The 57,235-nt window shown below is 65.6% G+C and carries 54 protein-coding genes (2 of these 54 only partly in view); 20 read left to right on the top strand and 34 right to left on the bottom strand.

Features of this window, described 5'->3' with window-relative positions:
- Both AC57BR_RS09925 and AC57BR_RS09920 read right to left on the bottom strand, forming a co-directional pair.
- Window positions 1-999, bottom strand: the 5' portion of a protein-coding gene (locus AC57BR_RS09925) for a PHP domain-containing protein (protein ID WP_496360025.1). The gene continues 24 nt to the left of window position 1, outside the view; only the first 999 of its 1,023 coding nucleotides appear in the window; the start codon lies at window positions 997-999; the stop codon falls past the left edge of the window.
- A gap of 6 nt (window positions 1,000-1,005) precedes the next feature.
- Window positions 1,006-1,383, bottom strand: a complete 378-nt coding sequence (locus tag AC57BR_RS09920; protein WP_496360023.1) for a VOC family protein — start codon at window positions 1,381-1,383, stop codon at window positions 1,006-1,008.
- A gap of 134 nt (window positions 1,384-1,517) precedes the next feature.
- Between AC57BR_RS09920 and AC57BR_RS09915 the strand changes: the two genes are divergently transcribed.
- The 8 genes from AC57BR_RS09915 (at window position 1,518) to AC57BR_RS09880 (ending at window position 7,500) form a co-directional block, all read left to right on the top strand.
- Window positions 1,518-2,195, top strand: a complete 678-nt coding sequence (locus AC57BR_RS09915) for a hypothetical protein (protein ID WP_496360021.1) — start codon at window positions 1,518-1,520, stop codon at window positions 2,193-2,195.
- A 94-nt stretch (window positions 2,196-2,289) separates the two neighbouring features.
- Window positions 2,290-2,745 (top strand): hypothetical protein, encoded by a 456-nt coding sequence (locus tag AC57BR_RS09910; protein ID WP_496360019.1) that lies wholly within the window; start codon window positions 2,290-2,292, stop codon window positions 2,743-2,745.
- Between the two features lie 75 nt (window positions 2,746-2,820).
- A complete protein-coding gene (locus AC57BR_RS09905; protein WP_496360017.1) occupies window positions 2,821-3,288 on the top strand; it encodes an SRPBCC family protein in 468 nt (155 codons plus the stop codon).
- A 109-nt stretch (window positions 3,289-3,397) separates the two neighbouring features.
- Complete coding sequence (locus AC57BR_RS09900; RefSeq protein ID WP_496360015.1) at window positions 3,398-3,604, top strand: hypothetical protein; 207 nt, start codon at window positions 3,398-3,400, stop codon at window positions 3,602-3,604.
- 123 nt (window positions 3,605-3,727) lie between these two features.
- Complete coding sequence (locus AC57BR_RS09895) at window positions 3,728-4,342, top strand: TetR/AcrR family transcriptional regulator (RefSeq protein ID WP_496360013.1); 615 nt, start codon at window positions 3,728-3,730, stop codon at window positions 4,340-4,342.
- 122 nt (window positions 4,343-4,464) lie between these two features.
- Window positions 4,465-5,388: an AEC family transporter gene (locus AC57BR_RS09890; protein WP_496360011.1), complete on the top strand. Its 924-nt coding sequence runs from the start codon at window positions 4,465-4,467 to the stop codon at window positions 5,386-5,388.
- Window positions 5,389-5,516: 128 nt separating this feature from the next.
- Complete coding sequence (locus AC57BR_RS09885) at window positions 5,517-6,683, top strand: cytochrome P450 (RefSeq protein WP_496360008.1); 1,167 nt, start codon at window positions 5,517-5,519, stop codon at window positions 6,681-6,683.
- A 13-nt stretch (window positions 6,684-6,696) separates the two neighbouring features.
- Window positions 6,697-7,500, top strand: a complete 804-nt coding sequence (locus AC57BR_RS09880; protein WP_496360006.1) for a glycoside hydrolase family 25 domain-containing protein — start codon at window positions 6,697-6,699, stop codon at window positions 7,498-7,500.
- Here the strand turns inward: AC57BR_RS09880 and AC57BR_RS09875 are convergent.
- The 4 genes from AC57BR_RS09875 to AC57BR_RS09860 form a co-directional block, all read right to left on the bottom strand.
- Window positions 7,485-8,711, bottom strand: coding sequence for a fumarylacetoacetate hydrolase family protein (locus tag AC57BR_RS09875; RefSeq protein WP_496360004.1), 1,227 nt, complete (start codon window positions 8,709-8,711; stop codon window positions 7,485-7,487). The genes AC57BR_RS09880 and AC57BR_RS09875 overlap by 16 nt on opposite strands.
- Window positions 8,708-10,228: an aldehyde dehydrogenase (NADP(+)) gene (locus AC57BR_RS09870; protein WP_496360002.1), complete on the bottom strand. Its 1,521-nt coding sequence runs from the start codon at window positions 10,226-10,228 to the stop codon at window positions 8,708-8,710. Before AC57BR_RS09870 ends, AC57BR_RS09875 begins: the two co-directional genes overlap by 4 nt.
- Entirely contained in the window at window positions 10,225-11,571 is a 1,347-nt protein-coding gene (locus AC57BR_RS09865; RefSeq protein WP_496360000.1) for an L-fuconate dehydratase, read from the bottom strand. Before AC57BR_RS09865 ends, AC57BR_RS09870 begins: the two co-directional genes overlap by 4 nt.
- A gap of 179 nt (window positions 11,572-11,750) precedes the next feature.
- Window positions 11,751-12,473, bottom strand: coding sequence for a GntR family transcriptional regulator (locus tag AC57BR_RS09860; protein ID WP_496359998.1), 723 nt, complete (start codon window positions 12,471-12,473; stop codon window positions 11,751-11,753).
- 224 nt (window positions 12,474-12,697) lie between these two features.
- On the opposite strand from AC57BR_RS09860, the gene AC57BR_RS09855 reads away from it, so the two are divergent.
- On the top strand, window positions 12,698-14,035 hold the full coding sequence (locus tag AC57BR_RS09855) for an MFS transporter (RefSeq protein WP_496359996.1): 1,338 nt from the start codon (window positions 12,698-12,700) through the stop codon (window positions 14,033-14,035).
- Between the two features lie 79 nt (window positions 14,036-14,114).
- Here AC57BR_RS09855 and AC57BR_RS09850 read toward each other — a convergent pair whose 3' ends face one another.
- The 3 genes from AC57BR_RS09850 to AC57BR_RS09840 all read right to left on the bottom strand — a co-directional run bounded on the left by AC57BR_RS09850 (window position 14,115) and on the right by AC57BR_RS09840 (window position 17,694).
- A complete protein-coding gene (locus AC57BR_RS09850) occupies window positions 14,115-14,597 on the bottom strand; it encodes a pyridoxamine 5'-phosphate oxidase family protein (protein WP_496359994.1) in 483 nt (160 codons plus the stop codon).
- Window positions 14,598-14,686: 89 nt separating this feature from the next.
- Complete coding sequence (locus tag AC57BR_RS09845; protein WP_496359992.1) at window positions 14,687-16,201, bottom strand: APC family permease; 1,515 nt, start codon at window positions 16,199-16,201, stop codon at window positions 14,687-14,689.
- 68 nt (window positions 16,202-16,269) lie between these two features.
- On the bottom strand, window positions 16,270-17,694 hold the full coding sequence (locus AC57BR_RS09840) for a flavin monoamine oxidase family protein (protein WP_496359990.1): 1,425 nt from the start codon (window positions 17,692-17,694) through the stop codon (window positions 16,270-16,272).
- A gap of 145 nt (window positions 17,695-17,839) precedes the next feature.
- Here AC57BR_RS09840 and AC57BR_RS09835 point away from each other — a divergent pair, with 145 nt between their 5' ends.
- From AC57BR_RS09835 to AC57BR_RS09825, 3 genes are all read left to right on the top strand, one after another.
- Window positions 17,840-18,547, top strand: a complete 708-nt coding sequence (locus tag AC57BR_RS09835; RefSeq protein WP_496359988.1) for a TetR/AcrR family transcriptional regulator — start codon at window positions 17,840-17,842, stop codon at window positions 18,545-18,547.
- A 72-nt stretch (window positions 18,548-18,619) separates the two neighbouring features.
- On the top strand, window positions 18,620-19,207 hold the full coding sequence (locus AC57BR_RS09830; RefSeq protein ID WP_496359986.1) for a hypothetical protein: 588 nt from the start codon (window positions 18,620-18,622) through the stop codon (window positions 19,205-19,207).
- 131 nt (window positions 19,208-19,338) lie between these two features.
- Complete coding sequence (locus AC57BR_RS09825) at window positions 19,339-21,123, top strand: hypothetical protein (RefSeq protein WP_496359984.1); 1,785 nt, start codon at window positions 19,339-19,341, stop codon at window positions 21,121-21,123.
- A 5-nt stretch (window positions 21,124-21,128) separates the two neighbouring features.
- On the opposite strand, the gene AC57BR_RS09820 is transcribed toward AC57BR_RS09825, so the two are convergent.
- The 6 genes from AC57BR_RS09820 to AC57BR_RS09795 form a co-directional block, all read right to left on the bottom strand.
- Entirely contained in the window at window positions 21,129-23,402 is a 2,274-nt protein-coding gene (locus AC57BR_RS09820; RefSeq protein WP_496359982.1) for a putative bifunctional diguanylate cyclase/phosphodiesterase, read from the bottom strand.
- A gap of 672 nt (window positions 23,403-24,074) precedes the next feature.
- A complete protein-coding gene (locus AC57BR_RS09815; RefSeq protein WP_496359980.1) occupies window positions 24,075-25,193 on the bottom strand; it encodes an NAD(P)/FAD-dependent oxidoreductase in 1,119 nt (372 codons plus the stop codon).
- A gap of 122 nt (window positions 25,194-25,315) precedes the next feature.
- Entirely contained in the window at window positions 25,316-26,359 is a 1,044-nt protein-coding gene (locus AC57BR_RS09810) for a Gfo/Idh/MocA family protein (protein ID WP_496359978.1), read from the bottom strand.
- Complete coding sequence (locus AC57BR_RS09805; protein WP_496359976.1) at window positions 26,359-27,135, bottom strand: amino acid ABC transporter ATP-binding protein; 777 nt, start codon at window positions 27,133-27,135, stop codon at window positions 26,359-26,361. Before AC57BR_RS09805 ends, AC57BR_RS09810 begins: the two co-directional genes overlap by 1 nt.
- Entirely contained in the window at window positions 27,132-27,920 is a 789-nt protein-coding gene (locus AC57BR_RS09800) for an amino acid ABC transporter permease (RefSeq protein ID WP_496359974.1), read from the bottom strand. The genes AC57BR_RS09805 and AC57BR_RS09800 overlap by 4 nt, the downstream gene beginning before the upstream one ends.
- 102 nt (window positions 27,921-28,022) lie before the next feature.
- On the bottom strand, window positions 28,023-28,889 hold the full coding sequence (locus AC57BR_RS09795; protein WP_496359972.1) for an ABC transporter substrate-binding protein: 867 nt from the start codon (window positions 28,887-28,889) through the stop codon (window positions 28,023-28,025).
- Between the two features lie 177 nt (window positions 28,890-29,066).
- Here AC57BR_RS09795 and AC57BR_RS09790 point away from each other — a divergent pair, with 177 nt between their 5' ends.
- Complete coding sequence (locus tag AC57BR_RS09790; RefSeq protein WP_496359970.1) at window positions 29,067-30,149, top strand: LacI family DNA-binding transcriptional regulator; 1,083 nt, start codon at window positions 29,067-29,069, stop codon at window positions 30,147-30,149.
- A 13-nt stretch (window positions 30,150-30,162) separates the two neighbouring features.
- Here AC57BR_RS09790 and treS read toward each other — a convergent pair whose 3' ends face one another.
- The 14 genes from treS to AC57BR_RS09720 form a co-directional block, all read right to left on the bottom strand.
- Window positions 30,163-32,406 (bottom strand): maltose alpha-D-glucosyltransferase, encoded by a 2,244-nt coding sequence (treS, locus tag AC57BR_RS09785; RefSeq protein WP_496360064.1) that lies wholly within the window; start codon window positions 32,404-32,406, stop codon window positions 30,163-30,165.
- A gap of 365 nt (window positions 32,407-32,771) precedes the next feature.
- Complete coding sequence (locus tag AC57BR_RS09780) at window positions 32,772-33,095, bottom strand: hypothetical protein (protein ID WP_496359968.1); 324 nt, start codon at window positions 33,093-33,095, stop codon at window positions 32,772-32,774.
- 140 nt (window positions 33,096-33,235) lie between these two features.
- Window positions 33,236-34,513, bottom strand: a complete 1,278-nt coding sequence (locus AC57BR_RS09775) for an MFS transporter (protein WP_496359966.1) — start codon at window positions 34,511-34,513, stop codon at window positions 33,236-33,238.
- Window positions 34,510-34,989 (bottom strand): MarR family winged helix-turn-helix transcriptional regulator, encoded by a 480-nt coding sequence (locus AC57BR_RS09770; RefSeq protein WP_496359964.1) that lies wholly within the window; start codon window positions 34,987-34,989, stop codon window positions 34,510-34,512. The genes AC57BR_RS09775 and AC57BR_RS09770 overlap by 4 nt, the downstream gene beginning before the upstream one ends.
- Before the next feature lie 136 nt (window positions 34,990-35,125).
- A complete protein-coding gene (locus AC57BR_RS09765) occupies window positions 35,126-36,271 on the bottom strand; it encodes an ABC transporter ATP-binding protein (protein WP_496359962.1) in 1,146 nt (381 codons plus the stop codon).
- Complete coding sequence (locus AC57BR_RS09760; RefSeq protein WP_496359960.1) at window positions 36,268-38,040, bottom strand: ABC transporter permease; 1,773 nt, start codon at window positions 38,038-38,040, stop codon at window positions 36,268-36,270. The genes AC57BR_RS09765 and AC57BR_RS09760 overlap by 4 nt, the downstream gene beginning before the upstream one ends.
- A 9-nt stretch (window positions 38,041-38,049) precedes the next feature.
- Complete coding sequence (locus tag AC57BR_RS09755) at window positions 38,050-39,159, bottom strand: ABC transporter substrate-binding protein (protein WP_496359958.1); 1,110 nt, start codon at window positions 39,157-39,159, stop codon at window positions 38,050-38,052.
- A 51-nt stretch (window positions 39,160-39,210) separates the two neighbouring features.
- Window positions 39,211-40,077 (bottom strand): amidohydrolase family protein, encoded by an 867-nt coding sequence (locus tag AC57BR_RS09750; RefSeq protein ID WP_496359956.1) that lies wholly within the window; start codon window positions 40,075-40,077, stop codon window positions 39,211-39,213.
- Between the two features lie 58 nt (window positions 40,078-40,135).
- Window positions 40,136-41,035 carry an ABC transporter substrate-binding protein gene (locus AC57BR_RS09745; protein ID WP_496359954.1) on the bottom strand — a complete coding sequence of 300 codons (900 nt, stop codon included), beginning with the start codon at window positions 41,033-41,035 and terminating at the stop codon, window positions 40,136-40,138.
- 131 nt (window positions 41,036-41,166) lie between these two features.
- Window positions 41,167-42,069 carry a hypothetical protein gene (locus tag AC57BR_RS09740; RefSeq protein ID WP_496359952.1) on the bottom strand — a complete coding sequence of 301 codons (903 nt, stop codon included), beginning with the start codon at window positions 42,067-42,069 and terminating at the stop codon, window positions 41,167-41,169.
- Window positions 42,070-42,144: 75 nt separating this feature from the next.
- The gene (locus tag AC57BR_RS09735; protein WP_496359950.1) at window positions 42,145-43,794 is read right to left on the bottom strand and encodes a thiamine pyrophosphate-binding protein; all 1,650 of its coding nucleotides are present in this window, start codon (window positions 43,792-43,794) and stop codon (window positions 42,145-42,147) included.
- A gap of 12 nt (window positions 43,795-43,806) precedes the next feature.
- Window positions 43,807-44,886: an amidohydrolase family protein gene (locus tag AC57BR_RS09730; RefSeq protein WP_496359948.1), complete on the bottom strand. Its 1,080-nt coding sequence runs from the start codon at window positions 44,884-44,886 to the stop codon at window positions 43,807-43,809.
- Between the two features lie 20 nt (window positions 44,887-44,906).
- A complete protein-coding gene (locus AC57BR_RS09725) occupies window positions 44,907-45,776 on the bottom strand; it encodes an HpcH/HpaI aldolase family protein (RefSeq protein ID WP_496359946.1) in 870 nt (289 codons plus the stop codon).
- Window positions 45,776-46,339, bottom strand: a complete 564-nt coding sequence (locus AC57BR_RS09720; protein ID WP_496359944.1) for an SRPBCC family protein — start codon at window positions 46,337-46,339, stop codon at window positions 45,776-45,778. The genes AC57BR_RS09725 and AC57BR_RS09720 overlap by 1 nt, the downstream gene beginning before the upstream one ends.
- A gap of 284 nt (window positions 46,340-46,623) precedes the next feature.
- Here AC57BR_RS09720 and AC57BR_RS09715 point away from each other — a divergent pair, with 284 nt between their 5' ends.
- Genes AC57BR_RS09715 through AC57BR_RS09705 form a run of 3 tightly spaced genes read left to right on the top strand, consistent with a single transcriptional unit; the run spans window position 46,624 to window position 49,236 of the window.
- Window positions 46,624-47,592, top strand: coding sequence for a substrate-binding domain-containing protein (locus tag AC57BR_RS09715; protein ID WP_496359942.1), 969 nt, complete (start codon window positions 46,624-46,626; stop codon window positions 47,590-47,592).
- 26 nt (window positions 47,593-47,618) lie between these two features.
- Window positions 47,619-48,473 carry an amidohydrolase family protein gene (locus AC57BR_RS09710; protein WP_496359940.1) on the top strand — a complete coding sequence of 285 codons (855 nt, stop codon included), beginning with the start codon at window positions 47,619-47,621 and terminating at the stop codon, window positions 48,471-48,473.
- Between the two features lie 37 nt (window positions 48,474-48,510).
- Window positions 48,511-49,236, top strand: a complete 726-nt coding sequence (locus AC57BR_RS09705; protein ID WP_496359938.1) for a GntR family transcriptional regulator — start codon at window positions 48,511-48,513, stop codon at window positions 49,234-49,236.
- A gap of 78 nt (window positions 49,237-49,314) precedes the next feature.
- On the opposite strand, the gene AC57BR_RS09700 is transcribed toward AC57BR_RS09705, so the two are convergent.
- The 5 genes from AC57BR_RS09700 to AC57BR_RS09680 all read right to left on the bottom strand — a co-directional run bounded on the left by AC57BR_RS09700 (window position 49,315) and on the right by AC57BR_RS09680 (window position 53,327).
- The gene (locus AC57BR_RS09700; protein ID WP_496359936.1) at window positions 49,315-49,590 is read right to left on the bottom strand and encodes a hypothetical protein; all 276 of its coding nucleotides are present in this window, start codon (window positions 49,588-49,590) and stop codon (window positions 49,315-49,317) included.
- Window positions 49,591-49,789: 199 nt separating this feature from the next.
- Entirely contained in the window at window positions 49,790-50,194 is a 405-nt protein-coding gene (locus AC57BR_RS09695; protein ID WP_003800481.1) for a universal stress protein, read from the bottom strand.
- Window positions 50,191-51,723, bottom strand: a complete 1,533-nt coding sequence (locus AC57BR_RS09690; protein WP_496359934.1) for a tripartite tricarboxylate transporter permease — start codon at window positions 51,721-51,723, stop codon at window positions 50,191-50,193. Before AC57BR_RS09690 ends, AC57BR_RS09695 begins: the two co-directional genes overlap by 4 nt.
- A gap of 9 nt (window positions 51,724-51,732) precedes the next feature.
- A complete protein-coding gene (locus AC57BR_RS09685; protein WP_496359932.1) occupies window positions 51,733-52,320 on the bottom strand; it encodes a tripartite tricarboxylate transporter TctB family protein in 588 nt (195 codons plus the stop codon).
- Between the two features lie 5 nt (window positions 52,321-52,325).
- Window positions 52,326-53,327: a Bug family tripartite tricarboxylate transporter substrate binding protein gene (locus AC57BR_RS09680; RefSeq protein ID WP_496359930.1), complete on the bottom strand. Its 1,002-nt coding sequence runs from the start codon at window positions 53,325-53,327 to the stop codon at window positions 52,326-52,328.
- 145 nt (window positions 53,328-53,472) lie between these two features.
- On the opposite strand from AC57BR_RS09680, the gene AC57BR_RS09675 reads away from it, so the two are divergent.
- The 4 genes from AC57BR_RS09675 to AC57BR_RS09660 form a co-directional block, all read left to right on the top strand.
- Window positions 53,473-54,357: a LysR family transcriptional regulator gene (locus tag AC57BR_RS09675; RefSeq protein ID WP_496359928.1), complete on the top strand. Its 885-nt coding sequence runs from the start codon at window positions 53,473-53,475 to the stop codon at window positions 54,355-54,357.
- 147 nt (window positions 54,358-54,504) lie between these two features.
- Window positions 54,505-55,419: a 5-dehydro-4-deoxyglucarate dehydratase gene (gene kdgD, locus AC57BR_RS09670; protein ID WP_496359926.1), complete on the top strand. Its 915-nt coding sequence runs from the start codon at window positions 54,505-54,507 to the stop codon at window positions 55,417-55,419.
- Between the two features lie 46 nt (window positions 55,420-55,465).
- Window positions 55,466-57,094, top strand: coding sequence for an aldehyde dehydrogenase (NADP(+)) (locus tag AC57BR_RS09665; RefSeq protein ID WP_496359924.1), 1,629 nt, complete (start codon window positions 55,466-55,468; stop codon window positions 57,092-57,094).
- Window positions 57,091-57,235 carry the 5' end (the start) of an enolase C-terminal domain-like protein gene (locus tag AC57BR_RS09660; protein ID WP_496359922.1) on the top strand. Its footprint extends 1,184 nt past the window's final position, so only the first 145 of its 1,329 coding nucleotides appear in the window; it begins with the start codon at window positions 57,091-57,093; its stop codon lies off the right edge, out of view. The genes AC57BR_RS09665 and AC57BR_RS09660 overlap by 4 nt, the downstream gene beginning before the upstream one ends.

Below are 57,235 nucleotides of genomic sequence, written 5' to 3'. Positions count from 1 at the left end.
CAGGAGCCGGTCCAGCGGCCACGTGGTGATGATCCGCTCGGCCGGAACACCGTTGCGTTCGGCCCGCTCGGCGCCGTACTGCAGGAAGTCGAGCTGGCCCGGGGCGTGGGCGTCGCTGTCGATGCTGAACAGGCAGCCGGCGTCGAGTGCCAGCTGCATCAGGTTGTCCGGCGGGTCCTGCCGTTCGGGCCGTGAGTTGATTTCGACGGCGACATTGGCTTCCGCGCACGCCGCAAAGACGCGCTCGGCATCGAATTCGGACTCGGGACGGGTCCCACGGGACCCCTGCAGCAGCCGGCCGGTGCAGTGGCCCAGGACATTGGTGTGGGGATCGCGGATGCCGCCGAGCATCCGCTCCGTCATGGTGCGCCGGTCCGAGCGGAGCTTGGAGTGCACGCTGGCCACCACCACGTCAAGCCGGTCCAGCATCTCCGGCGTCTGGTCCAGCTCGCCGTTTTCCAGGATGTCCACCTCGATGCCGGACAGCAGCCGGAAGCTCCCGTCGGCGTCGCCGTTCAGCCCGGCCACCACGTCGAGCTGCTCGCTGAGCCGCTCGGCAGTCAGCCCGTTGGCAATCTTGAGGTTTGGCGAGTGGTCCGTCAGGGCCAGGTATTCCCGGCCCAGGTGCCGGGCGGCGTCGGCCATCAGCTCCGGAGGGGAACCGCCGTCGGACCAGTCACTGTGGCTGTGCAGGTCGCCGCGGAGCAGCGGGCGCAGCCCGTCTCCCCCCGCGGCGAGTGGCTTGGCGCCGCCCTGCCGCAGCTTCTCCAGATAGTCGGGCACGTCGCCGTCCACAGCCTGCCGGATGACGTTGAAGGTGGTGTCCCCGATCCCCTTCGTCCGCTTGAGCCTGCCGTCGCGGGCGCGGTCCGCAACCTCGTCCGGAGTCAGTGCGCTGATGACGCCGGCCGCCTTTCGGAATGCCTGGACCTTGAACGTCGGCGCGGCGGAGCGCTCGAGCCAGAAGGCAATCTCGTTGAGGGCGTCAGCGGCATCCATGCAGTACTAGTCCTGGTGCAGCTGGATGTAGTTGCCGCAGCCGTCGTCGAACACCGCGGAAATCCCGGACGGATCCTCGGCGGGCTCGCCCCGGAACTGGACGCCGGCGGCGGTCAGGCGCTCGTATTCAGCCTTGACGTCCGGCGCGCCAAAGACGATGGCGGGGATCCCGGCGTCGTACAGTCCCTTGCTGTAGGCGGAGGCGATGGGGTTGTCGCTGGGCTCCAGCAGCAGTCCCACGGTGCCGCCCGCTCCAGGGTCCTTGACGATGAAAAGGTTGTGCTCGGGCATGGCCATGAGCGTGTCGAAGCCGAGGGTCTCCGTGTAGAAGGAGTGCGCCGCGGCAGGGTCCTGGACGTGGATGCTGCACATTTTGAGTCGCATGGCGCCTACGCTACGCCGCACGGCCGCCCCTGCAAACCGCCGTGGCGGTACCCATTGACCGGGGCTTCCGCAGGGGCTGCAATTTAAGTGCGGCCCGAATTGCCGGGCAGCGCCCGTCCTTGGGAGGTGCAGTGGTGCCCGCAGTTTCCGAAGCCGCCCCCTGGGGGCTGCTGCAATTGGCCCTCTGGAGCGCAGTGCTGGCGGCCGCAGTCGCCTGCACGGTTTTCATCGTGCGCCATCACTTAAAGACGTCCGACGGCGACAGTTCCGACCTGCTGTTCTGGGACCTTTTCGGCGGCGCAGTAGTGATTGCCCCGGCCCTGCTCATCCCCGCGGTTGCCTCGCCGCCGGCGGGCCTGGCCATGGCCGCCGTCGCAGGGCTGAGCGGCATTGCCGCCTACCGCAGCAGCCCGGCAGTGCTTTCCTGGTATGAGACCCGGCGGCGCCGGCGGGTGGACGGCCCGCTGTGCCGCGCGGCCGCCGTCGTGCATGAAGAGATCGTTGGACGCTGGGCGCGCTACGAGCTCGATCCCGCGCTGGCCATCAGCTACCCGGACCTGGCGGACGTCCGGCGGCCTGAAACCGCTGATTTTGTGAAGGCCCTGCGGGAGGCGGAGACGCTGAAAACCGCCTGGGATCCCGGGTATCCGTATGCCGTGGATCGCCTCGGCAAGGCGCTGGACCGCGCGGAAACCGCAGCGGGAGTCCCGGCGAGCCTGCGGCCCGCGCCCTGCACAGGTCCCGCTAAGTACACAGGCCCCGCTAAGTACACAGGCCCCGCCAGGTTCACAGGCACAGCACAGCAGCGGTGAAGCCGCATCACACACCAGAATCGGACTATTTTCCCAGGCCGCACCAGCGGCCGGTCCGGACATCCGCCGGGCCCCGGAGAATAGGAGATTCACAATGGCCAAGATTAACAAGATGACGGCAGGGATAGTCCTTGCCGCCGCCGTCGGAGGCGGGGCGATCGGCGCCGCGGCCCTCCCCGCCATGGCTGACAGCAGCACGGCATCCTCGACGTCGACGTACGCGCAGGGTGGTTACGGCGCCGCCAGCGACAGCGGCGGACCTCGGGGCCAGCACCAGGCGAACGGCAAGACTGAGGAAATCCTGACCGGCGATACCGCGGCCAAGGTCGAGGCCGCCGTCAAGGCCGCCCAGCCCGGCGCCACCATCGACCGGATGGAAACCGACGCCGACGGTGCCACCTACGAAGCCCACATCACCAAGGCGGACGGCACCCGTGCCACCGTGCTGCTGGATGCGAACTTTGCAGTTACCGGCACCGAGGAGGGCTTCGGCGGTCCGGGCGGGCACGGCGGCCCGCAGGGTTCCGACGACGCCACGGCCAACAGCTAGCGGCGGCTGCAACAGCGGCCCGCTGTGTCCTTCGGGTAGCAGCGGGCCGTTTGCAGGCGGCCGTAGGATGGGGCCATGTCAACCTACTCAGTCACACGCAGCACAGTCATTCCTGCCCCCGCCAAGGATGTGTTTCCGCTGGTCAACAGCTTTCGCGAGTGGCCCAAGTGGTCGCCATGGGAGACCGTGGACCCGGACATGCAGCGGACCTACTCCGGCGCGGAATCCGGCGTTGGCGCCAAGTACGCCTGGAGCGGCAACCGCAAAGCCGGCGCCGGCAACATGGAGATCGTCGAGTCGCAGGAACCTGATGTCATTCGGATCCGGCTGGAGTTCACCAAGCCATTCGCCGCTGTGAACCCCACCTCCTTCACCTTCGTTCCGGAAGGCGGCGGCACGCGCGTCACCTGGACCATGGCCGGCGAGCACAAGGGCATCGGCAAGGTCTTTGCGCTGTTCATGAACATGGACAAGATGGTGGGCGGCGACTTCGAGAAGGGCCTTGCATCCCTGGCTTCCATCGTCGGGAGCAGGCCGGCTTAGTCCCCGATTCTTCGGTCGGGGGTTCCTTGCGGCGCTTGATCGGTGAGCCGTTTTCCGGAAAGGTGATAAGCACCCTGAGCAGTTCCGGAAATCGCAAAGGAGAAACACCATGCAGATCGACAAGGCACAGATCCTCGAATTCCTCAGGTCCCGGGGCGACAACGACAAAGCCGCACAGGCCGAAACGGAGCTGCCGGACCAGGTGGACACCGACCAGCACGCCGGGCTGCTCTCCCAGCTCGGCATCAACCCCGCAGACCTGCTGGGCAAGCTTCCCGGCGGGTTGGGGGACAAGCTTGGGGGCCTCGGGCTGTAGCCGGGCCGAGGTTACCGAACAGTCGGGTTCCCTCCGGGGAGCCCGACTTTCCTGTGTGCGCAGACGCTGGATTATCGTCTAAACAAATACTGATCGACGTCAACCGATGGAGGGGCAGGACGCATGAAGCCAGCAGCTGCGCCACGGCAGCGTCGCCTGCGGCAGGATTCGATCCGCAACCAGCAGGAACTCGTGGTGGCTGTCGGCGAACTTCTCCGCGAGGACCCGGACTCGGCGACCATGCCCGCCGTGGCTGAACGCGCAGGCCTCTCCCTCGCAACGGCCTACCGGTACTTTCCCACGCTCGATGAGCTCCACCGCAAGTTCATGCTCAGCGTCATCGACGAACTGCACGAGTCGACCAAGAGCCTGAAAAGCAGCGGAATGGCCCTCTTCAAGGACACGATGGCTCAATGGCTGAAGGTGGTGGCCGAATACGGCCCGGCCATGGTTCTTGTCCGCTCCCGCGAAGGATTCCTGACGAGGTTGCAAGCAAACGAACCCCACGCCCTCGCCCTGGAACGGGTCTGGGGCCCACCCGTCCGGCAGCTGCTCGATGAAGCCAACATTGGCCGGGACCAGCTTCCCTACGCGCTTTCCCTGTTCAATGCCATGTTCAATTCCCGGGAAATCATGGATTTCCGTGCGGTCGCAAGCATGCCGGACGAGCAACTTGTGCAGCGGTGCAGCCGCCTCTACTGGAACGCCATTCAGGGGCTGCGCAGCACCGAAGAATGACCCGCGGCCCCGGGCCTCGAAGCCTTTCCGAACGCAACCCCGCACTAAATAACACTGTAGTCTTAGATAAGCCCGACCGCCCGGCGTCGTAAGGGCGGCAACAGACGATTGAGGACAGCGGCTTGGATGGAGTCTTAAAGGGATTCTTTGTGGTGGGCACGGTCCTGCTCGTCGGCTACATTTTGGCCAGAACGAACGCGCTTGGGCCGCACGGGACGAAGGTGCTGTCCACCCTGACCTTCATGGTCGGGCTGCCAAGCCTGATGTTCTCCACCATCGCGTCCCGGCATATCTCCGAAGTCCTCAGCCAGACCGGTCTCATCTCCGTTGTCACGGCACTTTGCGTCATGGCGCTGTTCGCGCTGAGCGGGGCCATCGGCAGGTGGGGCGTCCGGCGCACCACAATCGGTGCCCTGGCCACGGGAATCGTCAATTCCACGAACCTCGGCGTTCCGCTGTCCCTATACATCCTCGGCAGCGCCACCTTCGTCACCCCCATCATGCTGTTCCAACTGGCGCTCGTGACCCCTGTGGCGCTGACCATCCTGGACCTGACCGACCCTGCGGGGAAAAGGGCCTCTGTGTGGAGCATTCTGTCCACTCCCCTGCGCAACCCCGTGACGGTGGCGGCAATTCTCGGGGTCGTCGTCAGCGCGGCCGGAATTGAACTTCCGGCGCTGGTGCTGGATCCCCTGAAGCTGGTCGCCCAGCTGACGGTTCCGCTGATGCTGATCATCTTCGGCATGTCGCTCCACGGCCTGTCACCGCGCCAAGGCACAGTGGACCGTGTCCCCACCCTGTTCGCCGTCATCCTCAAGTCGGCCGTCCAGCCGGCACTCGCCTGGCTGCTGGCCGTGTTCGTGTTCCGCCTCGACGCCTTCAGCACCTTCGTTGTCACGGCCTGCGCCATCCTTCCCACCGGCCAGAACGTGGTCCTCTACGCCGTCCGGTACGGCGTGGGCCAGAACCTTGCCCAGTCCACGGCGGTAATTACATCGGCCTTGGCAGTCCCGCTGCTGCTGGGCGCGGCCTGGATGTTTGGCTGAGTCCTGCCACGCTACTGACGGCAGGCGCCTTCCCGGAATACACTCGGCTCCTATGGGCCTTTTGGCCCAACCGCCCCGGCGCTCCAGTTAATGCCCGAAGAGCGCCGGGCCGAGCAGAGAGGCCGGCCATGGACTTCGTGCGCATCGATGGGGCTTCACTGGACCCGTTCCCGCATTACGAAAGGATGCGGGAATCCGCTCCGGTGTTCCACGACGAGCAATCCGGAAGCTGGCATGTGTTCCGGTACGACGACGTCCAGCGGGTTCTGTCCGAACACGGGACGTTCTCTTCGCGGATGGGAGGCGACGATCCATCCGAGACAGGCCAGCTGTTTGCGGCGAGCCTGATCACCGCCGATCCGCCCCGGCACCGGCAGTTGCGCTCCCTGGTGACGCAGGCCTTTACCCCAAAGGCAGTGGAGGCCCTTGCGCCGCGGATCTCGACGCTGACGGACGGGCTGCTGGACGGGATTGCTTCCAAAGGATCGGCCGACCTCATCGACGAGCTGGCCTACCCGCTGCCGGTGATCGTGATCGCGGAGCTCATGGGAGTCCCCGCCGGGGACCGCGACAAGTTCAAGCACTGGTCCGATGTGATCGTCAGCCAGACACAGGCAGGCCCCCGGACCGCCGACCACAGCACTACCAACCGGGAGATGACCGAGTACTTCCTGGCCCTCATCGAACACCGCAGGCGCCAGCCCGGAAACGATCTGATCAGCAACCTGCTGATGGCCGAGATCGAAGGCCAGAAACTGAGCGTGGCCGAGCTCTTGGGCTTCTGCAGCCTGCTCCTGGTGGCAGGAAATGAAACAACCACCAACCTGATCGGCAACGCCGTCCTCAGTTTCACCGAAGCGCCGGGAACGATGGAACGGCTCCGCACCGAGCCGTCCCTGCTCCCCCAGGCCATCGAAGAGGTGCTGCGCTACCGCTCCCCCGTCCAGTCGATGTACCGCGTGACAGCTGCTGACACCGCGGTGGGCGACGTCCAGATCCCGGCCGGCGCACCGCTGGTGGCCTGGATCGGTTCGGCCAACCGCGATGGGCGCCAATTCCGCGATCCTGGACAATTCGACATCGGCCGGACACCAAACCGCCACCTCGCCTTCGGTCACGGTATCCACTTCTGCCTCGGTGCCCCGCTGGCCAGGCTCGAAGCCAGGATCGCGCTGCAGGCCGTTCTGGACCGGCTCCCCGGACTGATCCTCACGCCGGGAGCCCACCTGGAGCGGATGGACAGCACCATAGTTTACGGAGTCAAGGAGCTGCCTGTCAGCTGGCAGGCAGCCTGAAAAGGGAAGGCCGATGATGTCCGCTACTCGATCCGTTCTGTCCAAATTCCGATGGCTTCCGGCGCTGGCCGTCACCGTCATGCTGATGCTTCAGGCCGTCCCGGCCGAGGCAGCCGCCGCGGGAGTCGGCAACGATGTCTCGTGGCCCCAGTGCGGCAAGGCGCTGCCGAAGGGACCGGCCTTCGGGATCGTGGGGGTCAACAACGGCCTCGCGAACACCACGAACCCGTGCCTGGCCACCCAGCTGACCTGGGCCGGGTCCTCGTCGGGCACCACGGGGCAGCCCAAGGTGCAGCTGTACGTCAACACCGCCAACCCCGGCCTGGCCGGCAGCTGGTGGCCCACCAGCAACACCTACGCCGGAACCAAGGTCTTCAACCCCTACGGCGACTGCAAAGCGAACGACGTGGGCCCTGCCTGCTCCTACATGTACGGCTGGGCCAAGGCCTACGACGATGCGTACATCCGCGGCATCAGCAACCCGTCCGGCTACACCTGGTGGCTGGATGTGGAAACCGGAAACTCCTGGTCCGGCGACAAGGTGGCCAACCGGGCAGACCTGGAAGGCATGGTCGCCTTCTTCGGCAGCATCAACGCGAAGACCGGCATCTACTCCACCGCCACCCAGTGGTCCCAGATCGCCGGCACCGTACCCGCAGCCAGCCCGCTGTTCACGCTTCCCAGCTGGCTGGCCGGGGCACGGACCCTGACCGCGGCCACCCGCAACTGCTCCAACGCCGCTCTGACCGCAGGCGGCAGTGTCTCACTCACCCAGTACGTCTCGGGCGGCTACGACTACGACTACTCCTGCATCTGATGTAGCTCCGTCTGCCGCTGCTCCTCGAGGTAGCCAAACAGCTGCCGCAGGCCGAAGGTCCACTCCGGGAGCTCCTCTGCCGCGCCCACGCGGTTGATGAGGGCACCGAGGTGGCGGCTTCGGATGGTCACAAGGTCCCCGTGCTTGTGCGTGAACCCCTGCCCCGGCTCGTCGCGGTCCTGGGTCGGCGCGAAAAGCGTGCCGGTGAACAGCGCGAAGCCGTCCGGATACTGGTGGTGCCTGCCGCGGGTGGCCGCCACGAGCTCCTCGAAGGGCCTGCTGATCCTCGCCAGCGTGTTCCGCCCCTCGAGCACATAACTGTCTGGGCCCTCGACGCGCAGCAGGATCTCCTCCTCGCGAAGCGTGTCCAGAGTGAAGCCGCCGTCGAAGAGCCTGATCAGCGGCCCCAGGGCACTGGAGGCGTTGTTGTCCTTGGCTTTGCCCAGCAGCAGGGCGCTGCGGCCCTCAACGTCGCGCAGGTTCACGTCGTTGCCCAGCGTGGCGCCCACCACGTCGCCTCGGGAGGTGGCGATCAGGACCAGCTCAGGTTCCGGGTTGTTCCAGGAGGAGAAGGACGGAATGCCGATGCCGGCGCCCAGGCCCACCGAGGACAGCACCGGCGCCTTCGTGAATACCTCCGGGTCCGGCCCGATGCCCACCTCGAGGTACTGCGACCAGAGCCCTTCGGCGGTCAGGATCCGTTTGGCCTCGGCCGCCTCCGGGGATCCGGGCCGGACCATCGCGATGCTGCCGCCGAGGGCCGTCCCGACAAGCTCGCGCATCTCGGCCGCCCTGCCGGCGTCACCGGCGCACCTTTCCTCGATCACACGCTCGATCATGCTGTCCACGAACGTCACGCCGCAGGCCTTGATGACCTGCAGGTCAACCGGGGCGAGCAGGTGCGGCCGGGCTGTGTCGCCCGCCAGCGAGGCGGCGACGACGTCGGCCGTCGCCCACCTGGGTTCCGCGGGCGCCGGGTCAAGGAGCGCTGCACGGACTGCCTCGGCTGGATCAGGCAGTTCGAGCAGTTCCGAGACGGTGCCCGCGAGGCGCGTCAGATCGACGACGGAGTCCGCACTGAGGGCCACCACACGGGGACCGCCGGTGGCAGGGTCCCAGATCCGGCCAATCAGCAGCGCCCGGTCAGCGTCATCAGGAAGGACAGAACTCACCGGAGGAACGAAGGTCCCGGGAATTGGCGAAGCGGTCACGGACGTCCCCCGATCGTCGCCTCAAAGCCGGCACCAGAGAGCCTGCGCCAGACTCCGTCCACGCGCTGCGGCACGTTCCACGGGTTGCTGTCCCGCAGCGGCTCCGGCAGGCGGGCGGCGGGGAACGACTGGTACGCCACCGGCCGCAGGAAGCGCCGGATCGCGGCCGTCCCCACGGAGGTGGTGGCCGACGTCGTGGCCGGATACGGGCCTCCGTGGTTCTGCGCGTAACTGACGGTGACCCCGGTGGGCCAGCCGTTCCACAGCACCCGGCCACTGATGTCGGTGAGCCGCGCGGCGAGCCCGGCGACGTCGTCGTCCTCTTCGGCCTGCAGCGTGGTGGTGAGCTGCCCCTCGAGCAGTTCGGCGAGGCCCGGCAGCTCAGCCCCGTCCGTGTATTCGACCACCAGGCTGGCCGGGCCGAACATCTCCTGCCGCAGGATGCCGGGATCCGCGCGCACAGCATCGGCCGTGGTGCGCAGGACGGTGGGCGCCGGTGCTGCGGCAAAGTCGCCCTCGAGCAGCACGTCCACCCCGTGACTGCCGCTGAGCCGGCGGACCGCGTCAGCATAGCCGCTGTGCAACCGTTCGCTCAGCAGCTGCGCCGGAGCGAAATCCGCAAGTGCGCCGGCCAGGACACGGCCGATCTCCTCGGTGTCCCCGGCAGGAACGAACAGCAGCCCCGGCTTGGTGCAGAACTGGCCCATGCCCAGAGTGAAGGAGCCCGCATAGCCGGTGAGGATCTCCTCGCGGCGGGCGGCCCACGCGTTCGGCGTGACAAAGACAGCATTGATGCCGCCCAGTTCGCCAAAGAACGGGATGGGTTCGGGCCGCGCGGCAGCGCGGTCCAGCAGCGCCCGGCCGCCCGCCGTCGAACCCGTAAAGCCGACGGCTTTCACCAGCGGATGATCCACGAGCGCCTCCGCTGCCTGCCGTCCGGAAACCAGGGAGAACAGGCCCGACGGCGCCCCGGCAGCTTCCAGCGCGGAGGTCACCGTTTCGGCGGTGCGGACCGCGAGTTCGCGGTGACCGTCGTGTGCCTTGTGCACCACGCTGCACCCGGCGGCGAGCGCCGAGGCGCTGTCGCCGCCCATCACGCTGAATGCGAAGGGGAAGTTGGAGGCACCGAAGACGCCCACGACGCCGAGCGGAACGTTGTAGCGCCGCAGGTCCGGACGGGGACCCATGCCCCAGTTGGGGTCGGCGTGGTCGATCGTGGCGTCGAAGTGCTCGCCCTGCAGGATCTCGGCCGCGAAGAGCCTGAGCTGGAAGACCGTGCGCTTGAGCTCCCCCTCGAGCCGGGGAACGCCCAGGTGGGTTTCGCGGGCGGCAATCCCCACCAGCGTTGCGGCATCCTGCTCCAAACCGGCGGCCACGGCCTCCAGCCAGCCGGCACGGGTGGCCGGATCCGCGGTCCTGCCCTTTTCGAAGGCGGACTGCGCCGCCTCGACGGCTGCGTTCAACTCCTCGGCAGTGGTGGCTCCTGCAGCGATGACCGCGGTGCTGGCGGCGGTCATCGGGCGGCCCCTGCGGGAGCGAGGTTTGCGCCCGTAACGGCAGCGCGGCTGCCCACTTCCTGCCAGCCGGAGCCTGCGGGGAACTCCCAGCGGGAGCGGGAGGCACTCAACATCTCGGCGCCCGTCCCGGGGAGAACCGGTGCGGCGTAGCGCCCGTTGACAATCCGGACCGGCTCGGCGAAATGCTCGTGCAGGTGGTCGACGTACTCGATCATGCGCCCCTCCTGACTGCCGCTGACCACTGCGTAGTCGAAGAACGAGAAATGCTGGACCAGCTCGCACAGGCCCACGCCGCCGGCGTGCGGGCAGACCGGGACGCCGAACTTGGCCGCGAGCAGGAGGTTGGCGATGTTCTCATTGACGCCGCCCACGCGGGTGGAATCGAGCTGCAGGACATCGATTGCCCCCGCCTGCAGCAGCTGCTTGAACACAATGCGGCTGGCCACGGCCTCGCCGGTGGCCACCCGGACAGGCGCGACGCCCTTCCTGATCTCGGCGTGGCCCAGGATGTCATCGGTGCTGGTGGGCTCTTCGATCCAGTAGGGGTTGAATTCGGCGAGCTCATTGACCCAGTTGATTGCCTCGGAGACTTCCCAGCGCTGGTTGGCATCAATCGCGATAGGCAGGTCGCCGACGGCCTCGCGGGCCAGGGCCATGCGGCGGCGGTCGTCGTTGATGTCGCCGCCCACTTTGAGCTTGATCATGGAGAAGCCTTCGGCGGCGGCCTCCGTGCTCAGCCGCACCAGCTTCTCGTCGCTGTAGCCGAGCCAGCCCGGCGAGGTGGTGTAGGCCGGGAACCCGTCCGCCTTGAGTGCGGCAATCCGGGCGGACTTGCCATCCTGGCCGGCACGCAGGATCTCCAGCGCTTCCTCGGGGCTGAGGGCGTCGCGGATATGGGTGAAGTCGATGACGCTCACCAGCTCTTCCGGGCTCATTTCACTGAGCAGGAGCCACAGCGGCTTGTTCTCGCGCCGGGCCCGGATGTCCCAGAGGGCACTCACCAGGGCACCGCAGGCCATCTGAGTTACGCCCTTCTCAGGGCCAAGCCAGCGCAGCTGGGAGTCGTGGATCAGGCGCTTGGACGCGCCGCCGAGGTCATAAATCAGTTCGTCGATGTCCCGGCCGACGAGGAGGCGGGCGTAGGCGTCGATGGCGGCGGTGAGGATTTCGTTGCCGCGGCCGCAGGTGAAGACGAAACCGTGGCCTTCGTCGCCCGCGTCGGTGCGGATGGCGACGTAGGCAGCGGAGTAATCGGGGTCAACGTTGACCGCGTCGGAGCCGTCAAGCTCCAGGGACGTGGGGAACCGGACGTCCTGCGTGCTGATGGAGGTGATGGAAGGCATGGGTGCTTCTTTCAGGGCTGGGAAGATGGGCGATTCCTATATGAATTTTGATAATCATATAGGAACTGTGATCCAGATCAAGCCCCTCCCGCAGCGGGACCCGGCGGCCGCCCTTGTCAGGGCACGAAAAACCCCGGCCGCAATGGCCAGGGCTGCCCGTCGAACCGATCCCGGTCCGCCTATTTGATGATCCGCTTCCCGGGCGGGCCGACCTCCTCCAGCGGGGCCAGCTCACCCTCGAACGCCTGGGCGAATCTGTCGAAGGAGTTGCGGATGTGCCGGGTCATCGCCGCCTCCGCCCCCTCCGGGTCACACGCCTCGATGGCATCCGTGACGGCGGAATGCTCCGCCACGGTGATGGCGCCATCCACGTCGGCCGGATACAGCCGGAAGGTGTGGAGGTGGCAGTGGGTCTGCGCGAACGCGTGCCGGACTACAGGATTCCCCGAGGCGGCCAGGATGGTGTCGTGGAAGCGGGTGTCATGCGCCACGAGGTCCTGGCGCAGGTCCTTAGTGACCTTCATAGTGTCCCTGAAGCCGGCGAGCTCCTTCCCGAGGGCGGCCGCCGGGTTGGCCAGCCGGTCGACGGCGGCGGCCCGGGCAGCCCAGGGCTCCACGAGCAGCCGGAACTCGAACAGCGAGCGAAGCTCGGCCAGGCCCAGCAGCGGCGTGGTGCTATATCCGCGACCGGGGCTGTAGACCACCAGATTGTCGCCCTCCAAGCGCTGGAGGACCTCGCGCACCGGCGTCTGGGACACGCCGAGGCTGCGTGAGACCGCGTCGATGTTGATGCGCGCGCCCGGGGCCATCTCACCCTCAAGAATGGCCGCACGCATGGACGCGTAGACGTCGCTGACGGCAGCCTTTCCGCGGGAAGTATCGGACGTTTGACGTGGTGGCACGCGGTTACCTCTTGATTCTGGTCTGACTGGAGTCGCTGGGGGAATCATAAGCCACGCGCTCCGACGCCTCCGGCGAACTTTTTCCGGCTGCCCCTTGATCCGCGGCAGATGATCTATATGATTAACCAGATTCCTATATGATTTTGGCGCCGATCTCTTCGACGTCTTTCCCTCCCGCCGGTGCCCACAGCACCCGAAGCCATGTATAAGTCGAAGGAGACCGCATGACTACGCTCGGAAGCAAAACCGCCATCAACTCCCAAACGCCACCGCGCCTGATGACCCGGAAACGCTGGGTCATTATCTGGCTCGCCTTCATCGGGCTCAGCATTAACTACCTCGACCGCTCGAGCCTCAGCGTCGCCCTGCCGTTCATGGGCAAGGACTTCGAACTCACCGCCACCCAGCAGGGGCTCATTTTCGCGGCCTTCTTCTGGGCCTACGACTTCTGCCAGCTCGCAGCCGGCTGGTACGTGGACAAGGTGGGGCCGCGGCGGTCATTCTCGCTGGCCGCAGTATGGTGGTCCGTCTTCACCATGGTGACCGCTGCAGCGACGAACTTCTGGTCGCTCTTCGCCGCCCGGTTCCTCCTCGGCGTCGGCGAGAGCCCGGCACCCAGCACCGCCGCCAAGGTGGTAGCCACCTGGTTCCCCATCCGGGAGCGGGCATTCGCCACCAGCATCTGGGACTCCGGGTCGCGGGTGGGCGCCGTCATCGCACTGCCCATCGTCACGCTGATCGTGGCGCTCACGTCGTGGCACGCGGTGTTCATCATCATCGGCGTCGCTGGCCTCATCTGGGCCGCGGTCTGGTGGAAGGTGTACCGCAGCCCGCAGGAGCACCCGGGAGCCAACGCCGCCGAGGTGGCCTACATCGAAGAAGGCGGCGCCCGCGGCGAAGCCAGCGATGATGCCGGCGCCGCCAAGCTCCCGTGGCGCTCCCTCTTCAAGTACCGCACGGTGCTCAGCATGATGTTCGGCTTCTTCTGCCTGAACAGCGCCATCTACTTCTTCATCACGTTCTTCCCCAGCTACCTCGTAAAGGAACGCGGCTTCGACCTCTTGAAGCTGGGCTTCTTTGGCGCCATCCCCGGCATCTGTGCCGTGCTGTGCGGCTGGCTCGGCGGCTATCTGGCCGACCGCGCGGTCCGGGCCGGCGCATCAGTGACCAAGGTCCGCAAGACTGCCATCGCCGGCGGCCTCGCAGGCGGTTCCGTCATCATGTTCGCCGCCCTGGTGCCCGAAGCATGGATGGCCCTCGCCCTGCTGTCCGTGGCTTACTCCAGCCTGACCGTGGCCGCCACCGGCATCTGGTCGCTGCCGGCGGACGTCGCCCCCAGCTCCCGCCACGTGGGTTCCATCGGCGGCCTGCAGAACTTCGCCTCCAACCTGGCCGGCATCTTCACCCCGATCCTGATCGGCGTGCTGGTGGACCAGACGGGATCGTTCGTCGCGCCGCTCGCGGTAATCGGCGCAGTGTCCCTGGTCGGCGCCGCCAACTACCTGTTCATCATGGGCAAGATCGAACCCCTGAAGGTGACGGAGCCGGCACCGGCCGCCTGACAACAGCAACGCGGGGTCACTTTCCGCCCAATCCGGACCTCCGAATGGGCGCCAAGTGACCCCGCGTTGCAGTTTGGAGTTACAGCTCGACGGTTCCGCTCTCGCCCACGCTCATGCGGCTGTGCGTGACCTTCGACTTCACCCATTGCAGGACGGTCGCCGCGGTGCCGCCGGGGCTGGTCCAGTATTCGGCGGAGTCGGAGTCCACGCGCAGCAGGACCACCTCCGGGGTGTCTGGCCCGTCCGGGAACCAGGCCTCAACCGACTGGTTCCACAGTTCGCGGATCTTGGCCCGGTCACGCACCACTTCCGCGGTCCCGGCCACCGAGACCCACTCAGTGCCCTTGCCGAAAGAGACGTTGACCCTGGCGTCGGCGGAGACGTGGGCCACCTGGGAGGTTCCCTCCCCGGTGAAGAACCACATGTCGCCGTCGTCCTTAACGTCCTGGACGGCCAGCGGCCGGCTGACCAGGGCGCCTTCCTCGTTGATGGTGGTGAACATTCCAATGTGGGAATGGTTGATGATGTCCGTGACTGTGCTGATGCTTTCCGTGCCCGTCATGCTGTCACCTCGTTCTGCTCGAGTACGTTCTCCTGGACCGGGTCAGTGCCCTAGCAGCCACCCTATTGGTAAGTGTGCTTAGTTTCCAGTCAGAGTCCCCGTGCCAGCACCTTGCCTTTGAAAAACTCGGGACGGATCCGGGCCATCACCAGCATGGTGACCACGCCGAGGAGGATGACGCCCATGCCCAGGATGAACACCATGCCCACGCCGCCCACCGAAGATCCGGAGCCGTACTCCGGATCCAAGGAGTCGTAGGCCGTCTTCACGAACATCACCAGCAGGATCACTCCGCCCAGCAGCGGAGCCAGGAACTTGAAGAGGAACGCGCGGACGCTGCCGAAGGCGACCGCACGGAAGAACCAGACGCAGGCGAGCGCCGTGATCCCGTAGTAGAAGCAGATCATCATGCCCAGCGCCGTGATGGTGTCCCACAGCGCGTTCTCCGAGGTGGTCCGGGTGATCACGTAGAACGCCGCCGCGGCAACGGCCGCTGCAATCGTTGCGTAGCTCGGTGACCTGAACGTGGGGCTGACCTTGCCGAACTTCGGTGGAAGGGCCTTGTAGTGGCCCATGGCCAGCAGCGTCCGCGCCGGGGAGACGAACGTGGACTGCAGCGAGGCCGCGGAACTGCTGAGGATGGCCAGCGACATCAGAATGGCGAACGGCCCCATGACCGGCCCGGACAGGACCGCGAAGATGCTGGACTGGTTGTCCGGGTTGCCGGTGCCCAGTCCCGCCTCTCCGACGCCGGCGAAGGACAGCGTGGCCAGCGCGGCCATCATGTAGATGGCCACGATGACGACGACGGTCACTGTCGCCGCCCGCCCAGGCGTCTTCTCCGGATTCCGCGTCTCCTCGTTCATGGTCAGGGTCACGTCCCAGCCCCAGTAGATGAAGATCGACAATGACACCCCGGCCGCGAAGGCGGAGAAGGAGTCGACGGCGAAGGGGTTGAACCAGTCCGGCGAGATGGCCGTGGCGTCGAACGCGGTCCCGTTGGCCACGTGGACGAACGCGGAGACCGCGAACCACCCCAGCACCAGCAGCTGGAAGCCCACCAGGACGTACTGGACGCCCTTGGTGGTTTCCATGCCGCGGTAGGAGATCCAGCACGCCGCCGCGATGAACACCAGGGTGGTGGCGATGTTCAGCGGCAGATTCTTCGACAGCTCAGCGATCCCGGGATTGCCGAGCAGCTGGGCGAGCATCAGGTAGAAGAAGTCGACGGCCACCGCCGCCAGGTTGGACAGCACGATGATGGTGGCGGCGATCAGCCCCCAGCCTCCCATCCAGCCGATCCACGGGCCAAAGGCCCGCGTTGCCCACGTGAAGGAGGTTCCGGCGTCGGGCATTGCGTTGTTGAGTTCCCGGTAGCCGAGTGCCACGAGCAGCATCGGGATGAATCCCACGAGGAACACCGCCGGCAGGTGCACGCCCACCTCGGAAACAGTGGGTCCGAGGGCCGCGGTGAGCGTGTACGCCGGCGCGATGCAGGACACCCCGATCACCACTGCACCGATCAGCCCGACGGACCCGGCTTTGAGGCCCTTTTCACTCAGGCTCTTGGGCGTGTCCTGGGTGACGGGGGCTTTTGTACTCATGGGATTGCCTCTCCGGAGTGTCATTCTTCATCGAATGGGGTGCGGCCACTGGGATGTGACCGCAGCGATTAGCCGACGGCGGCCGTTGCGTTCGCCAGTTCAGGCTCGCCTTGCGTTTCGGTCAACTGGGCGGCCGCGGCGATGCGGGTTGCGGTGGCCTGGCCCATGCGGACTGCGCCGTCGACGTGCTGGTAGCCTTCGGCGGCGAGGTCGGAGGAGCACCAGTAGATGGGACCGACGGCTGTGTGCTGGTCCTTGCCGTAGCGGTGCAGTCCGCCGAGGTCGTAGCTGGCGGCGTAGGCGCCGCGCGTCCATTCCTCGGAACCCCAGTCGGATTCGTAGTACACCTCGGGCTCGAGGGCCTTCTCGCCCAGGAAGCCGGCGATCGATTCCAGGATGGCGCGGCGGCGGTCCTCGGCGCTGAGTTCGAAGACGGCGTCGGCCTTTTCATCGGAGATGAAGCCCACGAGTGTGCCGCGGGGGTCGCCGTGGTTGGTGTTGTCGTAGACCTCCTGGACCAGGGAGCCGGCGCCGAACCCGGTGCCGGAGAGCCCGTCCTCGCGCCAGAACGGCGTGCCGTAGACGGCGTGCACCTTGATGACCAGGCCCAGGGACTGATGCTGGTGCATCTGGTGCTGGCGGCGCGGCAGCGGCGGGTCGAACGAGACGCGGGAGTACAGGTTGGGCGGCACGGCCATGATCACGAAGCGCGCGTTCACCGTGGCCCGGTCCGAGACGGCGGTGACCCGGTGGCCGTTTCCGCCGTCGGCCTCCCAGTGGATGGTGCGCACCGGGCTGTCAAGGACGACGTCGGCACCCAGTTCCGCTGCCTGCAGCAGGGAAACCTGCTGCATCCCGCCGATGACCCGCTTGTCCAGGATGAAGTCCTCATCCGTCAGGTGGGTGAAGGACCCCGCGGAAGCGGCCATCAGGACCGCCTGCAGGGCCGAGAACGCGTGCGCCGGCTTGGTGAGCATGCCGCCGGCAATGAACAGCCCGATGTTATTGCAGGCCTCCTCGTCCGGGGAGTTCTGGCGCAGCCAGTGGTGGAAGGAGATGGTGTCCAGTTCCCTCGCCTTGGGGTGTGCCCAGGGTTCGGCGGGCCCGACCTCGGCCGCCAGCTCGTCCAGCAGCGCGATGAGCTTGTCCATTTCAGCAGCCGTGGTGGCGCTGACAGGGAACATGTCCCCGGTGTAGCGGACCGGGACGCCGTCGGCTCCGATGTAGACGGACTCCCCTTCGCGGTAGCGGGAGTACGTTTCCAGGCCGAGTTCGTCCAGCAGGGCCAGCAGTGCGGTCTGGTCCGGCGATACCCACTGGCCGCCGATCTCGAGCATGGCACCGTCCACGGTGTCCGTCCACGTCCGGCCGCCCACGCGGTCCCGGGCTTCCAGCACGGCGACGGTCAGGCCCGCCTTTTTCAGTTGGCGGGCAGCGGTGAGGCCGGAGGGGCCGGCGCCTACGATCACTACGTCGCGGTCAAGATTCAGCATGATGTCCTTTCTCTGTGGCCGCTCAAGTGATGCGAACCACTAAATGAATGCCATTCATTTATAAGAACTATAGGGCCTTTGGCGAAGGAGCGGAAGAGGCTGGTGGAATAATGCGAAAGGACGTTCACCCGCAGAAAGGTCAGCCATGCCGGCATCACCAGCCGTAGCAACAGCCGGTTCAGCAACAACTGGCTCAGCAACAGATGGCCAGGGCAGCCGGCGCCGCGCCGGGCGCCCCGTGGGAGGCGTGCTGGACAAGGGCGGCATCACGGAAGCCGCGCTGCAGCTCATCGAGAAGAAGGGCTACGACGGCCTCACCATGGCCGCACTGGCCCGTTCACTGAACGTGGCGCCGTCGGCCCTCTATAACCACGTGAAATCCAAGCGGGACGTGCTCCTGCTGGTGGAGGACCACCTGGCATCCCTGGTGGATGTTTCGGCCTTCGGTGCCGGCCCGTGGGAGGAGGCCGTGCGGAATTGGGCCTGGAGCTACCGCGACGTGTTCTCCCGGCACACCCCGCTGATACCGGTCATTGCCGTGCTGCCCGTGACCGATGCGCCGCAGACCCTGGCCATGTATGAGACGGTCAGCGCCGGCTTCCGCGACGCCGGGTTTCCGGAGGAGCGGATTGTCTCTTCCATCGTCGCGCTGGAGTCCTTCATCTTCGGCTCGGCCTACGACGTCACAGCGCCGGCGGACATCTTCGATCCCGGAACCATGGCGGAGGCGACGCCGAGTTTCACGGGCGCCGTCCGGAGCCTGGCCGAGCAGGGCCACGAGCGGCCAGCCGATGTCGCCTTCAGCCTTGGCCTGGAGGCACTGATCAGCGGGCTGGGCGGACTCCGGGGCTGATCCCATTCCTCCCGCCGCCCAAGGCGACTAAAATTCCTTAACACGCAACGCTGCGAACTCAAGGACGGCGCCATGACCGTAATCGACCCGGAATCGCTGTTCTTTGAGTACAAGCTCCGGTACCGGGGCACGCCCGGGCTGGAGCATGATCCCGCCGACTACCCGATGCGCTGGGAAGTTGCGGTGAGTTGCAGCCTGCCGGCCCCCGGCGGCGACGATGAGGAAAAGCGGCTCGGCAGCGCCGTCGTCCAGGTTGTTCCCAAAGCCGGCATGATCAATCTCTTCCTCACCACCGGCAAGGCAGACCAGGAGATGGCCAAGGCTGTCGAAATGCTGACCATGGACCGCCCGGACCTGATCAGGGAGTACCTGCAGGACGGCGGCGACCTGATGATAATCTCCTCCCTCGAAATCCTTCCGGAGTACCGCGGCGACAGAACGGGCTACACGGTGCTCAACGCCATCGTGGAAACCGTGGGCCGGTCGGTGAACCTGGTGGTGGTCCACGCCGCGCCGGCGGACGGCGAGGGGTCCCCGCCGGAGGACTCGGCAGAGTACTTGGAGGCCAAATCGGCGTTACGGGAGTACTGGAAGGATTTCGGGTTTGAGGACGCCACGGGCGACTACCTCGTGTTCTTCCACAAGAGAATCCTGGCCTGACAACACACAGGCCGCGGCGCACTCAATTGGGCCGCGGCCTTGACCGCGGCACAGCCCGGCGCACTATATGCTCGTGTCCGGATGGCGTCCGCGGGGGGATGCGGCTGCCGCCGTAGGCAAAGGTCTCCGCCGTGTCTGTTCTGAAAGTCCTGGTTGCTGCCCTTCTCGCGCTGGCCGTTCCGGCCGGAGCGGTGGCTACGGCCCCACCGGCCGCTGCGTCCCCGCAGGTTTACAACCCCTGCGCGCGGCTCAGCGCCGGGCAGACCAGGTTTTCCGGTTTCGGGGCGAACAGGGTCACGTTCGCCACGGCCACCACCCGCAACACCAGCCTGCTCACCGTCACCGGCTGCGTCCGTTCGGGAAACCGCTACATCCAGGAGTGGCAGGACTGGGGCTACGGCGGGCAGTACGGGTTTGCGGCGCAGAACCGGGAATGGGAGGACACCTACCGGTCCCCCACCGGCTCATTCAGTTTCACGGAGGCCCTGGGGCGCAGCAATCCCGGCACCGCCCTGAAGTACTACAGGATCAACACCCGGTCCCGCTGGGGCGGTGAATGGAACCGGAACTACAACCAGTACTTTGAAGGCGCCGGCGGCGAGGCCGACGAGAACCTCTGGACCTTCATGAACCAGGGCTATTACGAGCAGGCCGCCGTCATCAACTACAACCGGCCGCCGGACTCAAAGACCGTTCTCGGCGCGTCGTACGCCATTTTCTTCCATGCCGGCCGCGCCCCCAGCGCCGGCTGCGTCTCCACGAGCCTGGCCACCGTCACGCGCCTGCTCCGGACCAACCGGCCGGGAGACCGCATCATCATGGGTGCGGTAGATGACGTGTTCACACCATTCTCGAGCAACCCGTTCGGTGCCATCACCGCCAAGTACGCCCGGACCGGCGGACCCGCCAGCTGGCTGGGCAACCCCGCCTCCCGTGAGGTGACAGGACTGCGCAGCGGCGGGGCGTACCAGGTGTTCCGGGGCGGGTGGATCTACTGGTCGACGGCGGGCGGCGCGCGTACGATCGGCGGCGCGATCCGGAGCAAGTGGGCTGCCGCAGGCGCGCAGAACGGCAGGCTCGGCTACCCGACGTCGGATGAGGGACACGGCCTCAGGAACGGCGGCGCCTACCAAGGCTTCCAGGGCGGCCGGATCCACTGGTCCCGGGCGACGGGGGCGCACATCACCCGAGGCGGAATCCTGTCCGTCTGGGCTGTATCAGGCTACGAACGCGGGGTGCTCGGCTACCCCACCTCCGATGAGATCGGCGGCCTGAAGGACGGCGGCAGCTACCAGACATTCCAGGGCGGGATCATCCACTGGTCCCCCACCACCGGCGCCCGCGTCACCCGCGGCGCCATCCGCACAGCCTGGGCCGGGGCCGGTTCGGAACACGGCGCCCTCGGCTACCCCACAAGCAATGAGTACGCCTTCAGCGGCGGCGCGGCGCAGAACTTCCAGGGCGGCACCATCACGTGGACTGCCCCGGCGGGGGCGCGGATTGTTGCCGGGGCCATCGGCGCCAAATTCAAGGCCGCCCACACGCTTGGGAATGCCACCACAAATGAACTGTCCACCGGGATCGGCGGGCGTTACCAGGGCTTCCGGAACGGCTACATCATCTGGCACCGCACAACAGGCGCGCACATCTCTACGGCAGCATTGCGTTCCGCGTGGGCCGCCGCCGGCGGCGAAACCGGTCCACTGGGTTTCCCGACCGGCGACACACGTCTGGCCGGTTCGGGCACCCTCCAGGACTACCAGCACGGGCGGATTGCCATCGCCGCGGACGGAACCGTGACCGTCACACTGGACTTACCGCCGTCGTCCGCTCCAACCGGCGCGGCTCCAGCCCCGACCACTGAGCCACCCCCGACCACTGAGCCGGCAGGCACCGCAACCGCAAGCGGCGGCTGAGCACTTCACGCCGAGGGCAGCCCACTGTCCAGGCGGGATGCCTCCAGCCATTCGTCCAGCTCAGCCGCCGGCACCGGCCGGAGAATATGGAAGCCCTGAGCCTGGTCGCATCCGTACCCGCCCAGCTGCTCCAGGGCCGGCCCGTCCTCCACGCCTTCGGCCACTACCGTCAGGCCGAGGCTGTGCGCGAGGTTGATGGTGGAGGCCACCAGGGCCGCGGCCCGCGGACAGTGGGTCATCGGGGCTATGAAGGAGCGGTCCAGTTTCAGCTCGTTGATGGGCAGGTCGCGCAGGTAGGCCAGGGAGCTGTATCCCGTGCCGAAGTCGTCGATGGCAATCTGTATTCCGCTGTCCTGCAGCCGGGACAGGATGTCCCTGGCGCGGCTGCGGTCCGGCATCATGAATTCCTCGGTGATTTCGACCATCAGGGCAGACTCGCTCAGGCCCCGCTCCTTGACCATCACGGCGATCCGTTCGGGCAACTCCGCGTCTATCAGTGTGCTGGCCGAGAGGTTAACCGCCACTGTCAGCGGCTGGCCCTGCGCACGCCAGACGGCGGCCTGGTCCAGGGCCAGGCTGAGCACCCTGCTGTTCAGGTCGTTCATAAGCCCCGCTTCCTCCGTGAGCAGAAGGAACGAGTCGGGTGCGAGCAGTCCGCGCCGGGGGTGGTTCCAGCGGACAAGGGCTTCGACGCCCTTCACGTCGCCTGTCATGGCGTCCACCTTCGGCTGGTAATGCAGCACCAGCTGGTCCTCGGCCAGGGCTGCGCGCAGCTCCTGCAGCATCCGCAGCCTCTCCTCCCCCGGGTTCTGGTCCTCGCTGGCGTACACGTGGTGCCCGCTGCGCGATGTCTTCGCCCGGTACATGGCCGTGTCCGCCTTGCGCAGCAGCGTCTTCAGGTCCTCCCCCTGTTCCGGGAACATGGCGATGCCGACGCTGATGCCGACCTGCACGGCAATACCCTTCAGAGTCAGCGGCTCATTCAGCGCGGCCCGCAGCAAGTCAGCGATCCTGACAGCCTCATCCCGGCCCGTATCCAGGAGGAGAATGGCAAACTCGTCTCCGCCCAGCCGGGCTATCAGGTCCCCCGGACGCAGGCAGCGGCGGAGCCGTTCACTGACCTGGATCAGCAGCCTGTCGCCCACGTCATGGCCCAGGCTGTCATTAATTTCCTTGAACCGGTCGGCGTCCAGCAGCAGAAAGGCGCAGTCCACTCCCGGCCTTGCGTCGAGCAACCCGGGTGCGTCGGCGTACAGAGCACGCCGGTTCGGCAGCCCTGTCAGCTCATCCGTCCGGGATTGGCGCCGCACCTCAGCGAGCGTGACCAGCTTGCGGAAGGCCAGCTGGGTGCGGATACCCGCGGACAGGAGAGTTGCGGCGGCAAGGGCGACGGCGAGTCCGGGCACAGGAATGCCGGTACCCATGATCAGCACCCCGGCCCCTGCAGCCGTGGCGACCATCGGCACGGCAGGCGTCCACGAGCCTTCGCTGGCGCCCTCGGCCTTTTCCTCCTGCCGGGCGAAGCCGTCCGCCCAGGCGGCGATGAGGCAAAGACCTGCCGTCCAGCCTGCATCGAGCGGCGTGCCCAGCTGATAAGTGTCGTTCGCCAACCTGAAGGCGTAGAAGGCATCGGCCACAGCGAACACTACGAGGCCCAGCATCAGGGTTGCCCCGCTGCGCGCCGTGGCAAGGCCTGGCACCGCAGCCATTCCGGCGGTCACCGCCAGGACGATGAGGTCCAGGAGGGGGTAGGCGATGGCCACTGCCGTAGCCAGTGTGGGAAGGCCGCCGGCCGCCGACAACAATGGGGCGAGCAGGACAACCAGGCCCGAGGCGGCGCCGAGGGAGCCGACGACGGCGTCCAGCAGCACCGAGCGCGCCAGCCGCTGGCGCAACGCAAGAAGATAGACGAATAACCCGCTGAGAACCAGCGGATAAAACAGCAGGTAGCCAATATCCGCGGGCGACGGGAAGGGCAGCGAGCTGGCCCCTGCCAGCGAGGACACATAAACGGTGCTCCCCGCCGCAAAAGCACTCAAGGCCATCGCCACGAGGGCGGGTGCCCGGCGGTTCTTGGCGCGGTAGGCCGCCAGCCAGGCCACCGCAGCGGGTGCCCATGACGCTGGCATGCCCAGCCAAAGGTCCACGAGCGGATTGAACCCCTCACCGTGCACCATCAGAGCCGTCAGGTACAGGCCCAGCAGCACCCACATGAGCCACAGCAGCCAGGGCCGCCGTGGTCCCGTCCGCCCGCCTGAACGTTCAGCCTTTCGGCTCACGCCTGTACTCATCCGCCCCCCAGCATCAGATGCGTCCAGCAGCTTCCTTGCCCCTCACTGAACACGGGGTCATTGGAGGCGGTGCCGAACTTTCCCAGTGGCGCCCTGGCCGTTTCGGACACAGAACAACCGCATATGACACGAATCGTACGGCAATTTGAGATTCCATCCGATAGCGGACTCACGAACCGGCCTCAGCCCGGTCTGCGCGGCGGGCCACCACTCACTCGTCGAGCCTGTCTCCCGCCGCGCAGCCCGCCTATACTCGATGCACCGGCGAATCGCTGCAGAAGCAGGGACGGACGGTAGTTTGGGAAAGGTCGCGGTCACCGTGGTCAGGAATCCATTCAGGCATGCCTCGCGCGGACACGGAGAGGAGCCGAAGCCTGGCGTCCACCATTCCTCATGGCTCCAGCGCGAAGACGCCGGCATCAGCCACGGAAAGAGCAGCCTTTTCTTCCTCGCCCACGAAACCCCGCCGCCGCCAACAGTGACCTGCATCCAGGGACACGACGTCCTGCCTGGAGAAACGACCTGCAGCCAGGGCCATCCGGTCGGCTAACTCAGGGAAGCGCTCCGGACCCCAGACCGGGACTCCCCAAAGAAGCCCCGCACCGCTCACGTTCAACGGCGGTGCGGGGCTTCCGTCTTGCCCGGGGCTTGGACGAGTGCCTAGGAGAACCGGGCCGGACGGAACGTGGCCAGCATGGGGTGCCTGTCGCCCGTCAGGATCTCGCCGGCGAGGAGTTCGCCGACCACCAGCCCGAGCGTGGCACCGGAGTGCGTGAACGCCACAAAGCAGCCGGGCACCTGGCCGAGCTCGCCCAGCACCGGCTCCCCGTCGCCCGGAATCGGCTTGTAGCCGATTTTCCAGCTCGCGGGCTTGAGTTCGGGGTTGCCGGCAATGAGCTTGCTGGCCTCGTCGGCGAGTTCCTGCACTACATCCTCGGGGATGCTGAACGAACCGTCTGCATGCTCCGTAATGTGTTCCTCGTACCAGTCGTGGTCCAGGGCAAAGGTGCTGCCCGGGTTGGGGCGCACGGCGGCACGCGGCGTGTTCATCACGGCCTTGACGCTGTGCTCCACCGGCTTGGTCAGTACCAGCATGGACACCGGGGAACCGTTGGGGATGTCCACGCCCAAAGGAGCGACGACGGCGGGCGTCGCCGCACCGCACGCCACCAGTACCGCGTCGGCGTCGTACGTCTCCCCCGCCGCCGTCTCGACGCCCACCGCCCGCCCGCCGTCCACCACCACGGACGACTTGCCGGCGTTCAGCACCAGCCGGCCGCCGCGCTCGTGGAACTCCTCCAGCAGGAACTCCACCAGGTCCGGCAGGCTGACCCAGCCCTCACCGGGGTTGAAGATGGCGTTTTCCGGAACGGCCCCAGCATCGATGCCGGGCGTGAATGCGGCAATGCCCTCCGGGGCCAGCAGCTTGGAGTCGTAGCCGATCGACTTTTCGTAGGCGTGGCGGGCCTCGGTGGCCTCCCGCCGCCCTTCGGCGTTCCACATCAGCCCGCCGCCGAACTGCAGCCACTCCCGGCTGGGGTCGGCTGCGAAGAGCGTGCGGTACCTGTCCACGCCGGCGAGGCGGAGCAGGTGGTACGGCGTGGACCGTTCACCCGCGGAGTTGAGCCAGGAGAGCGAACGGCCGGTGGCTTCGCTGGCCAGGCCGCGTTCGGTCAGCAGCGTCACGGATGCGCCTTCGCGGAGCAGGTGGACAGCGGTGGAGACGCCCAGGATGCCGCCGCCGATGATGGCGACGTGCTTGGTGGCGGTGGAGGACATGAGTTCTCCCTTTCTGAGGATTTTGGACACGGTTGATGGGGACGCGGCTTCGGATTCGGACAGAAGCTGCGTCCGGGAAATTCAGACGGCGAGACACCGCCGGAGTGGCTGGAGGCTCAGACTCAGGCCAGCGCGTGAATCCCTTCAATGACCCTGAGGACTTCGAGCGGCCCTGCCGGGTCAACAGGCAGCGGGCCCTCCCCGCGCAGGGCGGCGGCGAGCTGCACATAGAACTCGGGGTAGGCGCCCCGCTCTGCGGGAACGGGAACGGCGCCTCCATCCACCCCCAGAAGCCCCCAAGACTCCTGGGGATCGACGCCGTAGGAGGGATCCGACGGCGTCATGCCGGCCGCGAGCGCGGGCTCCTGGCCGTCCAGGCCCCACTTCGTGTAGCCGGATTCGGAGCCCAGGACGTGGAAGCGCGGACCCACCTGGGCTGCCATGCCGTTCATCCACAGCCTGCTGCGGACTCCGGACCTGTGAAGCAGGGAGACGAACGCCTCCGTGTCTGCGGCCTCCGGATCCGGTCCCCGGCTGGCCGTCTCGCCGTAGCTCTTTTCGACCGGCCCGAACAGCTGGATGGCCTGGTCGATCAGGTGCGCACCGAGGTCGTGGAGGATCCCGCCGCCCTGGGCAAGGGAGACGCTGTCACGCCAGTTCCCGAAGCCTTCCGGCCGCCACCATTCGAACCGTGATTCGAAGGTGCGCACTTCGCCCAGGGCGGGCTCCCGCAGCAGCTTCTGCAGCGTCAGGAAGTCGGCGTCCCACCGGCGGTTCTGGAACACCGTGAGCTGCACCCCGCCGTCGGACGCCAGGGCGGTCAGTTCCTCCCCCTGGGCTGACGTCGGCACGAAGGGCTTGTCCACCACTACGTGGAGGCCGTGCGCAATGGCTGCGGCCGCCAGGTCGAAGTGGGTGTGCGGCGGGGTGCCCAGGATGGCGAGGTCCAGGTCCCCGGCCAGCGCGAACATCGCCTCCGGCGTGGGAACGATGCGCGCCTGCGGGTAGAGCCTGGCCGCCTCGGCGGCCCGCGCCGGGTCCGCCGTCACGATCACGTCCAGTGAGTAGCGCGGATCCGCCGCGATCAGCGGCGTGTGGAAGACCTTGCCGGAGATTCCAAAGCCGACGACGGCGGTCCGGATGGGGGCCGCTGTTACGTTGCCCATCACAGCACCTCCGAGAGGAAGCGCTGCAGTCGTTCGCTGCGCGGGTTATCAAACAGTTCGGCCGGACTCCCGGCCTCCACCACTTCGCCCTCGTCCATGAAGACCACCTGGTCCGCGACCTTCCGGGCGAAGCCCATCTCGTGCGTGACCACCAGCATGGTCATGCCGCGCCGGCCGAGCCCGGCCATCAGGTTCAGGACGCCCTTGACCAGTTCCGGGTCCAGGGCGCTGGTGGCTTCATCGAACAGCATCACCTCCGGTTCCATGGCCAGCGCCCGAGCGATGGCCACCCGCTGCTGCTGGCCGCCGGACAGGTCGCGTGGCCGGTGGTCGGCCCTCTCGGCCAGGCCCACCTCGGCGAGGCCGCGGCGGGCGCGTTCCCTTGCCTCGGCCTTGGACATGCCCTTGACGCTCCAGAGCGCCAGCGCCACGTTTTCCAGTGCGGTGTGGTCCGGGAAGAGGTTGAAGTGCTGAAAGACCATGCCGATCCGGGCCCGCAGGATGTCGGGCTTGACCTGCAGGGCGCTTTCACCGGCCAGCAGCACGTCGCCGCTCTTGGGCTCATGCAGGCGGTTGACGCCGCGCAGCAGCGTGGACTTGCCCGAGCCCGAGGGCCCGATGATGCAGGTGGTGGTGCCCGGGGCAACGGTGAGGCTGACGTTGCGAAGCACCTCGATGTCCCCGTAGGCCATGGTCAGGTTCTTCAGTTCCAGGCTGGAGCCGTGGAACGTATGGTTTTCCGCGGCGGTATTGGCGGTGTTGCTTGCGAGGCTCATGTGTTGCTCCCGGTGATCAGCGGCGAGGCCGCGTCGAGTTCGGTGACTTCCTTCAGCCCGGACGTGGGCGGCGTGGGCCGACGGCGGCCGGTGCGGAACCTGTTGTCGAAGTAGTTGACCAGGTGTGTCAGGGGCACCGTGATCACCAGGTAGAAGATGCCGGCCATGACCAGCGGTGAAAGGTTGCCGGAGAGCACGGCGGCGTCCTGGCCCACGCGGAAGAGTTCGCGTTCGCTGACCAGCAGGCCCAGGAAGTAGACCAGGGAGGAGTCCTTGACGATGGCGATGAACTGGTTCACCAGGGCCGGCAGGACGCGGCGGACGCCCTGCGGGACCACCACCAGGGCCATGGATTTGGCGTAGCTCATGCCCAGGGCGCGGCACGCTTCGCCCTGGCCCTTGTCCACGCTGAGGATGCCGGCCCGGAAGATCTCGCCGATGTAGGCGCTGGCGATGAGGCTCAGCGCGATGATTCCCAGCGGGTACGGCGAGGGCCCGAAGACTGACTGGCTGAACCGGGCGAAGCCCTGGCCGATCAGCAGGATGGTAAGAATGGCGGGCAGTCCGCGGAAGAGGTCGGTGTAGATCCGGGCCGGAATTCGCAGCCACCTCGAACGGGAGATGCCCATGACCGCCACCACCATGCCCAGCACCACACCAAGAATCGTGGCGGCGACGGAGATGATCAGGGTGTTGAGAAGGCCAACCCCGAGGAGTTGCGGCAGCACCTCGGCCATCGCTTGAAAGTCGAAGAAGGTGCGGCTGATGATGTTGAGCCAGTCCATTGAGTGCTCTCAGACGTTAGTTGTTTCGAAAAGTGCCGGGCGGGCCGCGGCGGGCGGCCCGCCCGGGTCTGGGATCCGGTACTGAACCGGTCCCGCTGTCGCTTACTTGCTTGCGGTCGGAGCCGGGGTTGCGGTCTGCTCTGCCTTGGGCAGGTACTGCTCAGGCATCGGGGAGCCCGGGAACCACTTCTGGTACAGCTTCTTCCAGGTGCCGTCTTCCATGGCTGCCGCGAGGCCCTTGTTGAGGGCCTCCTTGAAGGCCGTCTTGCTCTTGGCCAGAGCAAAACCGGCCGGCGCGTCGAAGGACGGGATGTCCGCCGCGCTGACCAGGCCGTACTGTTTCATGTAGGACTTGGCAGCCTCGTAGTCCAGGAAGTGGGCGTCCACGGATCCGCTGTTCACGGCGGAGATGGCCGAATTGTTGTCCGGGAAGCGGACCAGGTTGGCCGAGGCGAAGTTCTTGACCGCGTAGGCCTCCTGAAGCGTTCCCTGGACTACGCCCAGGCGCTTGCCTGCCACACCGTCGGCGTCCTTGATGCCCGAGGTCTTGGTGGTGATGAGCGTCAGGTAGCCGGCAAGGTAACCGTCGGAGAAGTCGACCGTTTCCTTGCGCTTGTCGGTGATGCCGATGGCGGCCACACCGACGTCGAACTGGCCGTTGGCCACTGCCGGCAGGATCGCGGAGAAGTCCTGACCGGTGAAGACCACTTTGTCCACTCCGGCGCGGTGGGCCACGTCCTTGAAGAGTTCTACGTCGAAGCCGGTGAAGTTACCCTGCGCGTCGGTGAAGGTGTACGGCTTGGCGTCGCCCAGGCTCGCCACCCGGATGGTGCCCGGCTCAATCAGGCCGTACGGGTTCTCGGCGGGAGCCGAGCTGGCGGGCGAAGCGCCGCCGCAGCCGGAGAGGGCGAGGATTGCCGCCAGGGCTGCCGCAGCGACCGCTGCCGGGCGGAAGTTCAGTTTGATCACAGCGTTGTCCAATCGTGGGAGGGAAAGCGGTGCTGTCAGGGCCGCTAAAGGATTTTGGCCGATGAGGGTCTTGCTGAGTCCGGTCTCAGTCCCTACGATTGAGACCGGACTCACATCGATTGCTAGAAAATGTAGCGGAACTCACAGTCCGCGTCAACAGCCCCCTGAAAGGTGAACATGAGCAGTGACGGAGCAAGGCGCCGGGATGTAACAGTTGCCGACGTCGCAAAAGCTGCCCAGGTGTCCAAGGCCCAGGCCGCGCGTGCCCTGGGGAACTACGGGGCGGTCAGCGACGACGTCCGCGAGCGGGTTCTGGCCGCGGCGGAAGAGCTGGAGTACCGCCCCAACGAGCTGGCGCGCAGCATGAACACCGGGAAATCGCACACCATCGGCGTGGTGGTGGGCGACATCGAAAACCCGCACTTCGGCCTGGCCACCAGGGGGATCACGGACACCGCCAAGAAGAGCGGGTTCAACGTCATCCTGATCAACACGGACGAGAACACGGCGGCCGAAGTGGACGCTGTCCGCGTGCTGCTCGACAAGCGGGTGGACGGCCTGATCGTTGCTCCGGCGTCGTCGGTGGAGACGGAGCACCTGCGGCGGGTTAACGAATCAGGCCGGCCGCTGGTGCTGCTGGACCGCTCGGCGGACGGGCTCGCGGTGGAGACTGTCGCCGTCGACATGGCCGCCATCTCGTACGAATCGACCCGGTACCTCCTGGACGCCGGGCACCGCAGGGTGGCCTTCATCTCGACACTGCGCACCGACGCCGGGTATTCGGCGGAGATGCGGCTGGATTCGTCGCAGATTTCGGACCGCCTCGAGGGGATGCGGCGGGCCTTTGCGGACGCCACATGTGAGTTCCCGGAAGACCTTGTGCGGCTCAACGCCGGCGATGCCGGCTCTATCCGGAGCCTCACACGCGAGGTGCTGCGAGGCGCTGACCCGGCCACCGCCGTCGTGGCTTCCGACGGCCTGATTGCCCTCAGCGTGGTGGAAGCCATCCAGGAGATGGGACTCCGAATCCCCGACGACGTGTCGTTCCTGATGTACGACGACTTTGCCTGGACCCGCCTGACCACGCCACCCCTGACGGTGGTGGCGCAGCCCGTCTACGAGATGGGCGCGGCGGCGGCGAGCGCCCTGATCAGGCAGATCGAGGGCCGTCCGCCACTGGCACCGGCACCCGAGTTCCAGGCCGCGCTGGTGCGGCGCGGCTCGGTGGGCGCGGTGCCCGTGGCGGTGCCGGCACGCTAGGTGCCGGGCCCGCTCACTCGGCGTCGCCGTCGTCGTCCTTCTCGCCCTCCTTCAGGAGCAGCGCCGTGCCCTGGTAGGCACCCAACTCCAGGAAGAAGCTGTGCAGGTCATCGACCTGTCCAACGGCCTCGCCGCTGAAGAGGTCATGGACGCTGCTGCCGGGAACCAGGTGGGTCGACTGGATGCTGCCCGCGATGTCCTGCCCGGAGAAGTTGAGCACGGTTGCCTGAAGGTTCCCGTCCCCCAGCCGGTTGACCAGAACCAGCAGGCCGCGATGGGAAACCTCCGGCACGTCCAGCAGGGTGCTGGTGGCGATCCCGTTCTGTTCCCGCACGGCAAGGATCTTCTGCAGGCGCCGGGCGTAGGAAGAGGGGTCCTTGAGCTGGTCGGGCAACGGCCCGTAGAGGCTGCGGGCACGGGGCATGCCGGCGGAGGAGGCCTCCGCCTCGGGGCTGGTGCCCATGATGTCGTGCGCGCCGCGGTTGATCCAGCGGGTGTCTCCCTGCGCGGTGAGTTCCCGCACTTTCTGGCGGTCGAGGGCGGCGACGCCGGTGAGGTCCCAGCCGGACAGGGCAAAGACACCCGGCTGCAGGGCGTTGTACATGGACAGCAGGACGTGGACGTCCAGAATCTGGGCCTGCTGTTCGTCGGTGAGGTTCTCCGGGTCCTGGATCCCCAGGGCGGCCATGATGAAGCTCGCCGTCGTGCAGGCGATGCCGTTGGTGGTGAACAGGGCGTTGTACGGGGTGTCCGGGCCCGTCAGCCGTTCCCGCAGGGTCTGCTGGACGTGCTCGGCGACTTCGGCCCCGGTGAGCTCCTGGCCGTTGAGTTCGAACACGTCGTCCTTGTGGCCGGCGGCGAAATGCACCAGTTCATAGGTCAGTTCGTCGTGGTTCTGCAGGGCGTGGACCAGCGATGCCTGGTCGACGCCGATTTCCATGGCGAGGCGCAGGGTCAGGCGCAGGAATTCAGTATCGGCAGTCACCAGCGCGTAGTGATAGGCCGGCCTGGTCACGAAGTCGTAGGAGAGGTCCGGACCCGCCTCCGACGTGGCCTTGATGTCGTCGATGGTCAGGTTGAGTTCCTGGAAGGAGAACCCGCCGACCTTGCGGATCATGGAGCCGATGAGCTGGTTGGCGGCCTCGGACAGCGGGTGCCCCTCGGACCAGCCCGGCTGCTCCTCGGCGCTCTTCTCCACGCCCAGGAACCCGTTCGCGTCCAGCCGCAGCGCACCGGTGCCCAGGTCGAGCAGGGAGTGCAGGGCGTCCCCCACCACCAGCCGCATTCCCGCAAAGGTGGGGTCCAGCCAGTTGATGGAGGGCTGGCCGGCCTTGAAATAGTGCAGATAGACCCAGCGCCGGGTTTTGCCGGCCGTGTCCACGATGGGCCGCGTGGCGCTCCAGTTGGTCTCCTTGACCCCGGGTTCATAGAAGATCACCCGCTGCAGCCGGCCGATAATGTACCCGGCCTTCTGCAGTGCCTGCTCGGCATCGGGACTGATGTTCACCGAATCTTCGCCTTCGGGAACATCCGGCAGCAGGTGCCAGTCCTCTTCCGGGATGTCGATCATGTGATAGATGCCGGGGTAGTCCCGGAAGTTCATTTCGGCCAGACGGAAGTCGGCACCCTTGCCTGTGTGGCCGGGAACGATGTCATCAATCACGGTGCCGTCATGGTCGGCGGCGACCTCGCACATCTTGCGGAATTCGTCCTCGGTGCCGAACACCGGGTCGATCGCCATGCTGATGCGGTCGAAGTGCCCGTCCACGCTTGGCGTCTGGGACCAGCCCCGGATGCCCCCGGCGAGCTTGACGGGACCGGTGTGCAGGCCCCGGATCCCGATCTCCCGGAAGGCGTCCCACAGTTCAGGATCTCCGAGGGCGGACAGGAAGGACTGGCCCGGGCGCGTGATGAAGGACAGCGGGTAAGCGGTAAACCAGACGGGTGCGCGTTCCACGGCAGCCCGCGGGTTCGGATGGGCATAGGAGTTCTGCCACATGCTGGCCTGTCCGGAGAGCTGCCGCGCCATCACGTTGGCGTCCCCCAGCATCGCCTGGTTCCGCAGCCACTCGACATAGGCGGCGTTGCGCCCGTCAAACTCGAGCGAGGGCCGGTCGGCAAAGAACTGGCGACGGCGGGCGATCGGTCTCAGTGCCTTGGGGCGGGCCGGATAGAACTGCTCGTCATAGGTGATGTCAGCGGCTTCCGCTGCTTCGGGCGCTTCAGGCGCTTCGGGCGCTGAGTCAGCCGGAGACACTTCGGCTGCGGAGGCTGGGCCGGTCGCTTCCGCTGCCGCCCGATCAGCCGCGGCCGCATCGAGCCCGTCAGGCTCGCCGGCCAGATCGTCGGCTACTGAAACGCTCTTGTTGAAGCTTGCTTCCCGCACAGATTGCTCCTTTATCGGTGGTTCCTGCGTGGCACCTCCCGGGGTGTTCTTCAGTCTTCCCGTACCCCGGCGCCTTGAGAGTATTCACATTTGTCGACTTAGCCCACCGTATGCCGACGGCCGCCTGAATATCGACTATTTGCCATCAGCGGTTCTCATAGCCGGCGAAGCAGCCCTAAACGGTGGGGGTGTCTTACAGACACTGCCGCCAGAAAATCAGCCTGCTCCCGCCCGGCCTACGTGCTGAGGTTCCAGTGGGCTTGGATTGCCTCCGCGATTGGGCCGGCGGTGACGTCCACCCGGAAAGCCACGGGCGCGGTCCCCGTCTCTTCGACTACCGAGTCACGGTACACGCGGCCGCATGAGGGACACAGGGTATAGAGATCCTCATCCGCAGGCCATTCCGCCAACTCCGCGGGAACGGGAGCGCCTCCGCCAGCGTAAACGGGGACGCCTAGTGAGTTGGCCTGTATCAGTCCGGCCTGGCTGACGGTGTTGCCGCACACGCAGGTGATGGTGGTGACGTCATGACCGATCACATCGGCGGTTTCAGTGTCCACGATGAACTCTCCGGTGCTGGAAGCGACCTTCTGGTATTAGCTTATGCCTGCCGAAACGTATGGTCGCCTGCTTGCAGACCGCGGACGGATTTCCCCACTGCCGCGCTCGCCTGTCGAACCTCAGTGTGCCCCTTCCCGCATCAGCCCAACGGGGACCTCGTCGGTGGGGGCGCGGCCAGCATCTCCTGACCCTCAAGTGCACTTTCTCCTGCATTGCGGTCGCGGCGCAAGTAGGCCCATACAAGCAGCGACACCAGGGCAGTTCCCAAACCGCCTGTCGCCAAAGTGGCCCGGACTCCGACGACCTCACAAAGCCAACCCAGGAGGGGCGCGCTGATTGGAGAGGTACCGCCTACGGCGATGACGAAGAGCGACATCGTGCGCCCACGCATAACCGGAGCGGCCTCAAGTTGCGCCAGCGAGGTCGTAATCACCCGATAGGCGACGCCCGCAGCGCCCAGCATGAAAAGCAGGGCAAGGGTGGCATGGATAACGGGAGCAAAAGCGACAGCCATGAGCAGGGCTGCAAACGTGAGGCTCGCCGCGATCAATCGGCCAGTCGTTGCTTTCAGAATGCCGGCAATCGCGAGCACGCCAAGTATTGCCCCCGAACCCATGGCAATGAACATCGCGCTCACGTCCTGGGCGTCACCGTGGAAAACGTCGCGGGCCAGAAGGGGCAGAGTCACCGTCCATTCCCACGCCAGCAGGCCAGTCGCCGTCAGAAGTACCAGGGGACCAAAAAGCCGCGGCTGGGCGTGCACGTAGCGTAAGCCTTGGCGAAGCTGCCCTTTGGAGCGGACAACGGGCACGGTCCGTTCCAATTGATCAGCTCGAATGAAGAGGAGCGCCAACAGCACAGCGCAAAATGAGGCCGCATTCACCAAGAAGCTGGCCGCCATGCCTGCACCTGTGATGAGGACACCAGCGATGGCGGGGCCTATGAGCTTGCCAGAATTGATGGTGATGTTGTTGAGCGTCAGCGCGTTGGTGAGATGTTCCCGGGCGACTACTTCGGCAATGAACGTCTGCCTCGCCGGTTTATCAAGCGCCTCTATAGTGCCAATGACGGCAGCCATCAGAAACACCATCCACAAGGTCACGCTCCCCGTCGCCGTGAGTACGCCGAGAAGGGCTGCGGGACCCATCGAAGCAGCCTGCGTCCAGAGCAAGATCCGACGCTTGTCCAAACGGTCGGCCAACAGGCCACCCCACGCACTGAACAGCAACGTGGGGACAGCCTGCAGCGCCAATGTCATCCCCAACAGCGCGCCCGAATCGGTGAGCTCCAACACAAGCCACGCCTGGGTGATCTTCTGCGTCCAGGTGCCGATTTGGGACATGCTCTGGCCGAAGAAATACAGTCGGAAGTTCCGGCCGCCAAGCGAAACAAACGTTGAGCGGAAATAGCGTTTCATGCTTTGAGCTCCAGGAGTTGAACCAAGGCAGGCAGCGCCTCCAAAAGTCTTCGCTGATCATCCGGGTGCAGCGCGGACATTTGGCGGGCCAAGTACTCGTCAGCCCGCATGCTCGCGAGCGACAGGAGACGTTCGCCTTGCGGCGTTAACGCCACCTGCCAGCTTCGGGCATCGGCATCATCCTGGGTCCGATCAACCAAGCCCATATCCTCGAGCTTGCCGGTCAATCTGGTCGCGGTGGGCTTGCTGATGCCTTCGATCTGGGCGAGCCTGCCGACTCGGATGCGCCCCTGTCGGCCCAGGACGTTCAACGCCGACATTTGTGTCGGCGTAAGCTCTGCGCCTGAATGCTTCCTTAGTTGCCGCGCCAGACGTACCACTGTCAGCCGCAGGGAGTCGACATGAGGACCGGCGGTTGCCTGCCCCGGTAGCCCGGCCAGTGGTGATGAAGAATGCGACGACGACGACACTGACATTGGTTCTCCACCCTTGCTCAACGAACGGTGCAGGCCGAATTTGGTTTGGCGCGCCAAGAGGCCGTGGCGGAAGCTGCTGCTCCGCAGCTTCCCCCACGGCCTACTTTCCGGTCGCGAATGGCCCTCTTGCGCGCTCTCAGTACGCGAGGTAGCGGGCGTGCAACGGCTTCACCCGCACGATGACGTTGTCACCAGGGCGCGCTGCCAGGCCCGCGGAGGCAGATGCGGTTAGCTTCGTGCCATTGACGTCGATGATCAGCTCCAGACGGTCACCGAGGAATTCAGCACCGATGACCCGGCCGGTCATCACGTTCTGGCTGCCCACGTCACTCGTGGCTGAGGCCCCGGTGTTTACATCCACATTCTCAGGCCGAATGCAGACGTTTCCGCCCTCGGCTGAGGGTGTCATTTCCTGGCCGTCGCTGGCGCACAGGAACGTGCCCACATCGGTTTTGACAAGCAACCCTTCGGAGACCCTGGTGACCTCGCGGGCCGGGATCAGGTTCGCGCTGCCGATAAAGTCGGCCACGAACGCCGACTTGGGCTGCTGGTAGAGGCGCTCGGGCGGATCTATCTGTTCGATCCGGCCGTGGCTCATGACCACGACGATGTCAGACAGTGCCAGAGCCTCTGCCTGGTCGTGAGTCACGTAAACCGAGGTTACGCCGAATTTTTCCTGGAACTCACGAAGCTCCACCCGCAGCTTTGCCCGGAGTTTTGCATCCAGGTTCGACAACGGCTCATCCAGCAGCAGGACCTCCGGTTCGGAAAGGAGCGCCCGCGCAAGGGCAAGGCGCTGCTGCTGCCCGCCGCTGAGCTGGGTAGCCCACCGGTCTGCGTAGGCCGACAGGCCCACCTGCTCCAGCATTTCGAGGGTTCGCTGTTTGACGTTTTGCTGCCCTTTTCGGTTGCGGCCGTGGCGGAGCGGGAAGGCGGCGTTGTCGAGCACGGTCATGTGCGGCCAGATGCCGTATGACTGCGGGACCATCGCGATCGGCCGATCTTCAGGTCGGATCTGGATGCCGTTGGCTCCGTCGAATACCGTCTGTCCGGCCATGATGATCTGGCCGTCGTCAGGCTGTTCCAAGCCGGCAATACACCGCAGGGTAGTGGTTTTACCGCAACCACTGGGGCCGAGGAGTGTCACAAACTGGCCTTTGGGCACCTCGAACGAGACGCCGTCCACGGCGTAGGGTTGCTCACCGTTGCGGGCCTTGGCGTAACTCTTGCGCAGCCCGTGGATCGTGATCGAGCTTTCCGTATTGCGTGTCATGTTGCTCATGCTTCCTTCTCAGAGGCCCCGCGCCGGTTTACCAACAGGACCGCAATCATTGAAATCACCAGGATGATTACCGCCAGCGCACTTGCTTGCGGGTAGTTGACGCTCGAAGTGAACGTGTCCCAGACCTCGACGACCAGGGTCCGGTTGTCTGCGCTTGTCAGCAGCAGGGCGATGGGCAGTTCTCCGAGGGCGTGGGCGAAGACCCAGAGCCAGCACTTCCACAGCGCCTGGCGCAGCAAGGGAAGCAGGATTTTGACCGTCACCGTGAAGGGTGATGCCCCGGTGACGCGGGCGGCTTCGATCAGGCCCTCGTCCAGTTGGAGAAGCGCTGTTTGCACGAGCCGTGATCCGCGGGGCAGGAAGCGTGTCACCAGTGCCACGATGATGATCCATACCGTGCCATAGATCGGGATGGGAATGAACAGGTACAGGAACAGAACGGCGGCACCGAGCACGACGCTGGGGATTCCGAACACAAGGTACGTCGATTCGAACAGCACCGCGCTGCCGCGGAAAGATTTGCGGTGGGCGGCGACCGCGATCCACACGGACATCGCTGTCGTTGCGGTCGCAGTTACCAGTACCACGATCGCGGTGTTCAGCATGACCTCGCCCATGCCAGGGTCCGTCAGGATCTTGGCGAACTGGACGAATGTCAGGTCGGACAGGCCGTCCCAGCTAATCGGGCGTGAAAACGGCGACAGGCTCGTCCACAAGAGCGCAAGAATCGGCAAGACAATCCCGATCAGCATGTACAAGGCGACAACGGTGAAGACCGGGATCCGCCACTTTCCCAGCGGTGTGCGGGATTGGCGGTACGCCTTTCCGACCACGACCTTGAAGCGGTGGCTGTCCCGGATGCGACGCCGGTAGATCAGCAACATGGCGAAGGACAATACGAGGATGAGCACGCCGTAGGTAGTTGCCTGGCCGTAGTTGGGTGATCCTGTCGGCGGTTCCAGAGAGTGCTGGATCAGGCTGCTGAAGACGAAGATCTGGTCGGGCAGGCCGAGCAGGGCCGGGATGGAGAACCCTTCGAAAACCACCACGACAAACAACATGGTCGCGGCCGAAACGGCCGGCCCGATCAACGGGAACACGATGAGCCGCAGCCGGCGCATCAGAGGGGCGCCGACAGCCGCGGCCGCCTCCTCGAGCTCCGGGTTCAGCCGGGCGAAGGCCGGTGCGATCATCAGGTACATGCTCGGTACACCGAAGATGCCCATCACGACGATCATTCCGGGCAGTGAGTAGATGTCGATCGACAGTCCCAGCGTCTGCCGGATGACGATCGCCAGTGGCCCGTTGGCGGGGTTTGCGACGAGCGCCCATGCAATCGCCATGACCACTACGGGTACAGCCATGGGAGCCAGCGCCATCGGCGCCAGGATCCGCCGGCCGGGGATGTCGGTGCGCTCGAAAAGATACGCGAGGGAGACGCTCAGCACCAAGGCAACCAGCACGGAACCTACGACGTAGATTGCCGTATTCAGGGTTACCTCGCCCAGTCGGCTCGACTGGAAGACGTGCAAATAGTTGTCAAAGGAGAATCCCTTGACGTCGAAGGGCAGTTTGGTCGTTGACGCCTTGAAACTGCTGTAGAAGAGGACTACCAGCGGAACAACAATCAGGTAGCCGACGAGCAGAATCATCGCTATGTTTAGCGCTTTGCTGCCCAGCCCGTGGCGGGACCGGCTGACGGGTGCCGGTCGCTCCGGCGGCGGTGGCGCATCGCCGGTGATGGGCGCCTCTGTTGCGTTGATGGTCATGTGGATCGCCTACCCAAGGTCCGTTCCCAAGGCCTTTTGGGCCTTGGGGAAGAATTCGGCGAGGGCGTTGTAGTGTTCGATCGTTCCACTGGAGTGCCACGTGATCTTAGCGGTGCAAAGTGCTTTGACTACGGGGCTCTGGCCCGGGTTCGAGCAGTCGGTTTCCTGCGGGATGCGTGAGTTGTAGGTCGTTGCCAGTGCTGCCTGCGCCTCATCTGAGGACAGGAACGAGGTCAGCAACACTGCAGCAGCCGGGTGGGGTGCACCCTTTGGCATGTAAATGAAGGTCTCGTTTGTGTTGGTCGGCGAGAGCGGCGCCAATTCAACCGGAGCCCCGGATTTCTGGGCTTGCAGCACCAGGTTGATGAGGCTGGTGCCGAGGTCAACCTGCCCGCTTTCGATCAGCCCCTCGGACTGGGTTGTGTTCGGAGTGAAGTGCGGCTTCTGTGCAGCGAACTGCTTCGCCCAGGTGAGGGCTTTGTCCTCGCCCAGGGCAGGATCGAGATTCCAGACGGTCATGAAGGATGCGCGCGACTCTGCGCCGATCTGTGCGTCATTCCAGCGCGGCTTGAGCAGATCGTCCCATGTAGTGGGGACATCCGAGGGGGTCACCATCGTCTTGTTGTAGGCCCAGACCTTCGGGGCAGCCCAGATGTAGACGGCTTTGTTCTCGAAGAAGATGTGCTCCTTGTTGATGCCGTAGGTGGCCCAATCCACGGTGTCGGCGAGCTCCAGGGAGGGCGGTACCGTCAGTTCGCCGGCAGCGGCGACGTCGACGGAGACTTTTCGGGCAGCCTGTTCCATTTTGAGTTGGCTGACCTGGTCAGGGGCCTTGGTGTTGGTATATTTCACCTTGATCCCGGGGTACTTTTTCTCGAAGAGGTCAATGGCTGGCTGCATCTGCTCCAGTGGCTTGGGCGCCGACCAGGCGACCTCGCCTTCGCTTTCGGCCTGTTTGACCAGATCGGGCATCGAGGCGGGGAGCTTGGAAGCTGCATCGCCGCTGCCGCCGCACGCTGAGGCGGTGACGGTCACGACCGCGAGCACGGCCAGCAGCCTGAGACTCAGCCGGCTACGGACGCGTGTGGCCCGTTCACTGCTGTTTGTCTTGTTGTTCATGAGAGTCCTCCTGGTATTAGTCTGCGCCGGCGGCTTTGACGGCGTCGACGGCTAACGGGCAACCACTGCCGCGCTGTAGATTCGGGATGCGTTGCCGCCGAGGATCGCAGCTCGTTGTGTTTCGTCGAGTTCGGGCAGGTGCGCCTCGATGGATGTGCGCAGTTCCGCGAGGGTTCCCGCCGAGGCGGGGAAGTTCGAACCCCACATCAGCCGGTCCGCACCGAAGGTCTCCACGAGCTGGCCGAGCACCTCGGTGACATTCGCGTCCGGCTCGTCCTGGAGCCGCTTTAGCGCGGGAGGGGTGACCTTGAGGTGCACTCCGGCGAAGCGGGCCAACTGGCCAAGTTCCGCAAGGTACGGGTACGGCGGCCCGCCGGCGGCGTTAGGGCGGCCGGCATGGTCCAGGAGCACAGTCATTGTCGGACGGGACTCAAGGACCTGGGCGAGTTTCGGGGCGTCTTTTGAGTGCATCTGGATGCACACCGGAACAGCGTTGGCTGCGATATAGTCCCAGACCGCATCCATCCGCGCGTCGGAGACGCCCGAGCCTGGGGTCGGCACCTTGGTGGTTCCGTCGGAGACCCTGATCCGGACGCCGCTGAATCCCTGCTCCTCGATCAGCTGCTGCAAGTCATTGACGGCAGAGTCGGCGAGGAAGTTCACCGCCCCGACACCGACGAGCCGGTCGGGGTAGCGGGCCAGAGCTGCGGCCGCGTAGCGGTTGTCGAAGCCGTAGACGGTGGATGCGTGCACAAGTGCTGCCCGCTCCACTCCTGCGTCGTCCAGGCTACGGATCAGTCCGTCGACGTCGACTGGCCTAATCTGGGACCATTCGGAACGGGTTCCACCGAGCGGTTTGACGGGGTAGTTCCCGGTGTCAGCCGAAATGGCGTGGGTGTGGGTGTCGAAGTATTGCATCAGTCCTCCTCGGGACGCTGGTGCCGGAAGTGGGGGCATGGGACCGGGCGCTGGCCGGTCATGCCTCCCCCACGTATTTCTCGAAGTCGGCGAAGATTTTGTCGGCGGATAGCTCGCCCCGGATGATCTCTTGTTCCCGGGCGTAGCGGATGGCTGTTTCAAGGGTTGCGAGCAGGCTGTCGGTGACGCCGTACTGGATGACCATTTCCCGGGTCGTGCCACCGGGAACCTCAGGACGGGCAGCATCGATGCTTTCCTGCATGGCCCGGTAGACCGCCCGGACTCCATCGGGGTGTGCTTCGACCAGTTCGCGCCGGACAACGGCCAAATGGTTGATCGGCACCCAGCCGTTTTCCTCGTGGTACTGCTCCTGGCGTGCTTTCCAGTCGGGAAGCAGCGGCTCCAGGCCGGGGACGTGGTCGGCTGATCGGGAGCCCATCACGACGGCGGAGACTTCCCCTGCCGTGAGCAGGTCCACCAGCTTCGCGTCCGTGCGTTCTACGTTGGCGGGTTCATGTGCGGTGGCCACGTGCGGGCCTTCAGTGGTGACCCAGGTGACGTCCTGGGAGCGCAGCCCGTACGTGTCGGAGAGCATTCCGCGGACCCACAGGCCGGTGGTCTGGCTGTGGGCGCGGACGCCGATCCTGCGTCCGGCGAGGTCTTCGGGGCTGACCCTGCCATCGCCGTCCCAGACGGAGATCGAACGGTGGTGGAAGTTGCCGTGCAGGACTACCGGCAAAGCCACGACGGGCACGTCTGCTTCGATGGCCTGGAACAGGGTGGCTATTGCCAACTCGCAGAAGTCGTAGCGTCCCTCACGCACCATCGGAGCGAAGGTCCGGTGGATGGGCTCGATCTCGATGAATTCCAGATCGACGCCTTCCGGGACCACGGTGCCGTCTTTGAGGGGACGCGTGTGGTCGTAGTCCCGCAGTGCCACGGTCCAGGGGGCGGTCATCGAAGCTCCTTTGCTGAACGATGCTTTGTTGTACAATCCAGACTCAAGCTAACAGTGATTTCCGCCACTTTCAAGAGTTTCCGGATCGCTTTCACGGATTTCTGGTTCACTTCGTATAACAATCGGTTCACCTAGCCGCCCAGTCGGGAAGCCGGGACGCCCAAGGCGGCGCAGGTGTGTGCCACCAGCTCGTCGTAGTCCACGGGCCGGGGCAGCAGTTCCTGTTCCCATGCGTACTGCGCCGCGGCTGCGACGGCGGGGCGGAGCGCGGCGAAGCCGTAGGGTTCCAGCGGCACGCCGGCCGTCCCCTCTTTTCGGGCTTCCAGGCGTTCGGCGACCGCGTCGTACATGCCGCAGACGGCGGCGCCGAGTTCACGGGCCGCGCTCTCCCGCACGGCGAAGACGTGGTTTACCGGAACGTAGCCGACCTTCTCGGCCCATTCCTCGGACGCGGCCGCCGGGTCGGTGATGACGCTGTGCACGCGGGCATCATCGGGTCGGTCGTTGCCCATGATTGCGAAATCAACGCGCCCTTCCAGCAGGTCCCTGGCCAGGCTCGCACCATCCTCAGCCTGTTCCACCCAGGAGGGCTCGGCCTGCTCCGGGATGTGTCCGCCTTCGTAGGTGCGCCAGCGCACTGAGCGCAGGTCCACGTTGTACTGGTGGGACAGGAAGCCACGTACCCACATGCCTGTGGTCTGGCTCCAGGCCCGGACGCCGACGGTTCGGCCGGGCAGGTCGGCGACGGAGAACTGCTGGGTGCTGATCAGCGTCTGGTGCTGGTGCCTGCCAAGGGCGGTCAGCGGGAGGAACAGCGCTGGCCGGTCGTGTGCCACGGCTTGGAGCATGGTGACGATTGCGATCTCGCTGACTTCGTAGCTCTGTCCGGCGACGAAGGGCTTGAATCCGTTATGCACCGGCCGCAGGGGGGACGCAGTTACACCTCCAACCGAGGAATGCGACTCCAGGGCGGCAAGGGCGGCTCCTGCAAGTTCCTTGTCGTTGATCAAAAACTCAATTTCGGCGGTCGTCATTGACGTGCCTTCCTTTCTAATGTGCGAACACGGATCTGCCGTGGTCTTTTGATGCTGTCCGGGCGGCGGGGACGCTCATACGTCCTCCGCCTGCCAGAGCCTCCGGTAGGGGACGCTGAGTACCTTGCGGGTGATGCGGACATCGACGACCGTCGGCGAGGGGTTGGCCACGAACTCCTGTACGGCGGTCTCGAGTTCGGCGATGCTGCGGACCATGGCGCCCTTTCCGCCGAGTGCGATCGCGGCGGCCCCCAGGTCGGGGGACGGGATGGCAGTCAATTCGGGATTCAGCCCGTGTGCTCCCGATTTGTGGTATTCCGCGCCGAGGGCTTCATCGTTCATAACGATGACCAGAACAGGCCATTGGTAGCGGCACGCGGTGTCGAACTCCGCCAAATGCATAATGAAGCTGGCGTCACCCTCCACCACAAACGTCGGTTGCGCGCGGGCTGCGCTCCAGCCCATTGTCAGCAGGGGCGCCTGGCCGATCGCGCCGAAAAGGCCGTAGTTGGACACGATTTCACGCGGCCGGGTGAAGAGCATGGTGCCGAAGTCGGTCTGGTGGCCACTGCCCATCACGAGCGGCAGCTCAGCGGGAGCCAGCCGGTCAAGAGCGAGGATAACCTCGCGCGGGTCAAGCCGGCCCTCTTCTTGGACGAACGGTTCATTCAACGTGTCGGCATAGCTCAGCTGTTCGGCGATGTCGGCGGTGTGGTAGCCGTCGTGTTCTGTGGTGTCCGGGAGGGCTTTCACCAATGCTTCAAGGGATGGCCTTGCGTCTCCGCGGACGTAGCAGTCAGCTGGCTGCCCGGTTCCGTTGATGATCTGATCGGCATGATCAATGTGTATGATCCGGGCCTCAGGATACAGATATCCGTGCTCTGTCGTGTAGTGATTCAGGCTGGCGCCCACGGCTACCAGGCAATCCGCTTCCTGCAGGAGCTCATGAGCTGTTGACGTGCCGTACAGGCCGGAGATACCGGCGAAATAGGGTGTCCGGTCGCGCAGCCAGTTCTTTGTCTGGAGTGTGGTGGTGATGAGCGCGTTGGTCTTGCTTTGCAGGGCAAGGACGAGGTCCCCGACGTCGGCGGCGCGTGCGCCCTTGCCCACAAGAACCACCACCTTTTCACTTTCGGCGAGGATTTTGACCGCCTCGTCGATGCGCTCGGGTGCGGGCTGTGCCAGGGCGTTGTCGATCAGGGCGGTCGAGGGGATGTAATCGGGCGCGCCGTCGAACTCAGCCTGCTGAACGTTTGTTGGTGCGCTGACCATCACCGGCCGTGAGGTGGTCCGGGCCAGCCAGAAGGCCCGTTGGACTGCCTGCTGGGCCCGGGCTGGTGAGGAGACCTGCACGAAACCGCATTCGACGCCTTCGGCAAACTTTGCTTGGTCAAGATACTGGGTGGCCCCCAGGTCACCCAGGGCCACTTCGCCGCAGAATATGACGAGCGGGGTCCTTGCCCGGCTGGCGCAGACAAGGCTGGTGGCCAATTGGGTGACGCCTGGCCCACTCGTGGTCGATGCCACTCCTGGTTGCCGGGCACCGCGTGCCCAACCATCAGCCATGGCGAGGCCTGAACCCTCGTGGCGGGCTTCGAACAGCGTTGCTCCGCGCTCGGCCATGGCATGCATCCAGTGCATGTTGGCATCGCCCGTCATGCCGAACACATGTGATGTTCCCTCGGCGATGAATGCATCCGCCAGTGCTTCGTAAACCTTGGTCATGGTTCCTCCTCGTCAGTTCGCTGCCGTCGCGGTGGCGTCAACCGGAACGCCGGTCGTGGGCAGGATTTGGCCTCGTTCCTCAAGTCGCTGGCGCAGCCGCGGGAACACAGCCAGGGCGTTGGTTGCAGCGATGGCCTCCCGGTGCGATGGTGCGGCGAAGTCCAGAGAATCCAGCAGGAAGCGGGTGTCGTCATAGCGGTGGCCGGAAGCCGGATCCACTCCTCGGACGGCCCCGAGCATCTCGGACGCGAACAGGATGTTCTTCGAGGGCACGGTGTCAACCAGGAGCTGGAGACCACGGGCGCCGTAGACGCAGGTGTCGAAGTACAGGTTGTCGCCGATGATGTCGATCAGGTCGCCGCGGCCCTGGTCCTGCATGACGCCCTGATAGCGGCCCCAGTGGTACGGCACTGCGCCGCCGCCGTGGGGCAGGATCAGCTTCAGATCGGGGAAGTCCCGGAACAGGTCGGACTGGCACAGCTGCATGAACGCGGTGGTGTCGCCGTTGAGGTAGTGGGCGCAGGTTCCGTGCACGGCAGGGTTGGCGGACATCGAGGAATGCACCATGGCCGGCACGCCGAGTTCCACCATGGCCTCATACAGCGGGTAGTAGTAGCGGTCCGTTATCGGCGGAGCCTGCCAGTAACCGTCCGAATGGTCCGGGTTCAGGTTGCAGCCGACGAAGCCGAGCTCCTCGACGCATCGGCGCAGTTCCTCGACACAGACTTCAATGTCGCCGACGGGTGACTGCGGCAGCTGGCACACGTTGGCGAAGCTGTCCGGAAACAGGACCGAGGCCCGGTGGACCGTGTCGTTGCTCAGCCTGCTCCACGTCAGGCTGGTCTCCTGATCCCCGTAGTGGTGAGCCATCTTGCCGGCGATGGGAGACAGCAGTGCCAGGTCGATGCCGTGCTGTGCCTGCAGTGCCAGCTGCCCCTCGGTGAGTGCGGCGGCGATCTCGTCGTCCGAGATTTCCAGGTCGTCGGCGGAGAGGTGGCGGCCGTGTTCTTCGATCTCCACGATCTGGCGGTCGCGCCAGGTCTTCAGGGCGTCGGGAACAGTGGTGAAATGCGCGTGTATGTCGATGTACATGGTCTCTTCTGATCTCCTGGTTATCGGATGCCGGCGGTTTCGGCCACGGCCGTGAGGTTTCGTCCGCGGACGAGGCCGGGGTAGGTCACGACGGGGGCGGTCATCAGGAACTGGTATCCCTTCTCCAGGACCTCGTCGATGTTCCTCTCGGTCACGTGCGGGTGCCCGACGGGGACTCCCCTGGCATTGCAGATCTCCACAACCCGGTCGCGGTGGGCCTGCACGGTGGGGTGCTCGAACTGGCGCGGTACGCCAAGTTCCTGGCTCAGGTCGCCTTCCCCTACGAGGATCAAACCAACGCCGGGGACCTGTTCAAGGATGGTGTCGAGGTTTTCAACGGCCCGGACGCTCTCGATCATGAGGCCGACCAGGATCTCCCCCTTTGGTGCCAGCGGCCAGACGTCCGCACGCTCGTAGTACTCATTCACGGGCACGCCCCAGTAACGCGCGGCCCAGGCGGGGCTGTCGCCGCGCAGGCCGAAAGGTTCACGGCTCTCGTCCTGGTGGATGCTGGGGTAGCGGCACGCCGCCACGGCGTTGCGGGCATCCCCCACAGTGTCGACATGGGGCCACACGATGCCGTACGCCCCCAGATCAAGGGCCTGCTTGGCGTGCCACTGCGACCTTTCCCCGCCGTTAGGCGGAATCCTGACCAAGGGGGTGGTCCCTGGCGCCAGGGTGTCAGCTTCGAACACCTGCCGGCGGTCAAGCAGGTACTGCATGGAGTCCTTGAGCTGAGGCACGTCCCAGGGCTTGTGCTCAGCCTCAAACAGGAGCGCGTCGTAGCCGGCATCGCGGACCGCGACCGCTCCGGCGGGGTCGGGCGAGGCGAAGGTGGCGAAGACGCGTTCGCCCTTTTCAAACTTGTCGATGATGCGGTTAAGTCTCATCAGTTCCGACTTCCTTCCGCAGAGCTTCCGACGCGTGCACCGGCGCCCCTGAACAGGTTCCCAAGACGCGGTTTCCGCTCGGCATCGGTTTCCTGGACGCTTTCGCTGTTCGGATCGAGCTGGGCACATGTGCTGATGAGGCTGTCGGTGAACGACTTGGTCATTCGGTCGACAACAATTGAGGCGCCAGTCGTAATCAGCGAAGCGAGCGCTCCCCCGATGTCGATCTGACCGTCAAGGATGACCACCGATCCATCTGCATCGGGCTGGACGCTGTAGTCGGCATGGCCCTGAACGCGGGTTGAACCGCGGCTGTCGCTGCCTTTCGCCTCAAGCCGCCCGGTCCGGGCGCCCTCATCAAGGACCAGGTTTGCCCGGGCTTTGAACGAGACTTTGATGGCTGCGAAGCGGACGGCCATCAGTGCATCAAAGCTGCCGTCGTCATGGAATTCGCCCAAGCGGGAGCCGTCGATGCATGCCACCACTTTGTGGGGATCGGAGAGAACGCTCCAGACAATGTCAGGCGGATGGGGAACTGATACGCGCTGGGTGATGGTGATCAAGAAAGGCTCCGGTTCAGTCGTTGGTCCTTGTCAGCGGCCAGGTCTGCCGTCAGTGGCGGAGGGTGGGCTTGAGAAGCGACCGTGAGTCGTTTTGTATAACAACATTGACGGTACCACTCGGTTAGCCAGCTTGTGAAGGGGCTCACGCTTTGTTGCCAAAAAAGCAAAAAATCGGCTTAATACCGCGGATTCCGTGACTACAACAAGGATTAGCGAAGGACTCTGGCGCTCATCAGCCAGCGTGCTACAGTGAATGCATTGTCCAACAATCAATGGAGGTCTTGGTGGAACATCTAACCGTCGCCTTGGGCGACTATCCTCATTCAGCGGCCGTTCTCGACGGCCGCGCGACCGTCGAGGGCTACGTGGTCAAGCCGATCGAGGTCAAGCCGATCATCGCGGCCTATCGCAGGATGATCCGCGACCTGGAGTTCGACGTTTGCGAACTGGCCCCGGTTTCGTACCTGATGGCCCGGGAAGCCGGGGTACCGGTCACCGCGATCCCTGTCTTCCTCAACCGCCGGTTCCATCACGGTGACCTGCAATGCGCGCCGGGATCCGGCGTCGTGGTTCCAACCGATCTTGAGGGCCGCCGCGTTGGCGTGCGCGCATACTCAGTGAGCACCGGCGTGTGGGGCCGCGGCATTCTGCACGAGGACTACGGTGTGGATTTGAATTCGATCACGTGGGTCATCGACGACGATGACCACGTCGAAGGCAAGGTGCCCTCCAATGTGGAACGAGTCACGGATGGGCGGTCGCTGGGTTCACTGCTCCTTGCCGGCGAGGTGGACGCCGCATTCACCGGCAACGCGGGCACCGGACGGGCGGGCGCACCGACTGCCGGCTGGGAATCGGCGACACCTGCAACCGAGACCGGCGAGACTTACCCTCTGTTCCCGGACAGCGACATCATTGAGCGGGATTCATACCTTCGCACGGGCATCTATCCGCTGCACTCGGTGATTGTTGTCCGCAATGAACTTGTCGAAAAGGATCCCAGTCTGCCGACAAAGCTCTACGCCGCATTCGCGCAAAGCAAGCAACTCCATCTGGATGAGGACCCCACGTGGACTGCGCTGCCGCGCCTGGCGAAGCAGGGACGCATGATCGGCGCGGACCCGATCCCGTACGGACTCGAAAGCAACAAAGCGAGCATCGAAGCGCTGCAGCGCTTCAGCCGGGACCAGGGCCTCATTGACGGACACCCGGGCGACCCGATCTTCGCACCCGGCACCTACGCCGACTGCTGAACAACCACAATTCAAGAAGGAGACACATGGACATCGTCGACAGCCACTGCCATATCCTCGCGTCCGACACGGACACATACCCTCGGGCGCCGCTGGGCGGTCACCAGTCAGTGTGGGCCAGCGAACGCCCCGTCACCGCGGAACAGCTCCTCCAGCGCATGGACGACACCGGCATCGCCCAGGCCGTCCTCGTGCAGGCCACAACCGCCTACGGCTATGACAACAGCTACGTTCTCGACTCGGCAGCCCGCTGGCCCGACAGATTCGTTGCAGTCGGAACATTCGATCCGTTGGAGGCCGATGCAAGTAGGCGGCTGCGCACTGGCGTCGAACGCGGCTTGGCCGGGGTTCGGCTGTTTACCACCGGCAGCACGGTTTCCGAGCAGGGCATGTGGTTCGCTGACGAAGCGACGGACGAATTTTGGGCGGCAGCAAGCCAGGAACAGGTCCCAGTCTGCCTGCAGCTCCGGCTCGGTGACGACACCGCCCCCGTCCTCAAAGACCTGCTCTCGCGCCATTCGAACGCCACTATCCTCCTGGACCACTGCGGGTACCCGGACGTCCGCACTTCCCCCACGAAAGCCGCCAACGACCTCACGGCGCTGGCAGGGCATTCCGGGCTTCACCTGAAGCTGACCCACCGCACGCTGGAGGGCCTTGACGACATCGGGGAACGGGCACGGGACTTCCTGGACCCCGTAATCGAGGCGTTTGGCGCGAACAGGATCGCCTGGGGCTCGAACTGCCCGGCAGCCGAACAGCCCTTGGATGAGTTGCGCGCACTGGCGGAACGGGTCTTGAGTCTGGTGTCCGCGGACAATCGCTCTGGCATTTTCAGTGGCACCACCCGGCGTCTTTACCCCGCTTTGGGCACGACCTGATACATTCGCCATGTGTAGCACGGAAGGGTCACAGCACATGAGTGAGCTAACATCGGTCACCGCTGACCTGGCCTCCACCCGGTCCAACCAGGCCTATGAGGATCTGCGGAACCTCATCATTTCGGGGCATTTCAAACCGAACGTTCGCCTGACCGACGCGGAGTTGACCACGCTGTTGGACGTCTCGCGTGGAACCGTCCGCTCTGTCACCGCCCGGCTGGTGTCGGAGGGCTACCTCACCAGCGAACCCCACCGCGGCGTGCGGACACGGATATTCACTGTGGAAGAAGCGGTGGAAATCCTCGAGGCCCGCGAGATCCTGGAATCGGCATTGGCAGCCAAGGCCGCCGAGCGTGCCACCGACCAGGAGCTCGATGAGCTCGCGGCGATCTGCGAACAGATGGGCTCAGCGGAGTACGACCGCCAAGAAGCTGAGTACTCCAGGTTGAACCGTCAGTTCCACAAGTTGGTCCGCGATGCTGCCCGGCAGCCCACCTTGTCGGGCTTCACGGACCAGTTGCTGTATGCGCTCGTCATGCGGCAGTACCGAAGCCTGACCCGCAAGCACCCGCGGCGGGATGCGCTCAATGAGCACCGGGCCATCCTGTACGCACTGCAGACGCGGAACGGGGAAGCCGCCAGCGCGACCATGCGTCATCACGTCGCTTCCGCGCGCCGGGCATTGCTTTCCAACACCGCGGCGGCATCAGAGGCCGAAGGCCCGGACATGGGCGACGAGGCCAGCACCCAGGCTTCTGCCTGATCGGCCTTCCCTCGCCCCGTGGGGCGGGTGAAGACCGAAAAATCCAACCTCCCGCGACTCCAGGGAATGCAGATCCTTTTATCGCTCGATGCTGACTGTGAGATCCAGGTGGATGTCCGTGTCAGCGGCGAGGCGGTCCTGGAGGTAGCGGGCGAGACCCGCGTCGGTGGCCGTGTGAACGCTCTGCGGGATCGCTCCGCGGAGGAGAGCCTTGGTGTTGGTGGACTTGACCACGTCCAACGGCGCCCAGCCACGGTGGGTGGAGGTGAGCCGTTCCAGGTCGGTGCGGAAGGAGCGCCGGTGGTCGTCACGGACCGCGGCGCACATGGTGAACGGGATGAAGGCAGTAGGCAAAATGTCCTTTCACGAGGCCGCCGGTGGTCGATGGCCCGATTAGGACAAGGGCCCTGCGGTCGCCGTTATTCCTTTGAAGCAGGTTAAGAGTCGGACGTCACCGCAGGGTGATCCTGACCGGGCTTTGGCGTGTAGCTGAGGCGGGCCGGAATCCCGAACGGGAGCCCGGCCCGCCTCTTACCAAGCGGTGCATGGGGAACTAAAACTGGCCGCCGTCGGCCTTCACGGCCAGAACGGGACGGTCAGCCTGCATCAGGATGCGCTGGGCGTGGCTGCCCAGGATGAACTTGCCCACCTGCGTGCGGTGCCGCAGCCCGATGACGATCAGGGAGGCGTTTTCCTCCCGTGCGACGTCGAGGAACTCATCGGCCAGGTCATGCTGGTAGGGCGGTTGAATCACCCTGGCCGTCACGCCGGCATCCGCTGCCTGCCGGGAGGCGTTGGCCAGGACGTCGTCCGGCGCCACCGACTTGTCCACCAGGGCGCCTTCACGGGCGGAGTTAACGATCACCAGATCCTGGTTGCGGAGGCGGGCCTCCGCGATGCCTGCCGCGAGGGCAGCCTCCCCCGCGGGGGTGGGGACGAATCCGACGATGATGCTCATACCTTCTCCTTGATTTCTGTGGCGGCGGTGCCCGCGGGGACTGTGGCCTTGCGCTTGGCCAGCGCGGAGCGGATGCCCGGGAGCGCGGCCACAACAACGAACACGATGAGGAGCGTGGCGGAGATGGGCCGGCTGAAGAAGCCCAGGGGGTCGCCGCCGAATACCAGCAGTGCGCGGCGGAGGGAGCTCTCCAGCAGGGAGCCCAGCACGAATGCCAGCACCAGCGGACCGGGCTCGAAGCCGAATTTCTTCATCAGGTAGCCCACGATCCCGAAGACCACCACGAGCGTCACGTCGAACATGCTGTTGTTGATCGTGTACGCGCCGAGCAGGGTGATCAGCGCCGTGACGGGCGCCAGGATGGCGGCGCGCACGCGGAGGATCTTCACGAAGATACCCACCAGCGGCAGGCTCATGATCAGCAGCAGGATGTTGCCGATGTACATGGAGTTCACCACGCCCCAGAACAGTCCCGGGTCCTGCTCCACGAGCTGCGGGCCCGGGGTGACGCCCTGGATCAGCAGCGCACCGAACATCAGCGCCATGGTGGCGTTGGCCGGGATGCCGAGCGTCAGCAGCGGAATGAACGAGGACGTCGCCGCAGCGTTGTTGGCGGTCTCCGGACCGGCCACGCCCTCCGGCGCGCCCTTGCCGAAGCGCTCCGGCTGCTTGGCCCGCTTCTTTTCCATGGCGTAGGAGGCCATCGAAGCGATGGTGGCACCGCCGCCGGGCAGGATGCCCAGGAAGAAGCCGAGGACCGAGCCGCGTCCGATGGCGCCGGACGCCTGCTTCAGGTCACCCCGGGAGGGCCAGACATTTGCGACGGCGGAGGGCGCCTTTGCGGCGCGGTGGCGCTCCTCAAGGTTGTAGAGGATCTCGCCGAGGCCGAAGATGCCCATGGCGATCGGCACGAAGTCGATGCCGTCGGCCAGTTCCAGGCTGCCGAAGGTAAACCGGTTTTCACCCGTGAAGATGTCCCGGCCAACCGTTGCCAGCAGCAGGCCGAGGGCGGCCGCGATGAGTGCCTTGGTCTTGGAACCGCTGCTTATGGTGGCCACCAGCAGGATGCCCAGCAGCGCCAGGGCGGTGTACTCGGCGGGACCGAAGTCCAGGGCGAAGCTCGCCACGATCGGAGCCAGGAACGTCAGGCCGATGATGGCTGCGGTTCCGCCGATGAACGAGCCGATGGACGCCAGGCCCAGGGCCGTGCCGGCCCGTCCCTGTTTGGCCATCTGGTAGCCGTCGAACACGGTCACCACGGAGGATGCTTCACCGGGCAGCCGCAGCAGCACCGAGGTGATGGTGCCGCCATACTGGGCGCCGTAGAAGATGCCGGCCAGCATGATGATGGCGGTGACGGGCTCAACGTTGTAGGTGAGCGGGAGCAGGATGGCGATGGTTGCCGCGGGCCCCAGACCGGGCAATACACCGATCAGCATGCCGATGACGACGCCGATCAGGCAGTACAGGAGGTTCATTGGCTCCAGGACGACTGCAAATCCGTTGATCACGGGATTCAGGAAATCCACGGTGGTCTCCTAGAAGAGGTGGGGGATGGAAGTGTTGAGCGCCGTCACGAAGATGCCGTAGAAAGCTGCCACGACGACGGCGCTGACCAGGAGCGTGGAGCGCCAGGTTTCGCCGCCGAGGAAGCGCATCCAGATGATGCACAGCACCAGGGCCGGCAGTTCAAAGCCGGCAATCGGCATGAGGGCCACCATGGCGGCCAGGGTGACCAGCCCGGTCAGCGGGGCCACTGACATGCGGGTGAACTTCTCCGCATCCCGGTTGCGCCGGCCCATGATCAGCTGGAACAGCCCGAGGACCACCATGACGCAGCTGATTATGAACGGCCACAGGCCCGGTTGGGGTGCGGACGGTGTGCCCAGGCCCATGGCAACGGACAGGACCACCGCTCCGATGCCGACGCCGATGACCACCAGGGAAGACCCCACGTTGGCCAGCGCGCCGGCCGTCGGCGGCTTTTCTTCCTCCCACTGGGCTGCCAGCTGCTCGGGCGTCAGGTCGTCGGGCTCGGCGTCGGGAAGATCATTGGTGCCGTTCCCGGCGGAGGAAACAGCGCTGGAGCTGTTCCCGCCGCCGGATACCGGTGATGCTGCCTGCACTGGAATCACTTGTTCCCGGCAAGGCTGATGCTGTACTTCTCCACCAGGGCCTTGTACTTGGCTGCGTAGTCCTTCCACTGGGTGACTACTTCAGCACCGGAGATTTCCTTCGGGGTCAGCATGTTCTTCTTGTTGAACTCCTTGTATGCGTCCGACTTCAGGGTGTCCTGGATGGCGGCGAGGAGCTTGTCCTTGACTTCCTGCGGGGTTCCCTTGGGAGCGGCGATGGCGCGGTACTGGGCCACCGGGACGTCATAGCCGGATTCCTTGGCGGTGGGTGTGTCCGGCAGGAAGGAGTTGCGCGCCTCCGAGAAGACGAGCAGCGGTGACACCTTGCCGGCCTCGATCTGCGGCATGGCCTCGCCAAGCTGGATGGTGGCCAGTTCCACCTGGTTGCCCAGGACGGCGGTCAGTGCTGGCTTGCCGCTGTCGAAGGGAACATCCGTGCCTTTCACGTTGGCCTGCTTGAACAGAACGGTCTGGGCGAGCTGGCTGCCGGTGCCCACGCCGGTGGTGCCGTAGGTGACGTTGCGGCCGGCCGAGGTCACGTCCTTGATGGACTTGAAGCCGGACTTTTCGCTGGCAACGAGCACGTAGTCGTCCTGGGACAGACCGGTGATGATGTCAAAGTCATCGATGTTGACGGCCTCGTCCTGGGTCACGGCCAGCGGCGTGATGGTGATCAGGGAGGCGTTGATGAGCAGCAGGTTCTGGCCGTCCGCCGGCTTTCCTGCCACCTCCTTGCTGGCAAGTGCGCCGTTGGCGCCCGGCTTGTTGACCACGGGCATCGGTGCGCCAAGGGTCTTGGCCGCGCCCTCGGAGATGGCCCGCGCGATGAGGTCGGTGCTGCCGCCGGGAGCCTGGCCGACGGTGAGGTTGACCGGGCCGTTGGGGTACTTTGATGAGTCGCTGCTGCCGCCGGAAACGTTGCCGCATGCCGTCAGGGCCAGCAGGGTGATGGCGGACGCCGCTCCGAGAATGGCGCGGCGGTTGGGGAAGTGCATCATTGAAACTCCTCGTTTGCACTGCGGGCTGCCTCAGCCCGTAGGTGGTGTGAACCGGGTCACTGCCCGTTCGCTAGGTAGAGTGTAGGGAGACGCTATGATGCATGTCTAAGCCCAAATATGCATCGAGTAATACCGGGAGGGCATCGTGTTTACCTTCGACCAGCTGACAGGGTTCATCGCCGTGGCCGAGGAACTCCACTTCGGCAGGGCCGCCGAGCGCCTCAACATGACCCAGCCTCCGCTCAGCCGCCAGATACAGAAGCTGGAGAAGACCGTGGGGGCCGAACTCCTCCAGCGGGACAACCGGCGGGTCGAGTTGACCGCCGCGGGACGCGCCTTCCTTGACGAGGCCCGCAGGCTCATGGCCCTCGCCAGCAGGGCCCCCGTCACCGCACGGCGCATCGCCTCCGGCCGGCAAGGCCACCTCCGCATCGGTTTTACCGCCGCGAGCGGCTTCAGCATCCTCGGTCCTCTCCTGGAGGAGATCGGTGCAATCGTGCCCGACGTGGACATCGACCTACAGGAGCTGGTCACCGGCGAGCAGATCCAGGGCCTGCTCACCGGCGAACTGGACCTGGGCCTGGCCCGCCCGCCTTTTGATACGGAAGTCTTCGACTCCCACCTGCTGTACCGTGAGTCGATGGTGCTGGCGGTTCCCGCATCGCATCCCCTTGCTGGCCTCAAGCGGGACATTGAGAACGAGGACCTCAAGGACGAGCCGCTCATCATGCACTCCCCCACGCAGGCCAGGTACTTCTACGACCTCGTGGTCCGTCTGCACGCTATCCGGCATGAAAACGTGGTGCACACCGTGAGCCAGATCCTCACCATGGTCTCGCTCGTGGCCGCCAAGCGCGGCGTGGCCTTCGTGCCGCATTCGGCAACTGCGCTGGGGATCCGCGGGGTTTCGTTCCTGCAACTGGCCAGCGGGGAAGAAGAACCGGTGGAGCTGCATGCCATCTGGAACCGCGACGCCAAGAACCCGGCGTTGGTGCGCCTGCTGCGCGACCTGGAGTTCGCGGCCAATTGACCTCCCCTTACTTCGAGGGCTCAATGCATCGAGGGTATCAATGGATACAAAAAAGCACTTGGACAGGCATGGACGGGTCTCCCTACGCTGACAGGGAAGCACCACCCAGCCCCCGCCGCCCCCGGCGCCAACTTCAAGGACCATCCCGTGGCAAAGTACTCACCCCAGGAACTCGCAAACATCCTCAAGGAAGGGCTGCTCTCCTTCCCCGTGACCTCCTTCGATGCAGAGCTGCAGTTCGACGAGGAGAACTACCGCAAGCACCTGGCATGGCAGGCCAGCTACCCCGTTGCCGGCCTCTTCGCCGCCGGCGGCACGGGTGAGGGGTTCTCCCTCACCCCGGCCGAGTCAGCCCGCGTGGTTCGCGCCGCCGTCGAGGAAGTCGGCAGCACCGTTCCCGTTCTGGCCTCCGCCGGCGGCTCCACGGCCCAGGCCATCGAAAACGCCCAGGCTGCCGAGGCCGCAGGCGCCGAGGGCATCCTGCTTCTGCCGCCGTACCTGACCGAAGCCGACCAGGGCGGCCTGACCGAGCACGTCAGCGCCATCTGCAGCGCCACGTCGCTGGGTGTCATCATCTACAACCGCGCCAACGCCATCTACAAGGACACCACCGTGGCCACCCTGGCCGACCGGCACGAGAACCTGATCGGCTTCAAGGACGGCGTGGGCGACCTCGAGCACGATGCCCGCGTCTACGCCAAGCTCGGCGACCGCCTCTTCTACCTCGGCGGCCTCCCCACGGCAGAGACCTTCGCCCTGCCGCTCCTGCAGCTGGGCATGAGCACCTACTCCAGCGCCATGTACAACTTCGTTCCGCAGTTCGCACTCGACTTCTACCAGGACGTCCGCAACAACGACCGCGTGGCCGTCAACCAGAAGCTCAACGACTTCGTCATTCCGTATCTGGACATCCGTGACCGTGTGAAGGGCTACGCTGTCTCCATCGTCAAGGGTGGCCTCGACGCGATCGGCCGCTCCGCCGGCGGCGTCCGTCCCCCGCTGCAGAACCTGGCACCGCAGGACCTGGCCGACCTCAAGGCGCTCATCGCCAAGGTCTCCTAGTTGCCGGCCGTTTAGCCAAACCCACCTTTACCCAGGAGGAACCACCGTGACCCTCACCGGACACTCCCTGATCGCCGGACAGACCGTTGCCGGCGAAGGCAAAACCACCTTCGCCTTCAACCCGGCCACCAACGAGGCGCTCGAACCTGCCTACACCCTGCTCACCGGGGAGCAGCTCAAGGCCGCCACCACCGCAGCCGCCGACGCCTTCGAGTCCTTCAGCACCCTTGACCCCGAAACCCACGCCGCGTTCCTGGACGCCATCGCGGACAACATCGAAGCCATCGGCGACGACCTGATCGTCCGCGCCGGCCAGGAAACCGGCCTGCCGGCAGCCCGCCTGCAGGGCGAACGCGCCCGCACCACCGGACAGCTGCGCCTCTTCGCCAACGTCGTCCGGCAGGGCGACTTCCGCGGCGTGCGCATCGACCCGGCCATTCCCGACCGGACACCGCTGCCGCGCGCCGACATCCGCCAGCGCCAGATCCCGCTGGGTCCTGTCGCCGTCTTCGGCGCCAGCAACTTCCCGCTGGCCTTTTCGACGGCGGGCGGAGACACCGCCTCGGCCCTCGCCGCCGGCTGCCCCGTGGTGTTCAAGGCGCACAACGCCCACCCCGGCACCAGCGAACTCGTGGGCCAGGCCATCGCCAAGGCCGTTGCCGACCTCGGCCTCCACCCGGGCGTCTTCTCCCTCATCTACGGCCCGGGCAGCAGCATCGGCCAGGCCCTCGTGGCCGACCCCGCCATCAAGGCCGTCGGCTTCACCGGCTCCCAGAGCGCCGGCATCGCCCTGATGCGCACCGCCGCCGCACGCCCCGAACCCATCCCCGTGTACGCGGAGATGTCTTCCCTGAACCCGGTCTTCGTCTTCCCCGGCGCCCTGAACGGCTCCGCCGAACAGATTGACGCACTGGCACAGCAGTACATCACCGCCGTCACCGGCAGCTCCGGCCAGCTCTGCACCTCCCCCGGCCTGCTGTTCGCCCCCGCCGGCGAGGCAGGCGACAAACTGGCTGCCGCCGTCGGACGCGCTGTCTCCACCTGCGCCGGACAGACCATGCTGACCGCAGGCATCGCCGGCTCCTGGAACACCGGAACGGAGGCGCTCGGCGCCGCCGAGAACGTGACCGTCGTCGGCACCGGAACCCCCGGCCCCACCCAGAACGCCCCGGCCCCGGCCATCTACGGCACCGACATCAGCAACTTCATCAGCAACGAGGTGCTGCACGCGGAAATCTTCGGCGCAGCGTCCCTGGTGATCCGCTACTCCTCCGCCGAAGAACTCATTCAGGCCACCAACCGGATCGAAGGCCAGCTCACCGCTTCCCTGCAGCTCACCGAAGAGGACTACCCGACGGCGGCACAACTGATCCCCGCTCTGGAGCAGAAGGTGGGACGCATCATCGTCAACGGCTGGCCCACCGGCGTCGAAGTGGGACATGCCATGGTCCACGGCGGACCCTTCCCCGCCACGTCCGACACACGCACCACCTCAGTGGGTACGCTGGCCATCAACCGGTTCCTCCGGCCGGTCGCCTACCAGAACCTGCCCCAGGAACTGCTGCCCGCACCGCTCAAGGACGCCAACCCGTGGCAGCTGAACCGCCGCATCGACGGTGACGTGGTCCCCGCTGATCAGGTTCCCGCTGCAGAGAAAGAGGAGGTCAACGCGTGACCGCCCAGCCGACAATTGCCCGCGTGGAAGTGGTCCCGGTTGCGGGCTACGACAGCATGCTGATGAACCTCAGCGGCGCCCACGGGCCGTTCTTCACCCGAAACGTGGTCATCGTGACCGACTCCGACGGCCGGACCGGCC

The sequence above is a fragment of the Arthrobacter sp. BGA-UO-ETr-C19 genome (assembly GCF_059568005.1).
The sequence above is the reverse complement of the archived record's forward strand: the minus strand, read 5'-3'. Positions and strand labels throughout refer to the sequence as shown.

Bases quoted from the DNA above. Each gene is read 5' to 3' on its own strand.
- AC57BR_RS09920 (WP_496360023.1), bottom strand. From the start codon at position 1,383: ATGCGACTCAAAATGTGCAGCATCCACGTCCAGGACCCTGCCGCGGCG.
- AC57BR_RS09910 (WP_496360019.1), top strand. From the start codon at position 2,290: ATGGCCAAGATTAACAAGATGACGGCAGGGATAGTCCTTGCCGCCGCC.
- AC57BR_RS09905 (WP_496360017.1), top strand. From the start codon at position 2,821: ATGTCAACCTACTCAGTCACACGCAGCACAGTCATTCCTGCCCCCGCC.
- AC57BR_RS09900 (WP_496360015.1), top strand. From the start codon at position 3,398: ATGCAGATCGACAAGGCACAGATCCTCGAATTCCTCAGGTCCCGGGGC.
- AC57BR_RS09895 (WP_496360013.1), top strand. From the start codon at position 3,728: ATGAAGCCAGCAGCTGCGCCACGGCAGCGTCGCCTGCGGCAGGATTCG.
- AC57BR_RS09885 (WP_496360008.1), top strand. From the start codon at position 5,517: ATGGACTTCGTGCGCATCGATGGGGCTTCACTGGACCCGTTCCCGCAT.
- AC57BR_RS09880 (WP_496360006.1), top strand. From the start codon at position 6,697: ATGATGTCCGCTACTCGATCCGTTCTGTCCAAATTCCGATGGCTTCCG.
- AC57BR_RS09870 (WP_496360002.1), bottom strand. From the start codon at position 10,228: ATGACCGCCGCCAGCACCGCGGTCATCGCTGCAGGAGCCACCACTGCC.
- AC57BR_RS09865 (WP_496360000.1), bottom strand. From the start codon at position 11,571: ATGCCTTCCATCACCTCCATCAGCACGCAGGACGTCCGGTTCCCCACG.
- AC57BR_RS09855 (WP_496359996.1), top strand. From the start codon at position 12,698: ATGACTACGCTCGGAAGCAAAACCGCCATCAACTCCCAAACGCCACCG.
- AC57BR_RS09850 (WP_496359994.1), bottom strand. From the start codon at position 14,597: ATGACGGGCACGGAAAGCATCAGCACAGTCACGGACATCATCAACCAT.
- AC57BR_RS09845 (WP_496359992.1), bottom strand. From the start codon at position 16,201: ATGAGTACAAAAGCCCCCGTCACCCAGGACACGCCCAAGAGCCTGAGT.
- AC57BR_RS09840 (WP_496359990.1), bottom strand. From the start codon at position 17,694: ATGCTGAATCTTGACCGCGACGTAGTGATCGTAGGCGCCGGCCCCTCC.
- AC57BR_RS09835 (WP_496359988.1), top strand. From the start codon at position 17,840: ATGCCGGCATCACCAGCCGTAGCAACAGCCGGTTCAGCAACAACTGGC.
- AC57BR_RS09830 (WP_496359986.1), top strand. From the start codon at position 18,620: ATGACCGTAATCGACCCGGAATCGCTGTTCTTTGAGTACAAGCTCCGG.
- AC57BR_RS09815 (WP_496359980.1), bottom strand. From the start codon at position 25,193: ATGTCCTCCACCGCCACCAAGCACGTCGCCATCATCGGCGGCGGCATC.
- AC57BR_RS09810 (WP_496359978.1), bottom strand. From the start codon at position 26,359: ATGGGCAACGTAACAGCGGCCCCCATCCGGACCGCCGTCGTCGGCTTT.
- AC57BR_RS09805 (WP_496359976.1), bottom strand. From the start codon at position 27,135: ATGAGCCTCGCAAGCAACACCGCCAATACCGCCGCGGAAAACCATACG.
- AC57BR_RS09800 (WP_496359974.1), bottom strand. From the start codon at position 27,920: ATGGACTGGCTCAACATCATCAGCCGCACCTTCTTCGACTTTCAAGCG.
- AC57BR_RS09790 (WP_496359970.1), top strand. From the start codon at position 29,067: ATGAGCAGTGACGGAGCAAGGCGCCGGGATGTAACAGTTGCCGACGTC.
- AC57BR_RS09775 (WP_496359966.1), bottom strand. From the start codon at position 34,513: ATGAAACGCTATTTCCGCTCAACGTTTGTTTCGCTTGGCGGCCGGAAC.
- AC57BR_RS09770 (WP_496359964.1), bottom strand. From the start codon at position 34,989: ATGTCAGTGTCGTCGTCGTCGCATTCTTCATCACCACTGGCCGGGCTA.
- AC57BR_RS09765 (WP_496359962.1), bottom strand. From the start codon at position 36,271: ATGAGCAACATGACACGCAATACGGAAAGCTCGATCACGATCCACGGG.
- AC57BR_RS09760 (WP_496359960.1), bottom strand. From the start codon at position 38,040: ATGACCATCAACGCAACAGAGGCGCCCATCACCGGCGATGCGCCACCG.
- AC57BR_RS09755 (WP_496359958.1), bottom strand. From the start codon at position 39,159: ATGAACAACAAGACAAACAGCAGTGAACGGGCCACACGCGTCCGTAGC.
- AC57BR_RS09750 (WP_496359956.1), bottom strand. From the start codon at position 40,077: ATGCAATACTTCGACACCCACACCCACGCCATTTCGGCTGACACCGGG.
- AC57BR_RS09745 (WP_496359954.1), bottom strand. From the start codon at position 41,035: ATGACCGCCCCCTGGACCGTGGCACTGCGGGACTACGACCACACGCGT.
- AC57BR_RS09740 (WP_496359952.1), bottom strand. From the start codon at position 42,069: ATGACGACCGCCGAAATTGAGTTTTTGATCAACGACAAGGAACTTGCA.
- AC57BR_RS09735 (WP_496359950.1), bottom strand. From the start codon at position 43,794: ATGACCAAGGTTTACGAAGCACTGGCGGATGCATTCATCGCCGAGGGA.
- AC57BR_RS09730 (WP_496359948.1), bottom strand. From the start codon at position 44,886: ATGTACATCGACATACACGCGCATTTCACCACTGTTCCCGACGCCCTG.
- AC57BR_RS09725 (WP_496359946.1), bottom strand. From the start codon at position 45,776: ATGAGACTTAACCGCATCATCGACAAGTTTGAAAAGGGCGAACGCGTC.
- AC57BR_RS09710 (WP_496359940.1), top strand. From the start codon at position 47,619: ATGGACATCGTCGACAGCCACTGCCATATCCTCGCGTCCGACACGGAC.
- AC57BR_RS09705 (WP_496359938.1), top strand. From the start codon at position 48,511: ATGAGTGAGCTAACATCGGTCACCGCTGACCTGGCCTCCACCCGGTCC.
- AC57BR_RS09695 (WP_003800481.1), bottom strand. From the start codon at position 50,194: ATGAGCATCATCGTCGGATTCGTCCCCACCCCCGCGGGGGAGGCTGCC.
- AC57BR_RS09680 (WP_496359930.1), bottom strand. From the start codon at position 53,327: ATGATGCACTTCCCCAACCGCCGCGCCATTCTCGGAGCGGCGTCCGCC.